The 57,333-nt window shown below is 67.3% G+C and carries 45 protein-coding genes and 1 riboswitch (2 of these 46 only partly in view); of the genes, 22 read left to right on the forward strand and 23 right to left on the reverse strand.

Annotation, left to right across the window (positions count from 1 at the left end; translation table 11 throughout):
* Together C1933_RS14760 and C1933_RS14765 are read right to left on the reverse strand one after the other, a co-directional pair.
* On the reverse strand, positions 1 to 2,688 hold the 5' portion of the coding sequence (locus tag C1933_RS14760; RefSeq protein WP_108753855.1) for a hybrid sensor histidine kinase/response regulator. 834 nt of this gene lie to the left of the window's left edge; the window shows 2,688 of its 3,522 coding nt (coding positions 1–2,688); its start codon is at positions 2,686 to 2,688; the stop codon falls past the left edge of the window.
* 96 nt (positions 2,689 to 2,784) lie between these two features.
* The gene (locus tag C1933_RS14765; protein ID WP_108753856.1) at positions 2,785 to 6,333 is read right to left on the reverse strand and encodes an ATP-binding protein; all 3,549 of its coding nucleotides are present in this window, start codon (positions 6,331 to 6,333) and stop codon (positions 2,785 to 2,787) included.
* A gap of 165 nt (positions 6,334 to 6,498) precedes the next feature.
* On the opposite strand from C1933_RS14765, the gene C1933_RS14770 reads away from it, so the two are divergent.
* From C1933_RS14770 to C1933_RS14780, 3 genes are read left to right on the forward strand one after another with little or no spacing between them, the layout of a single operon-like run.
* Entirely contained in the window at positions 6,499 to 7,143 is a 645-nt protein-coding gene (locus tag C1933_RS14770) for a YceI family protein (RefSeq protein WP_108753857.1), read from the forward strand.
* On the forward strand, positions 7,140 to 7,712 hold the full coding sequence (locus C1933_RS14775) for a cytochrome b (RefSeq protein WP_108753858.1): 573 nt from the start codon (positions 7,140 to 7,142) through the stop codon (positions 7,710 to 7,712). The genes C1933_RS14770 and C1933_RS14775 overlap by 4 nt, the downstream gene beginning before the upstream one ends.
* Before the next feature lie 3 nt (positions 7,713 to 7,715).
* Entirely contained in the window at positions 7,716 to 8,288 is a 573-nt protein-coding gene (locus C1933_RS14780) for a YceI family protein (RefSeq protein ID WP_108750774.1), read from the forward strand.
* Positions 8,289 to 8,321: 33 nt separating this feature from the next.
* On the opposite strand, the gene C1933_RS14785 is transcribed toward C1933_RS14780, so the two are convergent.
* Positions 8,322 to 8,549, reverse strand: coding sequence for a glutaredoxin family protein (locus C1933_RS14785; RefSeq protein ID WP_108753859.1), 228 nt, complete (start codon positions 8,547 to 8,549; stop codon positions 8,322 to 8,324).
* Between the two features lie 100 nt (positions 8,550 to 8,649).
* Here C1933_RS14785 and C1933_RS14790 point away from each other — a divergent pair, with 100 nt between their 5' ends.
* Both C1933_RS14790 and C1933_RS14795 read left to right on the forward strand, forming a co-directional pair.
* Positions 8,650 to 10,032 (forward strand): L-serine ammonia-lyase, encoded by a 1,383-nt coding sequence (locus tag C1933_RS14790; protein ID WP_108750776.1) that lies wholly within the window; start codon positions 8,650 to 8,652, stop codon positions 10,030 to 10,032.
* A 247-nt stretch (positions 10,033 to 10,279) separates the two neighbouring features.
* Positions 10,280 to 11,281, forward strand: a complete 1,002-nt coding sequence (locus C1933_RS14795; protein ID WP_108753860.1) for an alpha/beta hydrolase — start codon at positions 10,280 to 10,282, stop codon at positions 11,279 to 11,281.
* A 74-nt stretch (positions 11,282 to 11,355) separates the two neighbouring features.
* Here the strand turns inward: C1933_RS14795 and C1933_RS14800 are convergent, their stop codons facing one another.
* From C1933_RS14800 to C1933_RS14810, 3 genes are read right to left on the reverse strand one after another with little or no spacing between them, the layout of a single operon-like run.
* A complete protein-coding gene (locus C1933_RS14800) occupies positions 11,356 to 12,423 on the reverse strand; it encodes a homoserine dehydrogenase (RefSeq protein WP_108753861.1) in 1,068 nt (355 codons plus the stop codon).
* The gene (locus C1933_RS14805) at positions 12,420 to 13,655 is read right to left on the reverse strand and encodes an O-succinylhomoserine (thiol)-lyase (RefSeq protein ID WP_108753862.1); all 1,236 of its coding nucleotides are present in this window, start codon (positions 13,653 to 13,655) and stop codon (positions 12,420 to 12,422) included. Before C1933_RS14805 ends, C1933_RS14800 begins: the two co-directional genes overlap by 4 nt.
* Positions 13,652 to 14,683: a homoserine O-succinyltransferase gene (locus C1933_RS14810; RefSeq protein ID WP_108754858.1), complete on the reverse strand. Its 1,032-nt coding sequence runs from the start codon at positions 14,681 to 14,683 to the stop codon at positions 13,652 to 13,654. Before C1933_RS14810 ends, C1933_RS14805 begins: the two co-directional genes overlap by 4 nt.
* A 75-nt stretch (positions 14,684 to 14,758) precedes the next feature.
* A riboswitch (SAM riboswitch) is annotated at positions 14,759 to 14,877 on the reverse strand.
* Between the two features lie 147 nt (positions 14,878 to 15,024).
* Between C1933_RS14810 and C1933_RS14815 the strand changes: the two genes are divergently transcribed.
* From C1933_RS14815 to C1933_RS14830, 4 genes are all read left to right on the forward strand, one after another.
* A complete protein-coding gene (locus C1933_RS14815) occupies positions 15,025 to 15,924 on the forward strand; it encodes a M23 family metallopeptidase (RefSeq protein ID WP_108753863.1) in 900 nt (299 codons plus the stop codon).
* A gap of 66 nt (positions 15,925 to 15,990) precedes the next feature.
* A complete protein-coding gene (locus C1933_RS14820) occupies positions 15,991 to 17,595 on the forward strand; it encodes a peptide chain release factor 3 (protein WP_108750781.1) in 1,605 nt (534 codons plus the stop codon).
* A 154-nt stretch (positions 17,596 to 17,749) separates the two neighbouring features.
* Positions 17,750 to 18,388 (forward strand): hemolysin III family protein, encoded by a 639-nt coding sequence (locus C1933_RS14825; protein WP_108753864.1) that lies wholly within the window; start codon positions 17,750 to 17,752, stop codon positions 18,386 to 18,388.
* A gap of 82 nt (positions 18,389 to 18,470) precedes the next feature.
* Entirely contained in the window at positions 18,471 to 20,444 is a 1,974-nt protein-coding gene (locus C1933_RS14830; RefSeq protein ID WP_108753865.1) for an AsmA family protein, read from the forward strand.
* A 540-nt stretch (positions 20,445 to 20,984) separates the two neighbouring features.
* Here the strand turns inward: C1933_RS14830 and C1933_RS14835 are convergent.
* Genes C1933_RS14835 through mtgA form a run of 3 tightly spaced genes read right to left on the reverse strand, consistent with a single transcriptional unit; the run spans position 20,985 to position 23,183 of the window.
* Complete coding sequence (locus tag C1933_RS14835) at positions 20,985 to 21,416, reverse strand: CBS domain-containing protein (protein ID WP_108753866.1); 432 nt, start codon at positions 21,414 to 21,416, stop codon at positions 20,985 to 20,987.
* Positions 21,376 to 22,395 (reverse strand): glycosyltransferase family 2 protein, encoded by a 1,020-nt coding sequence (locus tag C1933_RS14840; RefSeq protein WP_108753867.1) that lies wholly within the window; start codon positions 22,393 to 22,395, stop codon positions 21,376 to 21,378. Before C1933_RS14840 ends, C1933_RS14835 begins: the two co-directional genes overlap by 41 nt.
* A 44-nt stretch (positions 22,396 to 22,439) precedes the next feature.
* Positions 22,440 to 23,183, reverse strand: coding sequence for a monofunctional biosynthetic peptidoglycan transglycosylase (mtgA, locus tag C1933_RS14845; protein ID WP_108753868.1), 744 nt, complete (start codon positions 23,181 to 23,183; stop codon positions 22,440 to 22,442).
* Between the two features lie 77 nt (positions 23,184 to 23,260).
* Here mtgA and C1933_RS14850 point away from each other — a divergent pair, with 77 nt between their 5' ends.
* From C1933_RS14850 to C1933_RS14860, 3 genes are all read left to right on the forward strand, one after another.
* A complete protein-coding gene (locus C1933_RS14850) occupies positions 23,261 to 24,154 on the forward strand; it encodes an Hsp33 family molecular chaperone HslO (RefSeq protein ID WP_108753869.1) in 894 nt (297 codons plus the stop codon).
* 120 nt (positions 24,155 to 24,274) lie between these two features.
* Entirely contained in the window at positions 24,275 to 25,132 is an 858-nt protein-coding gene (locus tag C1933_RS14855) for a hypothetical protein (RefSeq protein ID WP_108753870.1), read from the forward strand.
* 377 nt (positions 25,133 to 25,509) lie between these two features.
* Complete coding sequence (locus C1933_RS14860; protein WP_108753871.1) at positions 25,510 to 28,494, forward strand: TonB-dependent receptor; 2,985 nt, start codon at positions 25,510 to 25,512, stop codon at positions 28,492 to 28,494.
* Positions 28,495 to 28,656: 162 nt separating this feature from the next.
* Here the strand turns inward: C1933_RS14860 and C1933_RS14865 are convergent, their stop codons facing one another.
* Complete coding sequence (locus C1933_RS14865; RefSeq protein WP_108750790.1) at positions 28,657 to 29,259, reverse strand: TetR/AcrR family transcriptional regulator; 603 nt, start codon at positions 29,257 to 29,259, stop codon at positions 28,657 to 28,659.
* A 140-nt stretch (positions 29,260 to 29,399) separates the two neighbouring features.
* Between C1933_RS14865 and C1933_RS14870 the strand changes: the two genes are divergently transcribed.
* Positions 29,400 to 30,317, forward strand: coding sequence for an alpha/beta hydrolase (locus tag C1933_RS14870; RefSeq protein WP_108753872.1), 918 nt, complete (start codon positions 29,400 to 29,402; stop codon positions 30,315 to 30,317).
* Positions 30,314 to 32,791 (forward strand): acyl-CoA dehydrogenase, encoded by a 2,478-nt coding sequence (locus tag C1933_RS14875; protein WP_108753873.1) that lies wholly within the window; start codon positions 30,314 to 30,316, stop codon positions 32,789 to 32,791. Before C1933_RS14870 ends, C1933_RS14875 begins: the two co-directional genes overlap by 4 nt.
* A 133-nt stretch (positions 32,792 to 32,924) precedes the next feature.
* On the opposite strand, the gene C1933_RS14880 is transcribed toward C1933_RS14875, so the two are convergent.
* Positions 32,925 to 33,281, reverse strand: coding sequence for a DUF1304 domain-containing protein (locus C1933_RS14880; protein WP_108753874.1), 357 nt, complete (start codon positions 33,279 to 33,281; stop codon positions 32,925 to 32,927).
* Between the two features lie 78 nt (positions 33,282 to 33,359).
* A complete protein-coding gene (locus C1933_RS14885) occupies positions 33,360 to 34,688 on the reverse strand; it encodes an MFS transporter (RefSeq protein WP_108753875.1) in 1,329 nt (442 codons plus the stop codon).
* Positions 34,689 to 34,971: 283 nt separating this feature from the next.
* Between C1933_RS14885 and C1933_RS14890 the strand changes: the two genes are divergently transcribed.
* Positions 34,972 to 36,360 (forward strand): serine hydrolase domain-containing protein, encoded by a 1,389-nt coding sequence (locus C1933_RS14890; protein WP_108753876.1) that lies wholly within the window; start codon positions 34,972 to 34,974, stop codon positions 36,358 to 36,360.
* 311 nt (positions 36,361 to 36,671) lie between these two features.
* Here C1933_RS14890 and C1933_RS14895 read toward each other — a convergent pair whose 3' ends face one another.
* The 5 genes from C1933_RS14895 to C1933_RS14915 all read right to left on the reverse strand — a co-directional run bounded on the left by C1933_RS14895 (position 36,672) and on the right by C1933_RS14915 (position 43,930).
* Positions 36,672 to 37,184: a histone gene (locus tag C1933_RS14895; RefSeq protein ID WP_108750796.1), complete on the reverse strand. Its 513-nt coding sequence runs from the start codon at positions 37,182 to 37,184 to the stop codon at positions 36,672 to 36,674.
* Positions 37,185 to 37,959: 775 nt separating this feature from the next.
* Complete coding sequence (gcvH, locus tag C1933_RS14900; RefSeq protein ID WP_108753877.1) at positions 37,960 to 38,355, reverse strand: glycine cleavage system protein GcvH; 396 nt, start codon at positions 38,353 to 38,355, stop codon at positions 37,960 to 37,962.
* A gap of 93 nt (positions 38,356 to 38,448) precedes the next feature.
* Entirely contained in the window at positions 38,449 to 39,561 is a 1,113-nt protein-coding gene (gcvT, locus tag C1933_RS14905) for a glycine cleavage system aminomethyltransferase GcvT (RefSeq protein WP_108753878.1), read from the reverse strand.
* A 637-nt stretch (positions 39,562 to 40,198) separates the two neighbouring features.
* Entirely contained in the window at positions 40,199 to 40,942 is a 744-nt protein-coding gene (locus C1933_RS14910) for a FadR/GntR family transcriptional regulator (RefSeq protein ID WP_108753879.1), read from the reverse strand.
* A gap of 102 nt (positions 40,943 to 41,044) precedes the next feature.
* Entirely contained in the window at positions 41,045 to 43,930 is a 2,886-nt protein-coding gene (locus C1933_RS14915) for a TonB-dependent receptor (RefSeq protein WP_108753880.1), read from the reverse strand.
* Positions 43,931 to 44,243: 313 nt separating this feature from the next.
* Between C1933_RS14915 and C1933_RS14920 the strand changes: the two genes are divergently transcribed.
* The 5 genes from C1933_RS14920 to C1933_RS14940 are packed head-to-tail and all read left to right on the forward strand — an operon-like array spanning position 44,244 to position 51,138.
* Positions 44,244 to 45,611 (forward strand): polysaccharide lyase 6 family protein, encoded by a 1,368-nt coding sequence (locus tag C1933_RS14920; protein ID WP_199911375.1) that lies wholly within the window; start codon positions 44,244 to 44,246, stop codon positions 45,609 to 45,611.
* The gene (locus C1933_RS14925; protein ID WP_108753882.1) at positions 45,608 to 47,836 is read left to right on the forward strand and encodes an oligoalginate lyase; all 2,229 of its coding nucleotides are present in this window, start codon (positions 45,608 to 45,610) and stop codon (positions 47,834 to 47,836) included. The genes C1933_RS14920 and C1933_RS14925 overlap by 4 nt, the downstream gene beginning before the upstream one ends.
* Positions 47,833 to 49,137 (forward strand): MFS transporter, encoded by a 1,305-nt coding sequence (locus C1933_RS14930; protein WP_108753883.1) that lies wholly within the window; start codon positions 47,833 to 47,835, stop codon positions 49,135 to 49,137. The genes C1933_RS14925 and C1933_RS14930 overlap by 4 nt, the downstream gene beginning before the upstream one ends.
* A 42-nt stretch (positions 49,138 to 49,179) precedes the next feature.
* Positions 49,180 to 49,932: a glucose 1-dehydrogenase gene (locus C1933_RS14935; RefSeq protein WP_108753884.1), complete on the forward strand. Its 753-nt coding sequence runs from the start codon at positions 49,180 to 49,182 to the stop codon at positions 49,930 to 49,932.
* Between the two features lie 18 nt (positions 49,933 to 49,950).
* A complete protein-coding gene (locus C1933_RS14940) occupies positions 49,951 to 51,138 on the forward strand; it encodes a GDSL-type esterase/lipase family protein (RefSeq protein WP_108753885.1) in 1,188 nt (395 codons plus the stop codon).
* A 173-nt stretch (positions 51,139 to 51,311) separates the two neighbouring features.
* Here C1933_RS14940 and C1933_RS14945 read toward each other — a convergent pair whose 3' ends face one another.
* The 4 genes from C1933_RS14945 to nudE are packed head-to-tail and all read right to left on the reverse strand — an operon-like array spanning position 51,312 to position 53,848.
* Entirely contained in the window at positions 51,312 to 51,641 is a 330-nt protein-coding gene (locus C1933_RS14945) for a YnfA family protein (RefSeq protein WP_108753886.1), read from the reverse strand.
* Entirely contained in the window at positions 51,638 to 52,471 is an 834-nt protein-coding gene (gene mazG, locus C1933_RS14950; protein ID WP_108753887.1) for a nucleoside triphosphate pyrophosphohydrolase, read from the reverse strand. The genes C1933_RS14945 and mazG overlap by 4 nt, the downstream gene beginning before the upstream one ends.
* A 13-nt stretch (positions 52,472 to 52,484) precedes the next feature.
* Positions 52,485 to 53,288 carry a 3'(2'),5'-bisphosphate nucleotidase CysQ gene (cysQ, locus tag C1933_RS14955; RefSeq protein ID WP_108753888.1) on the reverse strand — a complete coding sequence of 268 codons (804 nt, stop codon included), beginning with the start codon at positions 53,286 to 53,288 and terminating at the stop codon, positions 52,485 to 52,487.
* Positions 53,285 to 53,848: an ADP compounds hydrolase NudE gene (gene nudE, locus C1933_RS14960; RefSeq protein ID WP_108750809.1), complete on the reverse strand. Its 564-nt coding sequence runs from the start codon at positions 53,846 to 53,848 to the stop codon at positions 53,285 to 53,287. The genes cysQ and nudE overlap by 4 nt, the downstream gene beginning before the upstream one ends.
* Positions 53,849 to 53,925: 77 nt before the next feature.
* Between nudE and bioA the strand changes: the two genes are divergently transcribed.
* Entirely contained in the window at positions 53,926 to 55,317 is a 1,392-nt protein-coding gene (gene bioA, locus C1933_RS14965; protein ID WP_234414541.1) for an adenosylmethionine--8-amino-7-oxononanoate transaminase, read from the forward strand.
* The gene (locus tag C1933_RS14970; protein ID WP_108753890.1) at positions 55,308 to 56,045 is read left to right on the forward strand and encodes a 16S rRNA (uracil(1498)-N(3))-methyltransferase; all 738 of its coding nucleotides are present in this window, start codon (positions 55,308 to 55,310) and stop codon (positions 56,043 to 56,045) included. The genes bioA and C1933_RS14970 overlap by 10 nt, the downstream gene beginning before the upstream one ends.
* Positions 56,046 to 56,111: 66 nt before the next feature.
* On the opposite strand, the gene C1933_RS14975 is transcribed toward C1933_RS14970, so the two are convergent.
* Together C1933_RS14975 and C1933_RS14980 are read right to left on the reverse strand one after the other, a co-directional pair.
* The gene (locus C1933_RS14975; RefSeq protein WP_108750812.1) at positions 56,112 to 56,576 is read right to left on the reverse strand and encodes a chemotaxis protein CheW; all 465 of its coding nucleotides are present in this window, start codon (positions 56,574 to 56,576) and stop codon (positions 56,112 to 56,114) included.
* Positions 56,573 to 57,333 carry the 3' portion of a chemotaxis protein CheB gene (locus tag C1933_RS14980; protein WP_108753891.1) on the reverse strand. The gene runs 583 nt beyond the window's last position, so 761 of the gene's 1,344 nt are visible here — the last part of the coding sequence; its start codon lies beyond the right edge, outside the window — the gene reads right to left on this strand; it ends in the stop codon at positions 56,573 to 56,575. The genes C1933_RS14975 and C1933_RS14980 overlap by 4 nt, the downstream gene beginning before the upstream one ends.

Genomic DNA, 57,333 nt, shown 5'->3' on the forward strand with positions numbered 1-57,333 from the left:
CCCCATCAGCGCCGCCAGGTCCTGCAACAGGGCGTTCAATGCGAACGGACGCGACTGCAGTTCCAATCGCCCCGATTCGATCCGCGCCAGGTCCAGCGCGTCGTTCACCAGGTGCAGCAGGTGCTCGCCAGCGTGCCGGATGGACTGGGTATAGCCGCGCTGCTGCGGATCCAGCGGCGATGACAGCAGCAGTTCGCTCATGCCCAGCACACCGGTCATTGGCGTGCGGATCTCATGGCCCAGGTTGGCCAGGAAGCGCGTCTTGGCCGCCGATGCCTGCTCGGCCAGTTCCTGTTTGTGCAGCGCCAGCTGGTAGGCGTGGCGGCGCTGCAGGCGGCGACGGTACAGCCAGGCGAACCAGCTGGTCAGCAGCAGCGCGATCGAGGCCAGCACCAGCAGCCCGGACAGGCTGCGCCACCACGGCGGCTGCACATGGAATTCCAGGCTCTGCACCCGCGACCAGACATGGTCGGCCGAGCGTGCCTGCACTTCCAGGCGATAGCTGCCCGGCGGCAGGCGCGAGAACAGGCGCTCGCCGGCCGGGCCCACTTCCACCCAGTCCGGATCGTAGCCAGCCAGGCGGTAGCGGTAGGTATTGGAAGCCGAATCGGCAAAGGACAGCAGTCGCGCGACGATACGCAGGTCACGGTCGCCGTCGGCAATCTGCAGTGGCGTGTCGTGGGTCAGGTCCAGCACCTGTTCGTTGCGGCGCACTTCCACCCGCTCGATCACCAGCGGCGCGCGGCGCGTGGACGGGCGTACCTGTTCGGGGTCGTACACCACCACGCCTGCCGGGGTGCCTGCCACCATGCGCCCGGACGCGGTGCTGATCAGCGTATGTTCGCGGAACTCCTGGCTGGGCAAGCCGTCATGCACGCCATACTGGCGCACGCTCTGTCCGTCGGCGCCCACGCGCACCAGGCCGCGGGCGCTACTGGCCCAGACCACGCCCTGCGCGTCGACCACAACGCCGGTGGCGGAAATGGCCGGATAGCCCTGCTCGGCGCCAATCACCGCCTGCCGCTCCAGCCGCCCGTGGCGCCACTGGTAGCGGACCAGTCGACCATCTTCGGACAGCCAGACCTGGCCATCGTGGCCCACATGCATGGCGTAGACCGCCGACGCAGGCGCGCCGGGCACGGGCTGGAAGCGGCCGGTCTCCGGCAGCCATTGAAGCAGACCGCGGCTGCTGGCCAGCCAGATGTGGTCCAGCGGGCCGCACTCCACGTCCAGGTTCAACTGCCCCAACTGCAGGCCGTCGCGACCACTTTCCAGTTCGCGCCGCACATGGCCATCCAGATCGCGCTGCTGCAGCCCCGATGGCAGCATCAGCCACAGGCTGTCGCCATCGCAGGTCATCATCGCCTCGACCGTGCCCTCCATGGGCGCATCGGTGGCCGCCTCACGTCCCCAGCGGCGCAGCTCGCGGGTACGCGGGTCATAGCGCATCACCGCATCGCTGGACCCGATCCAGACCTGGCCGCGTCGATCCTCGCGTACCGAGGTCAACCAGTGCATGCCGTTGACGAAGGTGCGGTGCTGCTCGATCTGTCCGGTCAACGGGTCGAAACGGTCCAGCGCGCCATGGCTGCCCACCGTCCACACCCCGCCGCTGCTGGACGGGCTGGTGCCCAGCACGAAGGCATTGCGCAGCGACGCGGGATCGTCTTCCAGCCGCGAAAACACCGAGAACTGCCACCAGCGCGGCAGCAGGTGCCACAGGCCGGCATTGGTACTGGCCAGCCAGATGCCGCCTTCGCGGTCCTCATAGGCACCGGTCCAGTTCGGGCGTACCCGGCCGCGGGCAATGGCGCTGTACAGCGGCACGTTCTGGAACTTGCCATCCACGCCCCGGCCCAGGCCACTGCGGGTGTCCAGCCAGTGCCCGCCCTGTTCGTCGCGCAGCATCATGCCCAATACCTGGTCGCCGGCCGGCAACGCCCACGGCGGTGCCTCGAAGCGGCCGTCGGGCCGCCGCACGATGGCGCCGGCCAGCGTACTGATCCACAGACTGCCATCGGGTTCGGTACTGAGCCCGTTGATCATCGGGCTGGGAATCACATCGCTGCCGATCCGTTCGAAATCGGTGCCGGTCCAGCGCGCCACGCCGTGCTTGGTGCCCACCCACAGGCTGCCGTCGGCCAGCGTGGCCAGGTAGGGCACGGACACGGCCGGCACGCTGCGTGGGTTGTTCGCTTCGGGCAGGAAGCGCTGCAGCCGTTCATTGCGATCCAGCCGGTACAGTCCGCCCTCATGGGTGCCAAACCAGATCGCGCCATCGGGCGTGGTCGCCAGGCTCCACACGGTGTTGCTGCCCATCAGCGGCTGGCTGCTGCGGTCGTAGAAGCGCAGTTGCCGGCGATCGGCCGACATGCGCACCAGCCCGGCGTTCTCGGTACCGATCCACAGTTCATTGTGGGCGTCGACCAGCACGCTCCAGATACGGTTGTCGCGCAGGCCATCCTCGGAGCGCCAGATCCGGTAGTTGCGGCCGTCGTAGCGTGCCAGCCCGTCGTTGGTGGCGATCCACAGATAACCGTAGCGATCTTCGGCCATGCGATTGACCGTGTTCGATGGCAGGCCATCGAACACCGTCACCTGACGGGGCGTGGGCGCCACCGGCTGGGCCAGCGCGGGCACCAGGGCGAACAGGATCAGCAGCAGCGTCGCCGCCCGCAGATACGCCACCGATTGCCTCCTCACGCGTCCATGGATGGTGCCCGCAGGGCGGGCGTCGGCATGGTAAACCGAAAGGCGCGCAATTCACGCCATTGAGCTGCGCAACTACGCCGTGATCTGACGTTTGTTGCGCGCATGGGCGATGGCCGACACCAGCAGATCGCCGGTCACCGGCTTGCGCAGGAAGCCATCGAAACCGGCGGCCAGCACCTGTGTTTCGGCGTAGGCATCCGACCGTGCGGTGACTGCCACCAGCGGCAACTCGTAGCCCATCGCCCGCAGCTGGCGCGCAATGGCGGTGCCATCCAGGGCCGGCAGATCCAGATCCAGCAGCCCCACATCGAAGCCGCCGGTGGCGATTTCGGCCAGCGCGCCCAGGCCATGCAGCACATGCACGACCTGGTGACCCCGTGCGCGCAGCAGGCCGGCAATCACCTCGGCCACGGTGGTGTCGTCTTCCACAAGCAGGATGCGCAACGCCGGCAACACCGGAACGACGGCAACCGATTCGCCGGCCGGTGGCGACGCCTGCGGCGCCCACGGCAACGGCAGGCGGACGCGGAAGCGCGCTCCGCGCCCCAACTGGCTGTCCACGTCGATGCGACCGCCCATGGCCACCGCCAGCTCCTGGCAGATGGCCAGGCCCAGCCCACTGCCGCCGTAGCGCGACGCCGTGCGCGGCCCATCGGCCTGTTCGAAGCGGTGGAACAGACGCTGCTGCTGCTCGGTGCTGATGCCGGGCCCGGTGTCGCTCACTTCGAACACCAGCACGCCGCCATCTTCCTGCAACTGCACGCCGAGTGCGACGTGGCCGCGCTCGGTGAACTTGATCGCATTGCCCAGGAGGTTCAGCAGGATCTGCCGCACCCGCATTTCATCGCCGCTCACGCTGACCGGTCCGGGCAGGCGGTCTTCGCGCAGGAAGCCGAGCTGGCGCTGGTGGGCCATCGGCTGCATCAGGGCCTGCACCTGGTCCAGCAGCCCGGTCAGATCGAACGGGCGGATATCCAGCTCAAGCCGGCCGGCTTCGATGCGGGCCAGGTCCAAGGCGTCGTTCACCAGCCGCAGCAGATGGCTGCCGGCCTGCTGGATGGAGCCCGCGTAACTGCGTTGCACCGGGTCCAGTTCGGTGGCCAGCAGCAGTTCGCTCATGCCCAGCACACCGGTCATCGGCGTGCGCACTTCGTGGCCCAGAGTGGCCAGGAAGCGGCTCTTGGCCTGCGACGCCTGCTCGGCCAGTTGCTGCTTGTGCACGGTCAACTGCCATTGCTGCCGCCGCCGCAGCCGGCGCCGGATCGACCACACCAGGGCCAACAGCAACAGCGAGCCCAGCATCACGTAGCCGAAGATGGCCATGCCGCTTCGCCACCACGGCGGCAGCACCTTCACCTGCAGCTGTTGCGAGGGGCTCCAGGCGCCGCTGCTGCTGGCCGCCTGCACTTCGATCAGGTACGGCCCGGGCGGCAGCCGCGACAGCGTGCGCTGGCCGTCACTGCCCTGCTCCACCCAGTTCTGGTCGTAACCACCCACGCGGAAGCGGTAGCGGTTGCCCTGCGGGTTTGCATAGGACAACAGCCGCGCATCGATCTGCAGGTCACGGTCATCCGGGCCCAGCAGCAACTCGCCGCCCGTCGGCAGCGGTTGCCACCCGCGCGCATCGTCGCGGCGCACGCGCACCTGCGCGATCACCAGCTGCGATGCGGGCAGCGCGACGTCAGCCGCGTTCGGGTCGAACCCCACCATGCCGGTCTGGGTGACGGCCAGCACACGACCGTCGGCCCCCACCGCCGGCGGCCGCCCGGTGAATTCGGCGTCGGGCAGGCCGTCGCGTTCGTTGATCTGCTGCAGGCGCCGCTGCCTGGGGTCCCAGCGCAACAGGCCGCGTGGCGAGGTCGCCCATACGCGCCCATCCTCGGCCAGGGCCAGGCCGCCCATGCTGACCGGCGGCATGCCGTGGCTGGCGTCGATGCGCTGGATCAGGCGCAGGGTCAGCCCGTCCCACTGGTAGCGCTCGAACGCGCCCTGCCGGGCCAGCCACAGCTGCTGCGGATCGACCCACACCAGATCGTAGATGGCGCCACTGGATACCCCCGGCACGGCTTCGAAACGGTCGGCCTGCTCGCGCCACAGCCCCATTTCGCCCATGGCCCAGACCCGGCCGCGCGCATCGAAGCGGATCTGTTCGATCGGCACATCCGAGGCGCCGTGCAGGGCCGACAGCGGAACGGTGCGCAGCAGGCGGCCGTCAGCGGCACGCTGCTGCAACCCCAGGTTCATCACCGAAATCCACACCGACCCGTCCGGTGCCTGCCGCATCAGGTCGATGCGCTGGCGCAGATCCGCGCCGCCGCCGATCGGCAGGTTGCGCAGTGCGCCGCTGGCCGGGTCGTACACGCTCAGTCGACCGGCACGCCCCAGCCACAGGCGTCCCTGCGGGCGCGGCAGCACCGACCAGACCGCACCGCTGCCCAGCTCTTTGTCGCTGGCCAACAGACTCAAGGTGCCCTGCGCATCGATGCGATAGACGCCATGGGCCGAACCCACGTAGTAGTTCTTGCCATCACTGGCGGCACTCAGCAGGTACTGGCTGTCCAACGGCTTGCCGTCCAGCTGGTACCAAGTGGAAAAGCGCCGCCAGTCGGGAGGCAGATAGGCCAGGCCCTGGGTCAGCAGGCCCACCCACAGCCCGCCTTCGTGGTCCTGCAGCATGTCCAGCACGCCGCTGTGACCGGTCAGGAAGCCACTGCCGCGGTCGCCCTGCAGGCGCCACAGTGCATCGGCATCGCCGCGCAGCAGGCCATCCGCAGTACCGGCCCAGTAACCGCCCTGGCGATCCGGAATGACCAGGGCCGCGCGCAGGGCCGGGCTGTCAGGCCACGCCGGCCGGCTGACCGCATCGTGGGCGTCGACACGATAGAGCCCGTCGTTCTGGGTGCCGATCCAGACCGCGCCATCGGTGTCGCGGCTCAGCCGCAGCACGCTCACATGGCTCAGCGCGCCCGCCGCGATGGCCTTGAAGCGGGTGCCATCCCAGCGCGCCACGCCGGCTTCGGTGCCGATCCACAGCCGCCCCTGCGCATCCACCAGGCTGCTGTAGATGGTGTCGCTGGGCAGGCCGGAAGGATCGGACGCATCGTGCCGGAACACCTGCAGCTGGCCATCTTCGGCCAGCCGGCACACACCGTGGGTGCTGGTGCCGATCCACAGTGCGTCGCCGGCATAGGCCAGGGTCCAGAACTGCCCCTGGCACTGCGCATCAATGCCATCGAAGGTACGGAAGCGATCACGGTCGGCATCCAGGCGGGCCAGGCCCTTGCCGTTGATGCCAAGCCAGACGCGGTCGCGCGGATCGATCAGCAGGGTTTCGATTTCGTTGCCCGGCAACGACCCGGCCTGTTCGGGGTCATGCTGCCAGACCCGCAGGGCGCTGCCGTCGTAACGGGCCAGGCCGCCATCGGTGGCCGCCCAGATGTGTCCCTGGCGGTCTTCGGCCAGTGCCACCACCATGCGCGAGGGCAAGCCTTCGGCCGCACCGAAGCGGCGCAGTCGCGGCGTTTCCCCTGCCATCTCCTGTGGTGTGGCCGCCGCCGCGAGCGACACCACCAGTGCCAGTGCGGCCAAGCCACGGCACCACCTGTGCCAACCGGTCTTCATCCTGAACCCCCTGTCCTGGCCCCGATTGTCACACAGCACCGGCGGCACTGCTGCAACAGCCTGTTTCCAGCCGCATTGCCACCACGAACTGTTGCAGCCGTGCACACGTCCAGAGCGCGGTGCTGTGCGTATGATCGGGGCTTCCTCCAACCGAGTACGTGCCCGATGCGTTTACGCCTGGCCCTGCTGCCCCTGCTGCTTGCGGTTGCACCGGCCTGGGCCGCACCCGACGTCTGGCGCATCGACCCGGTGCACACGCGCGTGCTGTTCGCCATCGACCACGCCGGCTATTCGCAGGCCCTGGGCACCATCTCCGGCAGCCAAGGCAGCGTGCAGTTCGATGGCGACAGCTGGCGCGAGGCCACGCTGGAGGTCGAGATTCCCGTGGCGCGGCTGGACCTGGGCGATGCCAAGTGGAACCAGGCAACCCTGGCCAGCAGTCTGCTGGATGGCGAACGCTTCCCCAGTGCGCGCTTCGTATCGACCCGGGTGGAACCGATCGATTCCACCCATGCGCGCGTGGTCGGCACCCTGACCCTGCGCGGTGTCAGCCAGGAGGTGGTGCTGGATGTGACCCTCAACGCGGTCAAGCGCTACCCGCTGCCGCCGTTCCGCCGCACCGCCGGCTTCTCGGCCACCACCACGCTCAGCCGCCGCGCCTTCGGCATCACCGCCTGGCCGGGTGTGATCGGCGACAGCGTACAGATCAGAATCGAAGCCGAAGCGGCGCTGGACCGCAGCGCGCGCCCGGGAACTCCCGCCCCCGACAGCCACTCCGACAGCCCGACGGCCCCGAAGGACACGCCATGACCGCCAAGAACACGCCCGCTGCCTGGGGCAGCGTCAGCCAGACCCTGCACTGGTTGATCGCCCTGCTGATCCTCGCCTTGGGCATCGTCGGCCTGACCATGGGCGAACTGCCGAAGACACCGAAGTATTTCTGGGTCTACACCGCGCACAAATCCATCGGTATCACCGTGCTGGCCCTGGTGCTGCTGCGCCTGGTGTGGCGCCTGTACGCCGGCGCGCCGAAGCCGGTGCCGGGCACGCCCAGCTGGCAGGAACGCATCGCCGGCGCCACCCACGTGCTGCTGTATGTACTGATGTTCGCCATTCCCCTTTCCGGCTGGCTGTACGACTCGGCCAGCGGCCTGCGCCCGTTCCGCTGGTTCGGCCTGGTGGATGTGCCCAAGCTGAGCGGGCCCGATCCCCAGGTGGTGGCCGTCTCCCACGCCCTGCACGAATATGGCTTCTGGCTGTTGATCGCGGTGGTGCTGGCCCATGCCGGCGCTGCCTTCTACCACCACCTGTTCCAGCGTGATGCCACCTTGTCGCGGATGCTGCCGCGTGGCTGGCTCGCCACCCCACAGAAGGACTGACCGATGACCCTGAAACTGACCACCCCGGCCGCCGTGGCCGCTGCCCTGGCCGGCCTGCTGGCCACTGCCCCGGTGCTGGCCGCCGATTACACCCAGGCCGCCGGCGCCGGCTCCATCCTGGTGTTTGCCAGCAAGTACGACGGTGAAGTGTTCACCGGCACCTTCCCGGGGTTCAGCACCAAGCTCAGCTTCGACCCGGCCAATCCGGCCGCAGGCTCGCTGGACGTGACCATTCCGCTGGCCGGCGCCAAGAGCGGCAACAGCGACCGTGATTCCACTCTGCAGGGCGCCGACTTCTTCGATGTCGGCAAGTTCGCCACCGCCCACTTCACCGCCAAGGGTTTCCGTGCCGTGGGCAACGACCAGTTCGCCGCCGACGGCACGCTGGAGCTGCGCGGGGTGAGCAAGCCGGTCACCTTCACTTTCAGCTGGAAGCCGGGCACCCAGCCGGTGCTGACCGGCAAGGCCACCGTGAAGCGCCTGGACTTCGGCGTGGGTGGCGGCGACTGGGCCGATACCAAGACCATCCCGGACGAAACCGCGATCAGCACCATCGTCAAGTTCGACGCGAAATAATGTGGGACCGCCGCCGGGCATGGCCCGGCGGCATCACTCCACGGCCAGCCAGGCCTGCACGGTCACGGCATCGAACGGCCAGTCCAGCTCGCGGCCGCTGGCCTCATGCCGCAGCACCGGCACCCGCGTGCCGTAGCGGCTTTCCAGCGCCGGCTGGTCATCCAGGAACACCGAATCGAACTCCGGCGCCCGCGCCTTGGCCAGTTCGGCCAGGGCCAGGTCGCACAGATGGCAATCGTCTCGCTGGAACAGGGTCAGCACGGTTCAGGCTCCGCCGGCGGAAATGCTGCGCCGCAGGCATGGCCCTGCAGCACGAACGGCTAGAATAGCGGCCTCTTCCGGTACCCGCAGTACGGCAACCATGGCTGTCAGCACGTTCGACGTTTTCAAGATCGGCATTGGCCCGAGCTCCTCCCACACCGTCGGGCCGATGAAGGCCGCCGAACGCTTCATCCACCGCTGGCTGCTGGACCCGGGCCGCCTGCACGAAGTGGCGCGCATCCGCGCCGACGTCTACGGCTCGCTGGCCCTGACCGGGCGCGGCCACGGCACCGACAAGGCCATCCTGCTGGGCCTGGAAGGCCAGCGCCCGAACCTGATCGACCCGGACATCATTCCCGCCACGCTGGAACGCATCCGCAGCAGCAAGCGCATCCTGCTGATGGGCCAGCACGAGATCGCCTTCGACGAGAAGCGCGACCTGGGCATGAACAAGCGGCAGAAGCTGCCCTACCACACCAACGGCATGCGCTTCACCGCCTACAACGCCGACGATGAAGTGATCGCCACCCGCGACTATTACTCGGTGGGCGGCGGCTTCGTGGTCAACCAGGACGATGCCGCCGACGACCGCATCGTGCCCGACGAAACGCCGCTGCCCTACCCGTTCAAGAGCGGCGACGAACTGCTGGCGCAGACCGCGCGCAGCGGCCTGAGCATTGCCCAGCTGATGTTCGAGAACGAGAAGTGCTGGCGCAGCGAAGAGGAGATCCGCGAGAAGCTGCGCGAGATCTGGAGCGCGATGCAGTCGTGCGTGGCGCGCGGCATCCGCGAGGAAGGCGTTCTGCCCGGTGGCCTGAAGGTAGGCCGTCGCGCACCGGCGCTGTACCGCGAGCTGTCCTCCAAGCCCGAGGCCGCCATGCGCGACCCGCTGACCACGCTGGACTGGGTGAACCTGTACGCGCTGGCGGTGAACGAAGAGAACGCTGCCGGTGGCCGCGTGGTGACCGCGCCGACCAACGGCGCCGCCGGCGTCCTGCCCGCCGTGCTGCATTACTTCGACCGCTTCTGCCCGGGCGCCAACGAACAGCGCGTGTTCGATTTCCTGCTTACTTCCGCAGCGATCGGCATTCTGTACAAGGAAAACGCCTCGATTTCCGGTGCCGAAGTGGGCTGCCAGGGCGAGGTGGGCGTTGCGTGTTCGATGGCCGCCGGCGGCCTGGTCGCCGCGCTGGGCGGCAACCCCAGCCAGATCGAGAACGCTGCGGAAATCGGCATGGAACACAACCTGGGCCTGACCTGCGACCCGATTGGCGGGCTGGTGCAGATTCCCTGCATCGAACGCAACGCCATGGGGGCGGTGAAGGCGATCAATGCCTCGCGCATGGCCATGCGTGGCGACGGCAAGCACAAGGTGTCGCTGGACAAGGTGATCAAGACCATGCGCGATACCGGCCGCGACATGCAGGACAAGTACAAGGAAACCAGCCGCGGTGGTTTGGCGGTGAACGTAATCGAATGTTGATCGCGTGTGGGGGGGTGGGGGCGCGCGCTGCGCGCGATAGTCGAGCAAGCTCGACTCTACCTGCAGGTTGCGTGAACCCGCGCTGCGCGCGGTGGCGGTAGAGTCGACTGTCAGTCGACTGCTCTGCCGGCAGGCTGCGGGAACCCGCGCTGCGCGCGGTAGTCGACTGACAGTCGACTCTACCGGCGGAGGCGGCGGCGGCAACGATTTGCGGTTACGCTCGGGGTTCCCTGCCACGGAGAACCCCATGCGCCTGGTCGCTGCCGCCCTGCTTTCCTGCCTGCCCCTGTCCGCGCTGGCCGCGCCGCCCCCGACCTACGGTGCGCGGCTGGAGGGCTTCGACTACGGCTACCCGGTGAAGACCTTCAGCCTGGAATCGCAGCAGCAGCCGCTGGAGATGGCCTACCTGGACATCGCGCCGAAGAAGTCTCCCATCGGCGTGGTCGTGCTGCTGCATGGCAAGAATTTCTGCGCCGCCACCTGGAAGGAAACCATCAAGCCGCTGGTGGCCGCCGGCTACCGGGTCATTGCCCCCGACCAGGTCGGCTTCTGCAAATCCAGCAAGCCCGAGCGCTACCAGTATTCGTTCGGGCAGCTGGCAGCCAACACCCACGCCCTGCTGCAGCACCTGCAACTGGGCGAACTGCCGGTCCACCTGGTCGGCCATTCGATGGGCGGCATGCTGGGCGTGCGCTACGCGCTTACCTATCCGCAGGATCTGCGCAGCCTGTCGCTGGTCAACCCGATCGGGCTGGAAGACTGGAAGGCGCTGGGTGTGCCGTGGCGCAGCGTGGATGCGTGGTACGCCGGTGAAATGAACATCAGCTATGACAGCATCCGCCGCTACCAGCTGGACGTCTACTACGACGGCAAATGGAAGCCGGCCTATGAAACCTGGGCACGCATGCAGTCGGGCATGTACGCCGGCCCTGGCAAGCAGGCGGTGGCCTGGAGCCAGGCGCTGACCTCGGACATGGTGTTCAACCAGCCAGTGGTCTACGAACTGAAGAACCTGCAGGTGCCCACCACGCTGTTCATCGGGCAGAAGGACCGCACCGCCATCGGCCGCGACCAGGCACCGGCGGAATTGAAAGCGACGCTGGGCAATTACCCCGCACTGGGCAAGGCGGCGGCGGCCGCCATTCCCGGGGCGACGCTGGTGGAATTCGCCGCGCTGGGGCATTCGCCGCAGGTGCAGGACCCGAAGCAGTTCAATGCCGCGTTGCTGAAGGCGTTGAAGACGCGTTGATGGCGCTCCGCCGGGCATGGCCCGGCGCTACCGTTGCAAGATCGGGGTAACGCCGGGCCATGCCCGGCGATGCCTCAGCCCACGATGCGCAGCACATCATCCAGCAGGGCGGCCGCCGTCACTTCGGCACCGGCCCCCGGCCCCTGGATCAGCAGGGGCTGATGGCGGTAACGATCACTGTGGATGGCCACGCGGTTGTCGGTGCCAGCGCCCTGCGCCAGCGGGTGGTCGGCGGCCAGCTCGCGCAGGCCCACCTGTGCGCCCTGCGCATCCACACGGCCAACAAAGCGCAGCAGGCGGCCCTGCGCGTGCGCCTGCTGCCAGCGCGCCTGCAGCGGCGCATCCAACTGTTCCAGTGCAACCAGCGCCTGTTCCAGCGGCAACGCGGCCAGTGCTTCAGGCACCAGCGATTCCACCTGCACCTGTGCGGCATCCAGCGCCAGACCACTGCTGCGCGCCAGGATCAGCAGCTTGCGTCGCACATCCTCACCGGACAGATCCACCCGCGGGTCCGGCTCGGTGTAGCCGGCCGCCAGCGCCTCGCGTACCGCGGCCGAGAACGGCGATTGGCCGTCGTAACGATGGAACAGCCAGGCAAGGGACCCGGACAGCACGCCCTCGATGGCATGGATGTGGTCACCGCCGGCCACCAGCGCGCGCAGGCTGCTGAGCAGCGGCAGGCCGGCACCGACCGTAGCGCTGTCGCCGTAGCGCGCACCACTGTCGGCGCAGCTGTGGGCGATGGCCTGCGCACGCGCCAGCTGTGCACCACGGCCCAGCTTGTTGGCGGTGACCACGTGCACGCCCCGCGCCAGCCACTGCACGTGGCGTGCGGCCACCTCTTCGCTGGCCGTTGCATCGACCACCACGTCGCCGCGTTCCAGGCCTTCGGTACCGGCCCAGCGCGGCGCGCCCTGGCCGTCGCGTGGCGCACGCCGCGCCAGTTCCAGCGGCACCGCCAGATCGCGATCGATGGCCAGCGCGGTGCGCGAATTGGCCAGCCACTGCACGCCCGGCAGTGTCAGCCCGCGCGCCTGCAGCGCCTGGTAGCGCTGCACGAAGGCAGTGCCCACCGTGCCGGTACCCAACAGTGCCAACCGCCCGGTGGCAACGGCGGGAAGTTCAGCGGCCACTGCGCTCATGCATCCACCACCTGTTTGCGGCGTGCGGCATGGTCGATCGCCGCTTCGGCGCGCTGCAGCGCCGCGTCCAGGTCGGCCAGCAGGTCCCGTTCGGCCTCGATGCCGACCGACAGACGCAGCAGGCCCTCGCTGATCCCGGCCGCGGCACGGGCTTCGGCGGTCATCGCCGCATGGGTCATGGTGGCCGGGTGTGCGACCAGGCTTTCGACGCCGCCCAGCGATTCGGCCAGGGTGAAACAGCGCAGGCCATCAACGAAGGCGCGCACCGCCGCGTGCGGATCGTCGCCTTCGCAGTCGGCCAGTTCGAAGGACAGCATCGCGCCGAAGCCACTCTGCTGGCGCGCGGCAATGGCATGGCCGGGATGATCGGCCAGGCCCGGGTAGTAGACCCGCGCCACCGCCGGGTGCGCGTCCAGCAGCGCGACGATGGACGCGGTGTTTTCCTGGTGCACGCGCAGGCGCGCATCCAGCGTGCGCAGGCCGCGCAGGGTCAGGAAGGCGTCGAACGGCGAGCCGGTCAGGCCCAGCGCATTGCCCCACCACACCAGCTGTTCATGCACGGCCGGATCGCGCGCAATCACCGCGCCGCCCACCACATCGCTGTGGCCATTGATGTACTTGGTGGTGGAATGCAGCACCAGATCGGCGCCGAAGGCCAGCGGCTGCTGCAGTGCCGGCGACAGGAAAGTGTTGTCCACCACCACCAGCGCGCCGGCCTTGTGCGCGGCTTCGATCACGAAGCGCAGGTCGGTGATGCGCAGCAGCGGGTTGGACGGCGTTTCCACCAGCACCAGCTTCGGCTGGGTGGCCAGGGCCTGGGCCAGCGCGCGCGGATCGGTCAGGTCAGCGGTGACCAGTTCGAAGTGACCCTTCTTGGCCAGCGCGTTGAACAGGCGCCAGCTGCCGCCGTAGGCATCGTGCGGCACCACCAGCGTATCGCCGGGCTGCAGCAGCGCGTTCAACACCAGGTTGATGGCGCCCATGCCGGTGGCGGTGACCACGCCGCCCGCGCCGCCTTCCAGTTCGGCCAGGGCTTCGCCCAGCAGATCGCGGGTGGGGTTGCCGCTGCGGGTGTAGTCGTACTGGCGCTTGTTGCCGAATCCTTCGAAGCTGAAGTTCGAGGACAGCACGATCGGCGGGGTGACCGCACCGTGGGCGGTGTCGCGGTCGATCCCGGCGCGGACCGCGGCGGTGGTGCGGCTACAGGACGGCTCGGTGGCGTGCAGGCTCATGCGGTCTCTCCAGAAGTGCGGAAGGCAGTAGCGAGGATCGCGTCGATGCGATCGGTTTCTTTCAGGAAGGCATCGTGGCCGTAGGGCGAGCGCAGCACGCGCAGGCTGCCGCGCGGGCCCAGGCCCTCGACCAGGCCGACCAGATCGGCCAGCGGCACCAGGCGGTCGCCTTCCACGGCCACCACCACGGTGGGCGGCAGGATGGCGGCGGGGTCCACCCGATGCAGGTCGATCGATTCGGACAGGCGCAGGTACGCGGTCACCGGCGTGCGCGCCACGTACTGCGCACCGGCCGCGTCCAGATAGTCTTCGGCCGCGACCCGCACGCGCCCGTTGACCACTTCCGGCGCAGCGTCGAAGCGCTCGCCAAACTCTTCCGGGGTGCGGTAGCTGAGCATCGCGAACTGACGGGCCAGGGCCAGGCCGTGGTCTTCGCCACACTGCAGCTGGCCCAGCGCAACGGCACGGCGCTGCAGCGCGCGCCAGGCGGCGGCATAGGGATGCGGGCGGTGCGCACCGCTGGCCAACACCAGCTGGCGCACCCGCGCACGGTGGCGCACGGCGAACTGCTGGCCCACCAGCGCGCCATAGGAATAGCCGACGAAGGCCTTCAGCGTGCGCACACCCAGGTGGTCGAGCAGCAGGGCCAGGGCGTCGGCCTGGTCGGCCGTGTCGATCGGCACATCCAGCGCGCCGTCGGCGCCGATGAAATCGAAGGCGAGCACGCGCAGCTGCTGCGGGTCCAGAGCGCGCCCGGCGCCGACCAGGCCTTCGGCCCAGCCCTTTTCGCTGAACTGCGGGTTGCTGGCCACATGGCGGTGGGCGGAAATGCCACCGGCCAGCACCACTACCGGCGCGGTGGCCGGGCCGACCCACTCGTAGCGCAGGCGCACCGGGCACGGGCCGGCGTGGCGCATCGACAGCACCGCGGCGAACTCGCCGCGCTCGGCGTGCACGCGGTCATCGACCGGCACGCTGACGGGGGCAAAGGATTCGGGGCGAAGCACGGTGCTGGGGGCGAAGCTCATGGCGGGATCCAGTTGGGAATCGGCCATCGAGCCTTCGCGGGGCTCGCGTTCAAGATGCACCGGCGGTGCACGCTCGAACCATCTTTCGGTGGACGCCACGGTCCCCGCAGGATTTGGCACCTACGCCGGCATTTGCATGCCTGCGGGCTGCCCCGGCTTCAAAGGGCCTGTCCCTCTGCCGGTCTCGATGGTGGAACCACGATGCCAGCGGATTCCGGGCCTGTCAATCCCTTCATGCGGATAAAGCGATGAATGAATGCAGGACAGTGAAACGGGAAGCAGTACCGCCAGCTCCGTTCAGGATCGGCTACAGTCCGGCGCCCGCCCCGCCGGAACCGCTGATGCCCCGCCTGCCCCTGTGCTGCCTGCACCTGTGCTGCCTGTTGTCTGCGCTGCTGGCCGCAGCCCCTGCCCACGCCAGCGACTGGCGGCAGGGCTGGGGGCTGGTGTCGACGGGCCAGGCCCCTGCGGAACGCGGCGCGGCGCCCCACGCCGCGCCGCTGGCCCAGCTGCGGCTGCAACCGGTTGGCGAGCAATGGCAGGCCCGGATCGACAACCCCTTGGCCGGCCCGCTGCAGATCGAACTGCGCGCCGCGCCCGGCCAAGCCATCGAAGGGCTGCCCGTGCAGTCGCTGGTGCAGGGCGGCGGCACCCTGGTGGTCGGTCATCTGGCGGCCCCGGCCGATGGGCGCCCCCTCGAAGTACGCATGAATGCCGTGCCCGGCACGCCAGCGGCGCTGGCCGAGGACGTGGCGTATCGCCTGCCCTTCGAAGCCACGCAGCTGCGCGTGGACCAGGCGCCCAATGGTCGCTTCAGCCACCAGGATGAGGAAAACCGCGATGCGGTGGATTTCGCCCTGGCCGAAGGCACCCTGGTCATGGCCGCGCGCGAGGGCACGGTGATGCAGGTGCAGGACGGCTTCCAGGCCAATGGCCAGGACCGCCAGCGCGATGGCGCCCGCGCCAACTTCATCCGCGTGCTGCACAGCGACGGCAGCATGGGGCTGTACGCGCACCTGCAGGCCGGCGGCATGCGGGTGCGGCCCGGCCAGGCGGTGCAGGCCGGGCAGCCGCTCGGCTTGTCGGGCAACAGCGGCTTCAGCACTGCCCCGCACCTGCACTTCGTGGTCCAGGTGAACCGCGGCATGGGCCTGCGCTCGGTGCCGGTGCGCATTTTCACCGCGCAGGGGCAGCTGCAGTTCGCCCGTGACAGCAGCACCGAAGCCAGTGCCGGGCGCTGACCGGCCCCGGCCGGTATAATCGGCCGCTTATCTCTTTGAAAAGCGCCCCGGGCGGGCGCCACTGCCATGTCCGAAGTCGCCACCGAAGCGTCGCGCCGCCGCACCTTCGCCATCATTTCCCACCCTGACGCCGGCAAGACCACGCTGACCGAAAAGCTGCTGCTGTTCGGGGGCGCGATCCAGATGGCCGGTTCAGTGAAGGGCCGCAAGGCCGCCCGCCATGCCACCTCCGACTGGATGGCACTGGAAAAGGAACGCGGCATCTCCGTTACGTCGTCGGTGATGCAGTTCCCCTACGAGGGCAAGATCGTCAACCTGCTCGACACCCCCGGCCACGCCGACTTCGGCGAGGACACCTACCGCGTGCTGACCGCGGTGGACTCGGCGCTGATGGTGATCGACGTGGCCAAGGGCGTGGAAGAGCGCACCATCAAGCTGATGGAAGTGTGCCGCCTGCGCGACACCCCCATCATGACCTTCATCAACAAGCTCGACCGCGAGGGCAAGGACCCGATCGAACTGCTGGATGAAGTGGAAACCGTGCTGGGCATCCAGTGCGCCCCGGTCACCTGGCCGATCGGCATGGGCCAGCGCCTGAAGGGCGTGGTGCACCTGCTGACCGGCGAAGTGCATCTGTACGAACCGGGCCGCAACTTCACCCGCCAGGATTCGACCATCTTCCCGTCCATCGATGCGCCGGGCCTGGCCGAAAAGATCGGCGCGCAGATGCTGGCAGAACTGCGCGACGAACTGGAACTGGTGCAGGGCGCCAGCCACCCGTTCGACCTGGACGCCTACCGCGCCGGCAAGCAGACCCCGGTGTTCTTCGGTTCGGGCGTGAACAACTTCGGCGTGCAGCCGCTGCTGGATTTCTTCGTCGAACACGCCCCCGCCCCGCAGGCACGCGCCACCACCGGCCGCGAGATCGCCCCGCAGGAAAACAAGCTGACCGGCTTCGTGTTCAAGATCCAGGCCAACATGGACCCGCAGCACCGCGACCGCGTGGCCTTCATGCGCATCTGCTCGGGCCGTTTCAACGCCGGCATGAAGACCTTCCACGTGCGCACCGGCAAGGAGATGAAGCTGGCCAACGCGCTGACCTTCATGGCCAGTGACCGTGAAATCGCCGCCGAAGCCTGGCCGGGCGATGTGATCGGCATCCACAACCACGGCACCATTTCCATCGGCGATACCTTCACCGAAGGCGAAGCGGTCACCTTCACCGGTATCCCGAACTTCGCCCCGGAACTGTTCCGCCGCGCGCGCCTGCGCGATCCGCTCAAGCTGAAGCAGCTGCAGAAGGGCCTGGCCCAGCTGTCCGAAGAAGGCGCGACCCAGTTCTTCCGCCCGCTCACCAGCAACGACCTGATCCTGGGCGCGGTGGGTGTGCTGCAGTTCGACGTGGCCGCCTACCGCCTGAAGGACGAGTACGGCGTGGAAGCGACCTTCGAGCCGGTCAGCGTGACCACCGCGCGTTGGGTCACCTGCAGCAACGAGAAGAAGCTGGAAGAGTTCCGCGAGAAGAACGCGCTGAACCTGGCCCTGGATGCGGCCGGCCAGCTGGTCTACCTGGCCCCGACCCGGGTGAACCTGCAGCTGGCCCAGGAACGCGCGCCGGACGTGCGCTTCTCGGCCACCCGCGAAGCCGCCCACACCGTCTCGGTGGCCTGACCGGCCGGGGGTCGGATCGGCGCCCGGTAGATCCACGCCATGCGTGGATGGGCGCCGGTTCACCCACCATACGGTGGCGGGGGTGCAAGCGACCGCCATCGCGGCGATGATAGGGGGGCTGCGGGTCCCCCTCCCCGCGAACCACGTCATCGCCATGTCCACCACGACTGTTGCTTCCATCCGCGAAGAAATCGCCAGCGCCCTGACCCACGGGCTCGGCGCGGTATTCGCGTTGGCCGCCGGCGCCGTACTGATCACCCTGGCCGCCATCTACGGCGACGGCTGGCAGCTGGCCAGCGCCATCGTGTTCGGCATCGCCCTGCTGCTGCTGTACACCGCCTCCACGCTGTACCACGCCATCCAGCACCCCACGGCCAAGGGCCGCCTGAAGGTGTTCGACCACTGCGCGATCTACGTGCTGATCGCCGGCACTTACACCCCGTTCACCCTGATCGGCCTGCGCGGCCCCTGGGGCTGGGGGTTGTTCACGGCCATCTGGGCGCTGGCGCTGGGCGGGGTGGTGTTCAAGCTGTTCTACACCGGCCGCTTCAAGGCGCTGTCCACCGGTATCTACATCGCCATGGGCTGGCTGGTGATCGTGGCGATCAAGCCGATGTGGGCCTCCATCGACGGCAGCACCCTGGCCTGGCTGTTCGGCGGCGGCCTGTCCTACACCCTGGGCACCTATTTCTACCACCGCGAATCGATTCCCTATTCGCATGCAATCTGGCACCTGTTCGTGATCGGCGGCAGCGTCTGCCACTTCGTGGCCGTCACCATGCAGGTGCTGTAACCCGGCTGCACCGCGCTCCTGTGCACACCATGCACATGAGCGCTTCGCGCCCCGTCCACTTCGGTGGGGCAACGATGGCAGCGTGAATGCTGCCCCTTCCCCTGCGACGCCGCGCGCTTCGCGCTGGCGCCTCCGCCGCCCCGGCCGCCGGGGCCAGCGCTGGCTGGCCGCCCTGGTGTTCGTGCTGGCCGCGATCCTGGTCCTCATCGCCCTGTGGGACTGGAACTGGTTCAAGGGCCCGGTGGAGCGTGCCGTGCAGGCCCGCACCGGGCGCGCCCTGCACATCGGCAATCTGGACGTGGACCTGGGACGCACCACCACTGTGCGCGCCGATGCGATCACCTTCGCCAACGCGGCCTGGGCCCGGCAGCCGAACATGGCCAGCGCCGACCGGGTGGAGATCGACGTGCGGGTCTGGCCGCTGCTGCGCGGCAGCGTGCAACTGCCTGAGGTACGCCTGACCCGCCCCGATGTGCTGCTGCAGACGGCGCCGCGTGAGGGCGAGCCCGGCAACTGGGATTTCCTCGGCGACAGCAGGGGTGGCACCGCGCCGCAACTGAAACGCCTGTTCATCGACGACGGACGCCTGCAGTTTTCCGATGTGCGTGGCCGCACCGATATCCGCCTGAACGTACGCAGTGGCCAGCCGCGCCAGGGCGACGCCGCGCCGCCCCTGCTGGTGGCCGGCAAGGGCCGCTGGCAGGGCAACGCGTTCTCCCTCAGCGGCGGCACCGAATCGCCCCTGCAGCTGACCGACAGCGCTCATCCCTTCCGCATCCACCTGGACGGCCGTGCCGGCGGCACCCATGCCGTAGCCAGCGGCACGCTGACCAATCCGTTCGCACTGCAGCTGTTCGACCTGCAGTTCGCCCTCAGTGGCCAGGACCTGGCCGACCTCTACCCGCTGCTGGGCATCGCCATTCCCCCATCGCCGCCGTATGCCCTGAATGGTCGCCTGAAGCGCGACCACAACGTGTGGCGCTACGAGCGCTTCACCGGCAAGGTCGGAGACAGCGACCTGGGCGGCAACCTGCAGTTCGACGTGGGCCGCGACCGACCGCGCCTAACGGCCACGCTGGAATCGCGCCGACTGGATTTCGATGATCTGGCCGGCTTCGTCGGCGCTCCGCCCAGGACCGGCAGTGGCGAGACCGCCAATGCCGAGCAGAAAGCCGAAGCAGCGCAGGTGGCGGCCAGCAGCCGCGTGCTGCCGGACACGCCCTACAACCTGGGCAAGCTGCGTGCGATGGACGCCGACGTGCGCTGGACAGCGCACCGCATCAATGCGCCCTCGCTGCCGCTGGACGACATGGACGCGCACCTGCTGCTGGACGACGGCGTACTGCGCCTGGATCCCCTGAATTTCGGTGTGGCCGGTGGTGATATCCGCAGCACGATCCGCATGGATGCACGGCAGCCGCAGATTGCCACCACGCTGAAGGCCAGCGTCCGCGGCGTGCAGCTGGGGCAGCTGTTCCCCGATGCAAAGCTGGCCGAGCAGGCCAAGGGCGGCATCAGCGGACAGATCGACCTGAGCGGTCGCGGCAATTCGATCGCGGCGATGCTGGGTGGCAGCAGCGGCGACGTGGGCGTGGCGATGGGCCGCGGCCACGTGGGCAACCTGGTAATGGAGCTGGCTGGGCTGGATATCACCGAATCGGTGAAGTTCCTGTTCACCGGTGACCGGCAGATTCCCCTGCGCTGTGCCTTCGCCGATTTCGGCGTGCGCGATGGTTTGATGACCAGTCGCGCACTGGCGGTGGACACCACCGATACCATCGTCATCGGCGAGGGAACGGTGAACCTGCGCGACGAATCGCTGGACCTGCTGCTGCGGCCACGGCCGAAGGACAAGAGCATCCTGGTACTGCGCTCGCCACTGCGCATCGGCGGCACCTTCAAGGACCCCTCGTTCCGCCCGGACTTCAAGGCGCTGGGCCTGCGCGGCGCGGTGGCCCTGGCGCTGGGCAGCATCGCCCCGCCGGCCGCGCTGCTGGCAACGATCGAGACCGGCCCGGGCAAGGACGCCAACTGCGGTGGGCAGTATGCGAAGTAAGAGCGGTTGTTCGCGGCGCGTGCTCTTTCATGGGGTGAGGCGGAGGGCTACCGCAGTCAGGACACGCGGTGAATACATCCATGTAGCTCGTAGGCGCCGTCCCTGGCGCCTACGGTCCTGCCTGCGGTAGCCCTCCGCCTCCAGACAGTTCCCCGCGCGCGGAACGAGAGCGGAAATTCAAGATCAAGATCAAGATCAAGATCAAGAGCTGTGCCAACCAAGGTTGGCACCTACCAGAAGCGGGTGGTCGGCAGCAGCGGATGGTCGGCAGAAGCGCGTGGTCGGCAGACGCAGATGGTCGGCACTGAAATGCACCGCGCTCGCAGGACCGTGTCCAGAGGCGGAGGGCATGGCCGTGCAGGACCGTAGGCGCCAAGGACGGCGCCTACGAGCTACATGGACGTATTTACCGCGTGTCCTGCACGGCCATGCCCTCCGCCTCCCCACGCATCAGGAAGGCGCTGTTCTGAAGCCGTTGCTCTTGCTCTGGCTCTGGCTTCTCAAAGCGGGCCGGCGGGCTGCCAGCCCGCCAGCGAAAAACTACCCGGCCACGATGTACTGCTGCAGATGATCCAGCTCGCGCCGCTGCGCATCGATCACCGACTTCACCAGATCGCCGATGGATATCACCCCCAGCACCTGCCCGCCTTCCACCACCGGCAGATGGCGGATACGGTAATCGGTCACCAGCTGCAGGCAATGCTCCACCTGCTCACCCGGCGCCACGGTCACCACCTGCGCGGTCATGATTTCCGCCACCGCGGTATCGCGCGAGGAGCGGTCACGCAGCACGATCTTGCGTGCGTAGTCACGTTCGGAAAGGATGCCGACCAGGCGCGGGCCGTCCATCACCAGCACCGCACCGATGCCCTTTTCGGCCATCAGCCGGATCGCATCGATCACCGCGGCGCCAGGGGCGACCGCGTGCACTTCAGGGGACTTGCCGTCCAACAGTTGCCGTACCGACGTCATCTGCCTGCCCTCCCAGGGTGGGTTGCAGGGCCGATTCTGCCACGCCCGGTGCCAACCACGCGTCAACCAGGTACAGCGGTCGCTGCTTGGACTCTTCGTACAGCCGGCCCAGGTACTCGCCGATCAGCCCCAGGGCGATCAACTGCACCCCGCCCAGGAACAGGATCACCGCCATCATGGTCGGCCAGCCAGCCACGCGGTCGCCGTACAGGGCCGCCTTCACGATCACCCACACGCCGAACATGAAGGCCACCGCCGCCGTTGCCAGCCCCAGATAGGTGGCCGCGCGCAGCGGCACCGTGGAAAAGCCGGTGATGCCTTCCAGGGCGAAGTTCCACAAGCGCCAGAGGCTGAACTTGCTGGTGCCGGCCAGGCGCGCATGCCGGTGGTAGGGCACCGCCACGCGGCGGAACCCGACCCAGCTGAAAAGCCCCTTCATGAAACGGTGGCGCTCGCGCAGCTCACGCAGCGCCGAAAGCGCGCGGGGCGACAGCAGACGGAAATCACCGGTGTCGGCCGGAATCGGCGTGGGCGACAGGCGCCCGATCACCCGGTAGAACAGCGCCGCCGTCGCCCGCTTGCTCCAGCTTTCACCGTCACGCACCAGACGGGTGCCATAGACGTTGTCGAAGCCTTCGCGCCAGCGCGCGACGAACTGCGGCACCAGTTCCGGCGGATCCTGGCCATCAGCATCCAGGATCATGGCCGCGCCTTCGCGCACCTGGTCCAGGCCGGCAGTCAGGGCCGCTTCCTTGCCAAAGTTGCGCGACAGGCGCAGGGCTAAAACGCGAGGATCCACCGCGGCCAAACCGCTGATCACCGCCCAGGTCTCATCGCTGCTGCCGTCGTCCACGTACAGCACGTGGCCGTCGATATCGGCCAGGCCATCGAGCACCGCGCACAGGCGCGGATGCAGCTGCGGCAGCGCCAGTGCTTCGTTGTGGGCGGCAATGACGAACGTCAGGCGGTCACGATTCATGCCCGGATTGTACGTTGCAGGCGCGCCTGCGGCCCGCCGCTGCCCTACTCCTGCAGATACCCCGCGCCGCCCAGCTGCCGTGCCTGGCGCTGGATCCACGCCGCTCGCCGCTGCACGTACGGCCCGGGCTTGGCCGCGTTGTAACGGCGCGGCGCCGGCAGCACCGCCGCCAGGCGCGCGCTCTCGGCCGGACTCAGGCGCGCGGCATCCTTGCGCCAGAAGGTCTGCGCCGCCGCCTGCGCGCCATAGACGCCGTCACCGAACTCGGCAATGTTGGCGTACATCTCCAGGATGCGCTGCTTGGGCCAGAACGCTTCGATCAGCACCGTGTACCAGACCTCCAGGCCCTTGCGCACCCAGCTGCGGCCCTGCCACAGGAACAGGTTCTTGGCCACCTGCTGGCTGATCGTGCTGGCGCCACGCAGGCGCCCACCGCGCGCGTTGTGGTCACGCGCCTTCTCGATGGCCTGCAGGTCGAAGCCATTGTGGTCGGGGAAGCGCTGGTCTTCGGCGGCCACCAGCGAAATGGGCAGGCTGGGGGCCATGTCGTCCAGATCACGCCACTGGTAATGCAGCCGGTAGGACCAGTCAGCCTGGCCCAGGGCTTCGCCATAGCGCCACAGCATCACCGTGGACAGCGGCGGATCGATGAAACGCAGCACCAGCACCTGCAGGCAGCTGAACGCCACGAACAGCACCGGCAGCCACAGCAGCTGCCGCCAGCGCCAGCGCCGGCGCTGCGCGACCGGGGCGGCCGCCACCTTGTCCTGCTCTCCCCCTGCCCCCATTACTGGTGCATCCTTCTTCTATCTGGTTGTCGGCGCATTATCCGGCAACCGCCCCTGTTTCCGCGCGATGTGAGCCGATGACCGCCCAATCCGATTCCCTGATCCGTTTCCTGCTGCCCGACGCCGGCGTCCGCGGTGTCCACGTGCGCCTGCATGCCACCTGGCAGAAGATCCTGTCGCACGCGGTCTACCCGGACAACGCCGCTGAACTGCTGGGCCAGGCCAGCGTCGCCTCGGCCCTGTTCACCGGCCACACCAAGGTCGATGGCCGTCTGTCGATCCAGCTGCGCAGCAACACCGACCTGCGCGCCCTGTTCGCCGAATGCACCGCCGCCGGCACCCTGCGCGGCATCGCCCAGCTGGCCGACGGCGGCGATGCCCCGCGTGACCTGTCCACCCTGGGCCAGGGCGCGCTGCTGGCCATCACCATCGAGAACCCGGGCCTGGACCCGCGCGAGCCGCAGCGTTACCAGAGCCTGGTCGGCCTGAGCGCGGCCGAGCTGGACGAAGCCTTCGAGGACTACTTCCAGCAGTCCGAACAGCTGCCGACCCGCCTGCTGTTGGCCGCCGACCGCAATGGCGCCAGTGGCCTGCTGCTGCAGAAGCTGCCCGGCGACGAGGGCGATGATGATGGCTGGGTGCGCACCAGTGCGCTGTTCGAGACCTTGGGCAAGGCCGAGCTGCTGGCCACCCCGGCCGAAGACCTGCTGCACCGCCTGTTCCACGAGGAAAAGCCGGTGCTGGTGGGCGACAAGCCGCTGTCCTTCGCCTGCTCCTGCTCGCGCGAGCGGGTCGCGGCCATGCTCGAATCGCTGGGTGAAGAAGAAGCCCGCGCGGCCGCCGAGGACACCGGCGCGGTGGAAGTGCGATGCGAATTCTGCGGACAGGAGTATCACTTTCCGTTGACGGAGTTCGGCATACTGTTCCACGGTGCCGAGGGGAATGCACCGGCACCTGAACGGCTTCAGTAAAACAGACAGGTCTTGTGTTCTGGGGAGGATCAAGGCTTGTTAAGAATTCATAAACACCCTAGGATCGAGTTCCCGCCCCAGCGGGAACTTTCGTCGTCCGCCCCTGTCTGAACTGGTCCGATGCGTACCTTCCTGCGTCTACCGCTGGCCCTGCTGATCGCCCTTGGCGCGATCACGGGCGCGCATGCGCAGAGCAAGGACACCCGCACCGTCATTCCGGTGTGGAACAAGGGCAGCGGCAAGGTCGAAGCCCTGCTGTACCTGGAGCCCACCGGCGAACAGGCCGCGGGCGCACGCTGGCACTTCGGCCGCAACTCGCTGGATGCCGCGTTCGGTCTGTCCTCGGGCGACTCGCTGGGCCTGCTGTGCAACAGCAGCAGTGGTACCAGCATCAGCGGTCTGGCCAGCCATTGCATGCTGGCCAGCCTGGGCGATGAAGACGACGCGATCGGTGCCAACAACCGCCGCTTCACCGGCACCGCCGCACTCAACCGTGGCAGCAACCGCCTGGGCATCACCGCCGGTACCGGCCGTGAAACCCTGCCGGCATGGCTGGCCTCGCCGAACAAGACCCCTGCCCTGCGCGCCGAGCAGAACGATCTGACCGTGTTCGCCCAGCGCAACATCGGCCGCGAGGGCTTCGTCTCCATTGCCGGCACCTACGCCAAGGCGCGCCTGGTGCCGCTGGCCGACGCCGCACCGGCCATCGTCGACCGCTGGGACAGCAAGAGCCTGAGCCTGGGCGCCGGCTACGGCAATTTCAGCGGCAGCATCATCGGCCGCGTGGTCGATGTACCCGGCAAGCCGGGCAAATGGGAAGGCCTGGGCATCGGCCTGACCTGGCGCACCCCGTGGTCGGGCCAGCTGACCGTCGGCGCGGAAAACGTCATCAGCCGCGGCAAGAATCCGTTCTCCCCGCGCAACGAGAGCAACGACGACGGCACCGTGCCGTACGTGCGCTACGAACAGGATCTCTGATCCCACCTCTGGCCGGTAACCCGGCCATGTCGCAACAAGGGCGCCTCGGGGCGCCCTTTTCTGTTTCCGCGCGCATCGTGTCGCGCCTCTGCCGGGCACAGCGGTTACACAACGACACGTCGCGACATGCATCAATTGAAACTTTTTACGCACCCACCGCCTGTCATAAACCGCCAGCGGTTGCGCAGTTAAACTCCAACCCATTGAAATACAAAGACTTTCCTTGAATTCCGAGGAAAGTGAGACATGAATTAACACACCTTTAATTTTCCAACGAGGCTCGTTACTATCGGTTCAGCCTTGCGTTTTTGGGGCCCCTATTGGGTCCCGTCGCCAGGCACTACCCCAGCCAAGATTTCCTTGGAGAGAGAGAGCCAATGAATTTCAAGTCCAACAAGCTGCGCGATGCCGTTGTCATCGCGCTGGTCGCCGGTGCCTCCACCGCGACCGCCCATGCGCAGGAAGCCACCAGCGGCGCCACCAACCTGGATCGCATCCAGGTCACCGGTTCGCGCATCCGTTCGGTCGACGTTGAAACCGCCCAGCCGATCTTCACCGTGTCCTCCGAGGACATCAAGAAGTCGGGCCTGGTCAGCGTCGGCGACATCCTGCAGAACCTGTCGGTTGCCGGTACGCAGAACTTCAGCAAGGCCGCCGTGCTGACCTCCAACCCGGAACAGGGTGGCCAGTACGTCAACCTGTACAACCTCAACGAAAACCGCACCCTGGTGCTGGTCAACGGCAAGCGCTGGACCACCAGCCTGGCCGGTTACACCGACCTGTCGACCATCCCGAGCGCGCTGATCGAGCGCATCGAAGTGCTGAAGGACGGCGCTTCGGCCATCTACGGCTCCGACGCCGTGGCCGGTGTGGTCAACATCATCATGCGTTCGAACTTCGAAGGCGCTGAGTTCTCCGGCCTGATCGGCCAGAACGGCCGCGGCGATGGCCAGAAGCAGTCGTACTCGTTCACCGCCGGCACCACCGGTGAGAACAGCTCGATCATCTTCGGCGCCAGCTACACCAAGGAAGATCCGGTGTGGGCCAAGGACCGCGAGCTGACCCGCTACACCTACGGTCCGCGCCACATCGGTGCCGGCCTGAGCGCCACCGGTCCGTGGGGTCGCTTCACCGATCCGCGCGCCGCCGGTACCCCGGGTGCGGGCAACTACCTGGACGAAGACGGCAACATCGTCTCCGCTGCCGACGGCGACTGGTCGCCGAACATGTACGTGCTGAACCACACCGGCACCTACGACGGCGTGGGCGTTGGCGCGGCTTCCAACAGCCTGGGCAACTACCACGTTGGCGTCACCGCCAATGACCGCTTCAATTCCAGCCAGCAGATGATGCTGCAGCAGGAATCGGAAACGAAGTCGATCTTCACCTCGGTGTCCTACGACTTCAATCCGAACATCAGCTTCAAGTCGACTGTGATGTACTCCGAGCGTGACTCGGTCCGCCAGGTTGCCGGCTACCCGCTGAGCGCCGCTGCACAGCCGACCTACCCGGTGTCGATCAGCGCCGACAGCTACTACAACCCGTTCGGCAACCAGGCCAATCCGGGTGCCGGCCTGGCCCTGGACAACTGGTTCCGCCGCACGATTGAAATCCCGCGTATTTCGCAGAACAACGTGAAGTCGTACCACTTCGACGGCGCGCTGGAAGGTGCCTTCGACTTCGGCGACCACGGCTGGAACTGGGACGTGGGCATGAACTACAACAAGTTCGATGTCACCCAGATCGGCACCGGCAACGTCAACCTGCTGGCACTGGAAAAGGCCCTGGGCCCGTCGTTCCTGAACTCGCAGGGCGTCGTGCAGTGCGGTACCGCTGCCAACCCGATCGCGCTGGGCACCAGCCTGGCCGCTGGCCAGTGCACCCCGTTCAACATCCTGGGCGGCCCGTCGGCCTCCACTGCTGATGCCCTGCAGTACATCAACACCATCAGCCAGGCCACCCAGCAGAGCGTCAGCAAGCAGTACTTCGCCAACATCACCGGCGGCCTGTTCAACATGCCGGGCGACGCGGGCGAGTTTGCCTTCGCGGCCGGTATCGAACACCGCACCGTTGATGGCTACGACTATCCGGACCAGCTGTCCGCTGCCGGCTACACCACCGATCTGGCTGCCGGCGCAACCCGCGGCAAGTACAAGACCGACGAAGTGTACCTGGAGCTGATGATTCCGGTGCTGAAGGACGTGCCGGGTGCGAAGGAGCTGTCGTTCGACATCGCCAGCCGCTACTCCGATTACGACCGCTTCGGCGACACCACCAACAGCAAGTTCAGCCTGACCTGGAAGCCGGTTGAAGACCTGCTGGTCCGCGCGACCTACGGCAAGGGCTTCCGCGCCCCGACCCTGGACGACACCTTCGGTGGCGGCTCGCAGACCTTCGACTACTTCACCGATCCGTGCGATGCCCTGCTGGGTATCCGTACCGGCAACGCCACGGCCGCGGCACGCTGCAACGCCGAAGGCCTGGGCGCCAACTTCCGCCAGCAGGACAGCGCCGGCGCACCGGTCGGTGCCCGCGAAAGCCAGAGCATCGCGCCGTTCCAGGCCGGTGTGGGTAACGCCGAGCTGGAACCGGAATACAGCAAGACCCGTACCGTGGGCTTCGTGTTCAGCCCGCGCTGGGTGCAGGGCCTGGACTTCTCGCTGGACTGGTACAAGATCACCATCAACAACGTGATCACCGCCGTGTCGGCCACCTACGTCCTGCAGCAGTGCTACAACGGTGTGGACTCGTTCTGTAACTACACCCGCGACGCTGCATCGGGCCAGGTCGTGGCACTGAGCCGCGGTAACGCCAACCTGGGTGTGCTGGAAACCGAAGGCTACAACTTCGGTGCCAACTACCGCCTGCCGGAAATGAGCATCGGCCAGTTCTCGGTGCACCTGGACGCCAACTACCTGTCGGCCTACCGTTCCAAGAGCGATTCCACTGCCGATTGGGACAACTACGCCGGCTACTGGAACTTCCCGCGCGTGCGCGGCACCCTGGGCGTGAACTGGGCCAAGGGTGACCTGTCGGCGCAGTGGAACCTGCGCTACTACGGCGGCTACCGTGACTTCTGCTTCGACGGTTCGGCCGAAGAGTGCAACGACCCGACCTACCTGACCCCGAACGGCGGCTGGGGCGGCGGTGAAGGCGCCAACAAGAAGGGCTCGATCTCGTACCAGGACGTGTCGGTCAGCTGGGCGGCGCCGTGGAACGGCACCGTCACCGTCGGCGCGCGCAACATCTGGAACAAGACCCCGCCGCAGAGCTACTCGCAGACCAACAACAGCTCCGGTTCGATCGACCCGATGCTGGACTTCGACCGCTACGTGTTCATGCAGTACACCCAGCGCTTCTGATCGAGGCCTGTTCGTAGCGTAAAACACCAGGACGGGGCCCTTCGGGGCCCCGTTTCTGTTTCAGCGCTTCTCCGCTTCCGCGTTGTGCACGAACGACCGCGCAATGAAAAAGGCCGCAGCAGTGCTGCGGCCCTTCGTCGTTGCGTTCGTCGCCGGTGCTGATCAACCGTTGGGAATCAACGTCTCGATCAAGTGTTCGACATAGGCTTCGAAATCTTCGCGCGCCTGCTTGGGTTGCTGCAGCTGCAGCGACAGCTGCAGGAAACCGACATAGGCCGCATACGCCAGCCGCGCACGGTGGCGGGCATCGGTGGAACTCAGTCCCGCCTGGCGGAACGAAGCGACCAGATAATCCAGGCGACGCTGCGAAACGCGGTCGATCACCGGTCGCACCATCGGGTGGTCCAGTGCCTTCAGCAGCTCGCTGTAGATGATGTGCGGCTGCACTTCATGGGCCACCATCTGGAACAGCTGGCGCAGGCGTGCACGCGGATCGGGCACGTCTTCCAGGCTGCCGAACACCTGTTCCTGCTCGAACAGTTCCCAGCGTTCCAGCGCGGCCTGCAGCAGCGCATCGCGCGAGGGGAAGTGCCAGTAGAAACTGCCCTTGGTGACACCCAGGCGGCGGGCCAGCGGCTCCACCGCGACGGCGCCCACCCCTTGTTCAGCAATCAGGTCGAGGGCGGCCTGGGCCCAGTCTTCGGCACTCAGGCGGCTGTTGCGGCCGGCGCGCGGTTCGCCGGCGGAAGTGTCAGGTTGATTCATGGGCTGATTTAACCATACGCCGGGGTTCGTTGCAGTATGCCGTTGCGCTGGAAACCGTCATGACCCTTGCGGCGCGGCTTCCGCAGCGCACCATACCGGGCAGTATTGACTTCCTCCACGGCCCATCCATACTATCAAGTATGGTTACCCCTGCTGCTGCCGCTGTATTCACCGATCTGCGCCTGGAAGCGGCCCATGGCGCGCACCTGGCTGCCACGGCCAACCAGGCCGGGCGACGCGGACACGTGCTGTTCGCGCACGGCTTCGGCCAGACCCGGCACGCCTGGAATGCCACCGCCCGCGCCCTGTCGGCCGCCGGCCTGCAGACCCTGGCCTACGATGCGCGCGGCCATGGCGATTCGGACTGGAATGCGGCCGATCTGCCCTACCACGGCGAGCAGTTTGCCGATGACCTGATCGTGCTGGCCGGTGAACAACCGCGACCGCCGGTGCTGGTGGCCGCCTCCATGGGCGGCCTGTTCGGTCTGCTGGCCGAAGCGCGCTGGCCGGGCCTGTTTTCGGCCATGGTGCTGGTGGACATCACCCCGCGTTGGGACACCGCCGGCGTGGAACGCATCCTGGCCTTCATGACCGCCCACCCCGAGGGCTTCACTTCGCTGGCGCACGCTGCCGATGTGATTTCCGCCTACCTGCCGCACCGCCCGCGCAAATCCGAAGCGTCCCTGCAGGCACTGCTGCGCGAGGATGGCCACGGCCGCTGGCGCTGGCACTGGGACCCGCGCCTGGTGGCCGAGCTGGCCCGCGACAGCGAACAGCACCAGGGCGCACTGGCCGAGGCCGCGCGCCAGGTGAAGTGCCCGCTGCTGCTGGTCAGTGGCGGCCGCAGCGACCTGGTCACGCCGCAGACCGTGGCCGAATTCCTGGCATTGGCGCCGCACGCGCGCCACGTACAGTTGCCGCAGGCCACGCACATGGTCGCCGGTGATGACAACGACGCCTTTACCGCTACTGTGTTGGACTATCTGGACGTGTTGCCCGCAGCGGATGCTGCGGCTTCGTCCGCCACAAACGAGCACGTCACCGGAGCACGCTCATGAGCATCGTTCTTCCCTTCCTCGCCCTGCTGCTGGCAGGCGCGTTCGTCGCCTACCACCGCATGCGGCTGGTTACCTGGACGCTGATCAGCGTGGCCCTGCTGGCCATCTGCTGGTTCGTGCCCTACGTGAACCAGACCGCCACGATCGTGGCCGCCGCCGTGCTGGCCGTGATTGCCGTGCCGCTGCTGCTGCCGTTCATCCGCAAGCCGCTGCTGACCGGCCCGATGATGAAGGTGTTCCGCAAGGTGCTGCCGCCGCTGTCGCAGACCGAGCGCATCGCGCTGGAAACCGGTTCGGTCGGTTTCGAGGGCGAGCTGTTCACCGGTGATCCGGACTGGAACATCCTGCTGAACTACCCCAAGCCGCAGCTGACCGCCGAAGAACAGGCCTTCCTGGATGGCCCGGTGGAAGAGCTGTGCACCATGGTCAACGACTGGGAAATCACCCATGTCCACGCCGACCTGCCGCCGGAACTGTGGGCCTTCATCAAGAAGAACAAGTTCTTCGGCATGATCATTCCGAAGGAATACGGCGGCCTGGGCTTCTCCGCGCTGGCCCACCACAAGGTGATCCAGAAGCTGGCCTCGGTGTCTTCGGTGGTCAGCTCCACCGTGGGCGTGCCGAACTCGCTGGGCCCGGGTGAACTGCTGGTGCACTACGGCACCCAGGAACAGAAGGACCAGTACCTGCCGCGTCTGGCCGATGGCCGCGAAGTGCCCTGCTTCGGCCTGACCGGTCCGTTCGCCGGCTCCGACGCCACCTCGATTCCCGATTACGGCATCGTCTGCAAGGGCGAGTGGAACGGCGAGCAGGTGCTCGGCGTCAAGCTGACCTTCGACAAGCGCTACATCACCCTGGCCCCGGTCGCCTCGCTGATCGGCCTGGCCTTCCGCATGTACGATCCCGATGGCCTGATCGGTGAAACCCGCGACATCGGCATCACGCTGGGCCTGCTGCCGCGCGATACCGCCGGCGTGGAGATCGGCCGTCGCCACTTCCCGCTGAACTCGACCTTCCAGAACGGTCCGATCAAGGGCAAGGATGTGTTCATCCCGCTGACCCAGCTGATCGGTGGCGCCGCGATGGCCGGCAAGGGCTGGAACATGCTCAACGAGTGCCTGGCCGTGGGCCGCTCGATCACCCTGCCCTCCACCGCCAGTGGCGGTGCCAAGGCCGGCGCCGCGGTCACCGGTGCCTACGCACGCATCCGCAAGCAGTTCGGCCTGTCGGTCGGCCGCTTCGAGGGCGTGGAAGAAGCGCTGGCCCGCATCGGCGGCAAGGCCTACAAGATCAGCGCGCTGTCGCAGGCCACTGCCGCTGCGGTCGACCGTGGCGACGTGCCGTCGGTGCCGTCGGCCATCGCCAAGTACCACTGCACCAACATGAGCCGTGAAGTGATCTCGGACATGATGGACGTCATCGGCGGCAAGGGCATCATCCTCGGGCCGCGCAACTTCGCCGGCCGCAGCTGGCAGGCCGCGCCGATCGCGATCACCGTGGAAGGCGCCAACATCATGACCCGCAGCCTGCTGATCTTCGGCCAGGGTGCGATCCTCTGCCACCCGTGGGTGCTGAAGGAAATGAAGGCCGCGCAGGATCCGGACACCCGCGCCGGTCTGCAGGACTTCGACCGCAGCCTGTTCGGCCACATCCGCTACGGCATTTCCAATGCGGTGCGTTCGTTCTGGTTCGGCCTGACCGGCGCGCGCTTCGGTGCCGCCCCGGGCGACGCCTACACCCGCCGCTACTTCCGCAAGCTGGACCGTTACTCGGCCAACCTGGCGCTGATGGCCGACATCTCGATGATGACCCTCGGCGGCAAGCTGAAGTTCAAGGAATCGCTGTCCGGCCGCCTGGGCGACGTGCTGAGCCATGTCTACATGACCAGCGCCATGCTCAAGCGTTACCACGACGAAGGCGCACCGCAGGCCGACCAGCCGCTGCTGGCCTGGGCGTTCCATGACAGCGTGCACAAGATTGAAGAGTCGCTGTCGGCGGCCCTGCGCAACTTCCCGATCCGTCCGATCGGCTGGCTGATGTGGGCGCTGATCTTCCCGTTGGGCCGTCGTGCCGAAGCCCCGGGCGATCGCCTGAGCCGCCGCGTGGCCGCCCTGCTGATGGCCCCCAACGAAGCCCGCGACCGCCTGGCCAGTGGCGTGTTCCTGACCCCGTGCGAGAACAACCCGGGCGGCCGCATCAACAGCTACCTGAGCAAGGCGATCATGGCCGAGCCGGTGGAGCGCAAGTTCCTGAAGGCACTGAAGAGCAAGGGCATCGAGGCGCTGGACTTCAAGGCGCAGCTGGACGAGGCCGTGGCCGAAGGCGTGATCACCCAGGACGAGCGCAGCCTGCTGGAAGAACTGCGTACGCTGACCCTGGACACCATCACCGTGGACGACTTCGACACCCACGAACTGCGTGCAGCCAGCTACTACGACCGCCAGCACAAGGACCCGCATTCGCAGGCAGCATGATCGCCTGGAAGACGCGGACATGAAAACGGCGGGCCTCGGCCCGCCGTTTTTTTGTGCACCGCCCCCGTAGAGTCGAGCTTGCTCGACTGGGGTGCCCGAAAAGCAGTCGAGCAAGCTCGACTCTACCAAGCGATCACGCCGGCACAAACCACCATGCCACGGCAGCCAGCACCGCCGGCACTGCCTGGATGAAGAAGATCCGCTTGTTCACGCTCCAGGCGCCGTAGCAGCCGGCCACGATCACGCAGCCCAGCGAGAAGTTCACCAGCATCGGCAGGTGGTCGAACAGGCCCCAGAACAGCCCGGCAGCCAGGAAGCCGTTGTACAGCCCCTGGTTGGCCGCCAGCACGCGGGTGATCTCGGCCTTTTCCGGCGTGTTGCGGAACGTCTTCAGGCCCAGCGGACGGGTCCACAGGAACATTTCCAGGACCAGGAAGTAAACGTGCAGCAGGGCGACCAGCAGGGTCAGGGCGAGTGCGATCCAGTACATGGGCGGTTCCTTGGATGGATGGATGGGGTGATGGGGTCAGAGCCCTCTCCGTAGGAGAGGGATCCGACCCCGCGCGGCTCAGCGGTCGCGCGGCAGCTTCTTCTCTTCGCGCAGCACGCCGAACGCGGCGGCGGTCATGCACGCCGCTGCCAGGATGCCGCCCACGAATACCACGTGCGAACCGAACAGCGACAGCGCCTTGTGCACCCAGGTGAAGCTGAGGTCGGCGCCGCGGTAGACCACGGTGTCGATGGCCGCGCCGGCCTTGTAGCGCCACTGGCGGTCCACGCGGGTGTAGATCGTCTCGCGCGCGGGCTTGAACAGCGAGAATTCGCTGGCGCGGGTCATCACCTGCACCACCGCCACCATCATCGGCAGTGGCGAGGCGGCCAGCACCGAGAACCCGATCAGGATGGCGAATGCGGGAATCAGCAGCGCCGGCGCAATACCGTGGCGTGACAGCAGCCAGCGGGTCAGGCTGAGCTGCAGCAGCAGGGTCAGCGCGTTGACCGCCAGGTCGATGCGCGAGAAGAACGCCGTGCTGGCCGCCGGATCGGTGAAGGCGGCGCGCACGATGCTGGCCTGCTGGTTGTACAGCAGGGTGCCCACGCCCACGCCGAACACCACCAGCACCGCCAGCCAGCGGAGCAGCGGTTCGCGCGCGATCAACTTCAGGCCATCCAGCACGCTGCCGCCCATCGGCTGCTCACCCGACACCAGCTGCTGTTCGCGCTCACGCAGCACCGCCCAGTGGCGCAGCCGCCAGATGCAGAACAGGCAGACCACCAGGAACCCGGCCGACACCAGCATCAGGTTGGCGATGCCCACCCGCTGGGCCAGCGCACTGGTGATGATCGGGCCCAGGAACGCGCCCACGGTGCCGGCCGCGCCGATGTAGCCGTACCAGGCGCGCGCCTGGGCGTTGGTGAACACATCGGCCATGAAGCTCCAGAACACCGCCACCGCGAACAGGTTGAACACCATCACCCACAGGAAGAAGGCCATGCCCCGCCCCGGCACGCCGCTGTCGAACAGCGCGTAGAAGCCCAGCAGGGTGACGATGAAGAAGCCATACACCACCGGCAGGAACACCCGGCGCGGGAAACGGCTGACCAGCCAGCCGTAGACCGGCTGCAGCACCAGCATGATCAGGAACACGCAGGTGAACAGGAACTGCAGGACGAAGTCCTTCAGGGCGATGCCATGGCTGGCGAACCAGCTGATCAGCAGCGGCGGGAACACCGTTTCCAGATCGGCCGAGGCGGCCATCGCCTCGCGCACCGGGCGCAGCACGTAATAGCCGCTGAGCAGGCAGAAGAAGTACAGGAACGACCACCACAGCGCCGGCGATTCGCGCAGGGCCGCGACCAGGCCGCGCAGTGCACCGTTGTTGCGTGCCGCGCTCACGCGGTTCCCCTCGCCTGCGAACGGCGGTTGGACAGCAGCATGGCAGGCTCCGGGGCGATGAAGCGCGTACGTTAGCCAATGCACTGCAACATCGCCAGCCGGGTGCTGCAGGGCCGGCAGAACCGAGCGTTGCAGCCGCCCTGCCGGGACCCGTCGCAGCGGGCGAAACAAGCGTCAAAAATCCAACTTTTTCAACGAGATGCGCATTCATCTTCGCTTTGTTTGTGCATAGGCGAAAAGCGGCGCTAGAATCGACTCCAGCAGTCGCGCACGGGTCTCCTCGATGAAAAAGAACAGCCTGCGTCGTCCGATCCGATCGGCGACCACTGGTTTGCTGGGCATGCTCATGCCCGTTGCCTTGTCCACCACCGCGCAGACGCCGCCGCCGCTGCCGCCGCTGCCGGCCAACATCGAATCCCACAGCGTGGCCCACACCCAGCCGGCCGCCTACCGCACCGGGCTGGTGCCGCAGGTGCAGTTGCCGGCAGCCGGGTTCAACGTGGCCAACATCGAATCGATGGCGCAGCAGCTGACCTATGGCGAGCGCGTGCCGGGCATGGCCGTGGCCATCGTGCAGGGCGGCCGGGTCATCAGCGCGCGCGGTTATGGCGTGACCGATGTGAACAACCCGCTGCCGGTCGATGCCCACACCGTGTTCCGCCTGGCATCGCTGTCCAAGGCCTTCGCCGGCACCATGGCCGGCCTGCTGGTGAACGATGGCACGCTGCGCTGGGACAGCAAGGTGACCGACTACGTGCCCGGCTTCCGGCTCAATTCGCCGGAAGCGACCGACCGCCTGACCGTGGCCGACGTACTGAGCCACCGCGTGGGCCTGCCCTACAACGCTTACGACCGCGACATCGAAGGCAACGCCGAGTACTACACGCTGACCCAGAAGCTGGCCAACACCGGCCTGAAGTGCCTGCCGGGTGACTGCTACGCGTACCAGAACGTGGCCTTCAGCCTGATTGGCGATGTGGTCTATGCCGCGTCGGGCAGCTTCTATGAACAGTCCGTGGAACGGCGCATCTTCAAGCCGCTGGGCATGAACGATGCCAGCATGGGCCTGGCCGGCATCCAGGCCAGCTCGCGCTGGGCGCGTCCGCACGTGCGCAGCCGCAACGGCTGGGTCTCGCTGACCCCGAAGCCGACCTACTACCGCGTCGCGCCGGCGGCAGGCGTGAACGCCAGCGCCAGCGACATGGCGCAGTGGCTGCTGGCCCACACCGGCCACCGCCCCGACGTGCTGCCGGCACCGCTGCTGGCCACCCTGCATTCGAGCCTGATCAACACCCCGGGCGAGATGCGTTCGGGCTGGCGCCGCGAGCGCCTGCATTCGGCCGGCTACGCGCTGGGCTGGCGCACGTTCGATTACGCCGGCCACGACGTGGTGTTCCATGCCGGCGCCGTGCAGGGTTACCGCGGCCTGGTGGCGCTGGTGCCCGAACGCGACCTGGGCATTGCGATCATGTGGAACGGCGAAAGCAGCCTGCCCAGCGGCCTGCTGCCGACCGTGCTCGATTCGGCCCTGGGCCTGCCCGCGCAGCGCTGGCTGGACGTGGATACCGACTTCGGCAGCGACAGCCTGATGGCCGACGGTGCTGCGCCGGCGCAGGACAAGCGCAAGGGCAAGGGTGCTTCGAGCAACCGCGCGGTGGCCTCGCCGCGCTGAGCCGGCACACGCCGGTGAACCTGGAAAGGGCGGCCTGCGGGTCGCCCTTTTTGCTTTCGTAGAGTCGAGCTTGCTCGACTGCTCTGGCTTCGTAGAGTCGAGCTTGCTCGACTGACCAGCCAAGCAGTCGAGCAAGCTCGACTCTACAAAGGCGGTGGGGCAGTCGAGCATGGCTCGACTCTACAAGGGCGGTGAAGCAGTCGAGCAAGCTCGACTCTACAAGGGCGAGGCAGTGGGCGCGGGCATAAAAAAACCCCTTCCCTGCTGGGCAACAGGGAAGGGGTTTCAGGGTACGGCGATCGGGATGGAACTTAGATCAGCGGTGCCGGGGTGGCCGGCAGAGCAACCGGAGCGGCCTTCTTCTTGCGAGCGGCCGGCTTGCGCTTGGCAACCTTCTTCGCTGCCTTCTTCGGGGCAGCCTTCTTGGTGGCCTTCTTCGCGGTCTTCTTTACGGCCTTCTTGGCAGTCTTCTTGACGGCCTTCTTCACTGCCTTCTTGGCGACCTTCTTGGCCGGCTTGCGGGCGGTGGTCTTCTTGGCGGCCTTCTTGGCAGTCTTCTTCACTGCCTTCTTGGCGACCTTCTTGACGGCCTTCTTCGCGGTCTTCTTTGCCGGCTTCTTGGCTACCTTCTTCGCCGCCTTCTTCACTGCCTTCTTCGCAGTGGTCTTCTTGGCGACCTTCTTGGCGACCTTCTTCACCGCCTTCTTTGCCGTTGCCTTCTTCGCGACCTTCTTCACTGCCTTCTTGGCAGCGGCCTTCTTCGCGACCTTCTTCACCGCTTTCTTGGCGGCGGGCTTCTTTTTCGCAGCTTTCTTGGTTGCCATGGGATGGCTCCTCGTCAGTGATAGGGAGTTGAAACGCCCAGGTGGATCAAACCCGCCGATGCTGCGTGCGGGGACCGCCGGCGCGTCAGGCGCGCCGTTACGGATGCGGCAATGTCGGCCCCGGTCGGCGGGACGGACATCGGAAAGGAAAGTGCCGTGCGTTTCTCCGGGGGAAGCAGGGCCCTGTCCACCGTCTTGAGGATCGCGGTGGTCTTGGAGGGATTGCTTCGCATCGGACGATTGATTCGGCGCACTCGGTTGGGCAGGCAAGGTCTGCTGAGGCGAAACCTAATCACGGTTTTTTTTACTGTCAACAACCCCCGCGAAAAATTTTCACATCGCGGCGCCTTGGCGGCGCGCCCGCTGCGGGCCCGGCAGCACCCGCCGCGTGCCTGCTGGAGCGGTGCAACGCAGCGCGACGGCGTACGCGGCAAGCCGCACCTTGAATAAAAAACACTTGAAATAAGCACTCTGCGTTGATAGGCAGTGGCTGGCGCAGCATGCACGTGCGATCGGCGTGGCTACCGCACGATAGCGGAAGCCGCTCTCCAAACGGACCCGCAACGGGGGCAAAAACTTTTCACATCCGGGCGCGGTTCCGCGGGTGCCGAAACACGGATTTGCGCAAAACTGCGCAAGCCCGAACGCATCGTTCGCGCGCAGCGATGGCCGCCACGCGCACCCGGCACACGCACCTTCGGTCCTGGCAGACGCGGGTGCAGAAACGAAAACGGCCACCCGAAGGTGGCCGCTGGTGTTCGCCGGAAACCAGGACTCAGTGGTCCTCGTCTTCCAGTGCTTCGGCGTAGGCGTCCGGATCCAGCAGCTCGTTGAGCTCTTCGGCGTTGGACAGCTCGACCACGAACATCCAGCCTTCGCCGTAGGCATCTTCGTTGATGGTTTCCGGCTTGTCGGCCAGCGCCGCGTTGACCTCGACCACCTTGCCGCTGATCGGGCTGTAGACGTCCGAAGCCGCCTTCACCGATTCGACCACGGCGATCTGCTCGCCGGCCTTGGCGTCGGCGCCGACGTCGGGCAGTTCGACATAGACCAGGTCACCCAGCAGGCCCTGGGCGTGGTCGGAAATACCAACGGTAACGCGGCCATTGCCTTCGACGCGGGCCCACTCGTGGGACTTGAGGAACTTGAGGTCGCCGGGGATCTCGCTCATGGAACTGCTCCAGGAATACAGGGGTGTGGAAAGAACGGGGCTAGTGTAACCAACCGGCCGCCACTGCTGTCAGTGACGACCGGCACGTTCGCATCACGCGTCGGCAAGCACGCCCGGTTGGGCCTGGCCTTCGCGCACGAACGGGAACTTGACCACGCGCACCGGTACCTGGCGGCCGCGGATGTCCACGGTCACCTGGCCCAGTTCGCCTGCCGGCACGCGGGCAAACGCGATGCCCTTGGCCAGGCTGGGCGAGAAGGTGCCGGACAGGATCTCGCCCTGGCCGCTGGCGGTGGTGACCGCCTGGCCGTGCCGCAGCACGCCCTTCTCGTCCATCACCAGGCCGATCATCTGGCGCGCGGTGCCGGCGGCCTTCTGCGCCTCCAGCACATCGCGGCCGATGAAGTCGCGGCCTTCGTCCAGCGACACGGTCCAGGCCAGCGCGGCTTCATACGGGCTGATCTCCTCGTCCATGTCCTGGCCGTAGAGGTTCATGCCGGCTTCCAGACGCAGCGTGTCACGCGCGCCCAGGCCAGCCGGCTTCACGCCGGCGTCGATCAGGCGGTTCCAGAACGCGACCACCGCGTCCTGCGGCAGCAGGATCTCGAAGCCGTCCTCGCCGGTGTAACCGGTACGGGCAACGAACAGGTCAACGCCGTCGTCGGCCTTGACCTGCAGGGCGGCGAAACGGGTGAGCTTGGCCAGCGCCTCGCGGTCGGCGCCGCCGACCAGGCCAGCGACGCTGTCGCGGGCCTGCGGGCCCTGCACGGCCAGGATGGCCAGGTCCGGGCGCTGCTCCACGCTCACGCCGAACGGTGCGGCCTGTTCGCGCAGCCAGGCCAGATCCTTTTCGCGGGTGGAGGCGTTGACCACCATGCGGAAGAAGTCGTCGGCCAGGTAGTAGACGATCAGGTCGTCGATGACGCCGCCACGGGCATTGAGCATGCACGAGTACAGGGCCTTGCCCGGCACCTTCAGCTTGTCGATGGAGTTGGCCAGCAGGCGGCGCAGGAACGGCTTGACCTGCTCGCCGCGCAGGTCGACCACGGTCATGTGGCTGACGTCGAACACGCCGGCTTGGCGGCGCACCAGGTGGTGTTCGTCCAGCTGCGAGCCGTAGTGGATGGGCATGTCCCAACCCCCGAAATCGACCATCTTGGCGCCGAGGGCGCGGTGGGTATCGTTGAGCAGCGTCTTCTGGGTCATGACCGGGTCCGGCAGCAGAGGAAACAAGAACGCGCATTATCCCAGATCGGTCGGCGGCAGGCGTGCCGCAGCGCAGCGGGGGTGGTGTGTGTGTTGGGCCGGCCTGCGGCCGGCGGCGCTTTCTACATGCCAGAGCGCAGAGCCAAAGCCAGAGCCAGAACACTTCGGCTCTGGGATGTCTTGGCTTGGGCGGGGCGGTGCGGGGTGGCGGGACACGCCGTAAACCCATCCATGGGGGCTCGTAGGCGCCATCCATGGCGCCTGCGGTCCCGCCACCCCACACCGCCCCACCCTTCCGGGTTCACCGGTGACGGACGGCAAAGGCAAGGGCAAGAGCGGAATGGGATGTCGATATATATATGGAGAGGGGTCGGAGCCCTTTCCTGCGGAAAGGGCTCCGACCCCGGGGAGCTGGCTTTTGCTTTTCGCTCTTTATCTTTCTTCCGTGGGCTGGACGCGCACGGAAACTGTCGGGGGTCGGGCGGGTTGGGTTCGCGGGGGTGTCCGCGGCATGGATGCCGCGGCCAAGCCTCCACGGATGGATTTACGGCGTCCCCCGCGAACCCAACCCGCCCGACCCAATTCGCAGAAAACAAGCGGCCACCCCACGAGGGGCTGCGCCGTTGGCTGAAACCCCTCAGATGCGGGTGGTGGCCAGGAACCGTTCGCGGTCCTGCTGGGTGCGGCGGCGGATTTCTTCCAGGGCCTGGCTTTCGGTCGCTGCCAGCATCGCCTCGAACAGACGCTGGAAGTGATGACGCATGGCATTGCGCGCGGCCACCGGATCGCGGCTGCGCAGTGCTTCGAAAATGGCCATGTGTTCGTCGGCACGGCTGGCGCCGTCGTCATGGCAGACCCGCGCGTAGACCTCGGTCACCCGCGGCAGCTCGCTGCGCATGCGCCAGATCTGCTGCACGAAATATTCGACCACCGGATTGCCGGACAGCCGCGCGATGGTCAGGTGGAAACGGCGATCGAAGTCGCCCGCCTCGGCATCGGTCAGGTCGCGCCGGCACAGGGCTTCGGCCAGGACCTGCAGTTCGGCGATGCCCGCTTCATCAATGTTGCCGGCCGCCAGCGCCGCCGCTTCGGCCTCGAACACGGCACGGGCAGCGGTAAGGTCGAAGGCACTGACATCGGGCAGGCCGCCGCTGGCCTGCGCCGGTCGCGGCTTCACGTAAACGCCCGAACCGATGCGGATGGCGATCCAGCCCTGCGCTTCCAGGGCGATCTCGGCTTCGCGGATGGTCACCCGGCTGACGCCGAAACGCTCGGCCAGCTCACGCTCGCCCGGCAGGCGCGAACCCGGCGGGAATTCACCGCCCTCGATCAACGAGCGGAGTTTGGCGGCGATGGTCTGGTAGAGACGGTTGGCGGACATGCGGCTGACCCTTGGCGGTTCCCTCCGGGCCCGTCCCGGGCCACCGTGCACGGTGCGGGTCCGGTTGGAGCGACGGCGCGACCTGTGGCCGCGCCGCCCTGTTCAGAACTTGTATCGTACACCGAAATACGCGCGTCGCCCGTAGCTCACCACTTCACGGAAGTTGCCGTAAAGCGGCTGGTAGGCCACGCGCGGTTCGTTGGTCAGGTTCATCAGCTCCAACGACAGCGACAGCTGTTTGCTGACCCGGTAACGCATGCGCAGGTCCACGCTGGTGTTGTCATCGTAATAGCGGTTCTGCTGCGCGGTGTTGCCGGTGAAATCCTGGTAATAGTGCGAGCGGAACTTGCCGATGGCCTGGATGTTGAAGCGGCCAACGTCCCAGTAGATCGAGCCGGACAGCACGTGGCGCGAGAAACCGCTCAGCCCGGCCGGCGGCACGATGGCGGGAATGATGCTGCCATCGGCGGCTACCTGCTCGCCCAACCGCGAATCCTGGGTCTGGTAATCGGCATCGGCGTAGTTGTAGCTGACCTTGAACCCCAGCCCGTCGAACGGCTTGGGCAGATAGGACAGGCGGTGGGTGGCGGTCAGCTCGAAGCCGGTCAGCGTGCTGTCCTCATCGGTGGTGACCTGCTGGCGCACCGGTACGGTCACCGTCTGCCCGTTGAGGGTGTAGGTTTCCGGCACCAGCGCGGTGGCGGTGCCGCCGTTGAACTGCTTCCAGTACACCGCACCGGCCAGCATCGTGTCCGGGTTCGGGTACCACTCCAGCGACAGATCGCCGTTCCAGGACATCAACGGCTGCGCGGCCGGGTTGCCGCTGGCACTGATGTCATCCAGCGCGTCGGCCAGGTCGCTGTAGGTGGCATCGCTGCTGACATTGATGGTGCGCCCTGCCCCCAGCGCGGCGATATCCGGACGCGACATCGCCCGGTAGGCGCCCACCCGCAGCAGCAGGTCCGGCTGCAGTTCGAAGGCGGCATTCAGGCTGGGCAGCAGCTTGTCATTGCCGGCCTTGAACACCTGGGTGGTGTAGTTGCCGGTGGGCTGCAGGCGAAGGGTGCCATCACCGTTGTCCAGCACCAGAAGATCGGTGCGCACGCCTTCGGAACGCACATCGGTCTTCACCCAGCGCAGGCCGACGTTGCCGCTGACCGGCAGGCCCAGCAGGGTGCTGCTGAATTCGCCCATCAGGTACAGCGCGCGGGTCTTTTCAGTGACATCGACGTTGTTGGGATCCTGGAAATCCGGATCCAGGCCGCTGGCCAGGCTGCCACGGGACGACTGGTACAGGCAGTCCGGGTCGAAGTACGCCCAGGACGAGATCGTGTTGCCGCTGGAGGCGTCCATGAAGTCGTCCTGCGGGAACGGCGCACGGCACGCCTGGTTCGCCGCGATGATCTTCGCCTTGTCGGCGGCCACGCGCGGGTCGTAGTCGGTGACCAGGGTGTTGTCACGCAGGCGGTAGTCGGCCTGGCTGGCGCGCAGCCCGCCCTTGATGCGGGTGAAGAAGCCCGACTCGGGCGTGAAGCTGGTATCGAAGCGGCCGGCCTTGATCTTGTGATCGTTCTCGGTGGCGCTGGAGGTCACCCGCGCCGCACCCGAATACGCATCCCAGTTGTTGACGTCAAAGTTGGGCGCCAGCGCAATGCTGGGCACCTCGCCGTGCCAATCCCAGTCGTAGTCCACGTAGCCGGTGGCGCCGCTGCTGATGCCGGGCACCACGGCGTTGTTGACGTCGCGCTGGTTGGCGCGCAGGCGGGTCATGCGCTCGCTGTCCAGGCGGTTGGTATGCGAGTAGGAAAGGTCGGTGGTCAGTTCCCAGGCCGGGCTGGGCCGCAGGATCAGGTTCAGGCCGCCACCGGTGTACTCCTCGCCGCGCCAGTAGCGGTTGGACGTGGAATCGATGGAGGTGCTGCCGTGCAGATGGCGCACGATGCCGTTCTCGTCCACCTCGCGCTGGGTGATGCCGCGGCGGGCGTTGGACAGGCTCAGGTCGCTGCGGTTTTCATACCAGTTGCGGTCGGTATGCTCGAAGTCCACGTTCAGCTCGACCACATCGTTGGGCCGCCACTGGATCGCGGCGAACTCGCTCTGGCGGTCGTTGCGTTCCTGTTTCAAGCGGTAGATGCGGCTGCTGGGCACCAGGTAGTACGGCGCCCCGTTGGCGATGGCCTGCGCGCTTACTTCGTTGCAGTTGGCGTTGGCCACGTTCTGCGCGCCGTTGCAGGCGTACCAGGTGGAGCCACTGGTGATGCTTTCTTCCGGATCGGTGCCGTCCAGCCGCTGGAAACCCAGCGAGATGCCCAGCTTCTGGCCATCGCCGAACTCGAACTGATCGATGTAGCTGGCGGTGCCGCGGTAGCCGATGCCATCGTCGTCGCGGTACTTCTTGTCATACTCGGCCCAGCTGCCGCGCAGGTCGATCTGCGCCGCACGCTTGCCGTATTCCAGCGGACGCACGGTTTCCAGGCCGATGGTGCCGGCCACGCCGCCCTCGATGATGTCCGCACGCTGGGTCTTGTAGATGGCCACCGTGTTGACCAGCTCGGCCGGGAACATGTTGAAGTTCACCGAACGATCGCCGCTGCCGTTGGTGATCTCGCGACCGTTGAAATTGGTGCTGCTGAGGAACGCGCCGAGGCCGCGGATGGAAATTTCAGAAGCGCCGGTCTTGTCACGGGTGGACGCGGCGCCGGTCAGGGTTTCGATGGCATCGGCCAACGACGGTGCCGGCAGATCGCCGATGTCATCGGCCGACAGCACATCGGCAATGACCGTGTCGTCGCGCTTCTTGTTGATCGAACTCTGCATGGATTCGCGGATGCCGGTGACCTGCACCTGGTCCAGCGTGGTCGCGTCCTGGTCCTGCGCGGCCGACTGCGCCTGTACGGTAGGCACGGCCGCCAGCGCTGCCAGCAGTGCCACGATCAGTGGCGTAGGGCACAACGAGGTGTTGCGTACTGCTCCGGCGGTTCGCCGCATGGTCTCCTCCTCCCAAAGGATCGCCTGGATGGCAGGCGTGGGACGCAGCTTCGGCACGCCGATGGCAAGTTGTCAACCAATTGGACTGGGTTTTTCTTAATACCTTTGTTTCAGACCAATTCACGGCCAACTTATGTGCTGATGCAGCATGACTTTGCGCGAAAGCTGGCTTACAAAAGACCCCGAATTGGTATACATACCCGCCCCGAAACGACACTCACACTGTCCCTGGAAGGTTCGCATGCGCCCTTTATCGCTACCGCACCGCCGTTCCAAACCATTTTCGGTTTCCTGCCTGACCACTGGACTGGCAATGTGCCTGTCCACTTTTTCGGCGCAGGCCGCCAGCTGGCTGGTGCACGACGCCGCCGAGTTCACCACCGCGGCTGCCGCCCTGCAGCCCGGTGATGAAATCGTGCTGGCCGATGGCACCTGGACCGACACCCGATTGCTGCTGAAGGGACAGGGCACGGCGGCGGCGCCGATCGTGCTGCGCGCGCAGACCCCGGGCAAGGTGATCCTGAGCGGTCGCTCCGATCTTCGCCTGGCGGGCAGCTACCTGCAGGTGTCCAACCTGGTGTTCCGCGATGGCTACACCCCCGGCGATTCGGTAGTGGCCTTCCGCGAATCGAGCAAGGCCGTGGCCACCCACAGCCGGGTAACCGGGCTGGTGATCGACGATTACAGCAACCCCGATGCCAGCGACCAGGACTACTGGGTTTCGTTGTACGGCAGCCACAACCGCCTGGACCACAGCCAGCTGCGCGGCAAGACCAACGCCGGCCCGACCGTGGTGGTGGTGCGCGATGCCACCCAGGGCCTGGACAACCAGCACCGCATCGACCACACCTGGTTCGGGCCGCGCCCGGCGCTGGGCGTGAACGGCGGCGAGACGATACGCGTGGGCACCAGCGATACCTCGCTGAGCGATTCCAACAGCACCATCGAGAACAACTGGTTCGAAGGCTGCGACGGCGAAACCGAGATCATCAGCAACAAGTCCGGTGGCAATACCTATCGCGGCAACGTGTTCTACCGTTCGGCCGGTGCGCTCACCCTGCGCCATGGCAACGGCAACCGCGTGCTGGACAACGTGTTCCTGGGCGATGACAAGGCCGGCACCGGCGGCGTGCGCGTGATCAACGCCGACCAGACCGTCAGCAACAACTACTTCGAGCGCCTGGCCGGTTCCAGCAACCGCGCCGCGCTGGCGGTGATGGACGCCCAGGCCAGCCCGCCGCTGTCTGGCTACGCGCCGGTAGTGAACGCCACGATCAGCCGCAACACCTTCGTGGATGTGGCCAAAATCAGCTTCGGCGTCGGCCACGATCCGGCCAAGGGCCTGGACGTGGCCGCCAGCAACAGCCGCTTCAGCGCCAACCTGATCGTCAACCGCAACAGCAAAAATCCCCCCACCGCCGCCAGTTCGCTGGCGGGCATCACCTTCGCCGGCAACCTGCAGTCACCGCAGGCCAGCACGGTGTTTCCCGGCGGGGTGGCCAGTGCCACCGTCACCCTGCAACAGGCCGCCAGCGGCCTGTGGGTGCCCAGCCCTGCCCTGCCGGCCGTGGGTGCCGAGGCGGCATTGACGATGACGGCGCGCGAAGCAACCGGGGTGGACTGGTACCCCAAGGTGGGCGAGGTTGCCCTGTCACGCACCAACACCGGAGTTGATCGATGAGGTTGCAGCCGCTGTTCGTTTCCCTGGCCCTGGCCCTGCCCGCTGCCGTGTTGCCAGCCCTGCCGCTGCACGCGGCACCTGCGCCCGCCGCACGCCAAGCCGACACCACACCGGTGCTGGTGACCGCTGCGCAGTGGCAGCAGATGGCCAGCGAAGGCAGCCGCTACCCCTGGTTCGCCAAGGAGCAGGCGCGTGCGGAAAAGTCGCTGAAGAAGATGATGAAGGCCGGCATCGACGTGCCGGTACCGAAGGACAAGGGCGGCGGCCGCACCCACGAACAGCACAAGCGCAATTACCAGGCACTGCTGGCGGCCGGCACGCTGTACCGGCTGACCGGTGACAAGGCCTATGTCGACTACGCGCGCGACATGCTGCTGCAGTACGCCAAGCTCTACCCCACCCTGGGCCCGCACCCCGAAGGCCGCGGGCAGATTCCCGGCCGCGTGTTCTGGCAGGTGCTGAACGATTCGGTGTGGCTGGTGAACGCGATCCAGGGCTACGACGCGATCCGCGATGCGCTGCCCGCCGCCGACCGCCAGACCATCGAATCACAGGTGTTCCGGCCGATGGCCGAATTCCTGGTGAGCGAGCCGAAGAACTACGACCAGATCCACAACCATGCGACCTGGGCGGTCGCGGCCACCGGCATGACCGGCTATGTGCTGCGTGACCAGGAACTGGTGGAAAAATCGCTGCGTGGCAGCCAGAAGAATGACCAGTTCGGCTTCCTGCGCCAGGTCGACCTGCTGTTCTCGCCCGATGGCTATTACGAAGAAGGCCCGTACTACCAGCGCTATGCGCTGGCGCCGTTCCTGCTGTTCGCCAATGCCATCGAGCGCAACGAACCGCAGCGGAAGATCTTCCAGCGCCGCGATGGCGTGCTGCTGAAGGCGGTGGATGTGCTGGTGCAGACCAGCTATGACGGCCTGTTCTTCCCGATCAACGATGCGATCCTGGACAAGGGCATCGACACCGAGGAACTGGTGGCCGGCATCGGCATTGCCTATGCGCGCAGCGGCGATGATCGCCTGTTGTCGGTAGCGCAGAAACAGAAACGGCTGCTGCTTTCACCCGAGGGCCTGCAGGTGGCGCAGGCATTGGCGGCCAACAAGGCCAAACCCTTCGACTTCCGGCCCATGCTGCTGCGCGATGGCCCGGCCGGCGACCGCGGTGGCCTGGCGATCCTGCGCATGAACGGTGAACGCGGCCAGGCGCTGGTGCAGAAAGACACCATGCAGGGTATGGGCCATGGGCATTTCGACAAGCTCAACTGGCTGTTCTATGACAACGGCAACCCGGTGGTGACCGACTACGGCGCGGCCCGCTTCCTGAACGTGGAAGCCAAGCGCGGCGGCATCTACCTGGCCGAGAACCGCAGCTGGGCCAAGCAGACCGTGGCCCACAACACCCTGGTGGTGAACGAGACCAGCCACTTCAAGGGCGACTGGAAGCGCGGCGAAGAACATGCGCCGCAGGTGCGCTTCTTCCAGGCCGACGCCGATACCCAGATTGCCTCGGCCAGCATGCGCGATGCCTACCCCGGCGTGGTGTTCACCCGCACCCAGGCACTGCTGCGCCACCCCGAACTGGGCCTGCCGGTAGTGCTGGACCTGCTGCAGGTACACGGCGACAAGGCCGCGCGCTACGACCTGCCGCTGCACTTCAACGGCCACATCGTCACCACCGGCTTCGAGGCCGAGCATTTCCCGGCGCAGCGGCCGGTACTGGGCAGCGACAACGGCTACCAGCACCTGTGGCTGGATGCGCGCAGCAAAGCTGGCAGCGAACCGCGCACGCTGGCCTGGCTGCTGGATGGGCGCTTCTACACCTATCGCTTCGGCAGCAGTGCGCCTGCACAGGCGCTGCTGGTGCAAAGCGGCGCCAACGATCCGGAATTCAACCTGCGCCGCGAACCGGCCCTGCTGCAACGCGTGGACGGGCAGAAGGATGTGACCTTCTACAGCGTGCTGGAGCCGCATGGCGAGTACAACGGCACCGCCGAGTACGTGCACGGTGCCGACAGTCGCATCAAGGAGATCGTGCGCGGCCGTGGCAGCGATGCCGAGGTGATTGAACTGCGCCTGGCCAGCGGTGCGCGCATCGCCCTGGGCGTGGCCGACGACAGCACCGCCAAGGGCGAGCACAGCGTGACCGTCGACGGCCACGCCTACCGCTGGAGCGGCAGCCACGCGCGCATGGACCGCAGCAAGGGTGACGCGCGATGAATGGCCCGGCGGTGGTGTCCAGCCTGCGCAAGGTGCCGGTGCGGTCAGCCGTGCGCTGGCTGATCGTCGGCCTGATTGCGGTGGCCACGGTGATCAACTACATCGACCGCAACGCACTGGCGGTGATGTGGCCGGAGATCGCCAAGGAAGTGGGCGCAACCAAGGATGATTACGCGCTGCTGGTAACGGTGTTCATGCTGTTCTACGCGGCCGGCCAGTTCCTGTTCGGCCGCCTGTTCGACATGATCGGTACGCGGCTGGGCTTTGCCCTGTCGATCAGCGTGTGGTCGATCTCCATCGCCCTGCATGCGGTCACCCATTCGATCCTGTCCTTCAGCCTGGTGCGCGCGATGCTGGGCATCAGCGAGGCCGGTGCATGGCCGGGCGCGGTGAAGGCCAATGCGGAATGGTTCCCGGCGCGCGAACGGGCGCTGGCGCAGGGCGTGTTCAATGCCGGTGCGTCGGTGGGCGCGATTGTCTCTGCGCCAGCCATTGCCGGCCTGTACCTGTGGCTGGGCTGGCGCGGCACCTTCGTGCTGGTTGGTGCCATCGGCTTCCTGTGGCTGCTGCCGTGGCTGTTCGTCTACCGCGCCGGCCCGGACAAGCACCCCTGGGTGAGCGACGCCGAGCGCCGATTGATCCAGGAAGACCAGGCCGGGCAGCAGGCGGTGGCCGCGCCGAAGGTGAGCGTGCGTGCGCTGCTTGCCCATCGGCAGAGCTGGGGCATGCTGGCCTGCCGCTTCCTGCTGGACCCGATCTGGTGGCTGTTCGTTTCGTGGCTGCCGATCTACCTGGCCGAAACGTTCGGCTTTGACATCAAGCAGATCGGCCTGTTCGCCTGGGTGCCCTTCGTCGGCGCCATGCTGGGCAGCCTGAGCGGTGGCTGGTTGTCGGGCCGGCTGATCCGCGCCGGGCACAGCGTGGACCGCGCGCGCAAGCTGTCCATCTCGCTGGGCTGCGTGATCATGGCCCCGGCCCTGCTGGGCGCAGTGCTGGCCAACCAACCGCTGCTGGCGGTGCTGGCCATTGCCGCGGTGCTGTTCGGCTTCCAGGTGGCAATCGGCAACATCCAGACCCTGCCGGGCGATCTGTTCGACGGTCGTTCGGTGGGCACCCTGGCCGGCCTGGGTGGACTGGCCGCCGTGGCCGGCACCCTGATCACCACCTGGCTGGTGCCGGTGCTGACCCGCCATTCCTACGCGCCCATTTTCATTCTTGTCGCCGCCCTGGTGCCGCTGTCGCTGGCCGCGCTGTGGTGGTGGACCGGCCCGATCCACAAGCTCGACCGCCCCGGCCGTTGAGCCCACGTTTTTCATTCCCCCACAAACCAAGGAGTTTCCCGCATGTCGTTCAAGGACAAGGTGGCCATCGTCACCGGTGGTGGCCGTGATATCGGTCGCGCCGTCTCGATCAAGCTGGCCGCCGCCGGTGCCCGCGTGTGCATCAACTACGCCAACGACGAAGCCAGCGCGCAGGACACGCTGGCCGCCATCCAGGCCGCCGGTGGCCAGGCCATCGTGCACCGCGCCGACGTGACCGACGCTGCTGCCGTGGCCGGCCTGGTGGCCGCCACCCAGGCCGCGTTCGGTGAGCGCATCGACCTGCTGGTGAACGTGGCCGGCGGCATGGTGCAGCGCCGCCCGCTGGCCGACATCGACCCGGCGTTCTTCCACACCGTGATGGACCTGAACCTCACCTCCACCTACCTGACCACGCACGCGGTGGTGCCGCACATGGGCGAAGGCGCGGCCATCGTGAATTTCGCCTCGCAGGCAGGCCGCGATGGCGGCGGCCCGGGCGCTTCGATCTATGCCACGGCCAAGGCAGCGGTAATGACCTTCACCCGTGCCATGGCCAAGGAACTGGGGCCGAAGGGCATCCGCGTGAATGCACTGTGCTGCGGCATGATCGCCACCCGCTTCCACGATGAATTCACCAAGCCGGAAGTGCGCACGGCGGTAGCCGGTGCGACCCCGCTGCGCCGCCAGGGCGTGCCGGAAGAAGCGGCGGATGCGGCGGTGTTCCTGGCCTCGGACGCAGCGGCCTTCATCACCGGTGCGAACCTGGATGTGAACGGCGGCACCTACTTCTCCTGACCTGAGCGGACCCTTCCCATGCAGCGCTGGATCACCCTGCTTTCGCTGGCTCTCGGCGCTGCCGTGGCCGCCCCCGACACCCAGGCCGCACCGGTCTGGGTGACCGCCTGGACCGCGTCACCGGCGCCGGACCGCAAGGACGGCACGGCCGAGGCGCCGGTGCAGTTCGCCGCGCAGACGGTACGCCAGGACATGCGCGTGGGCAGCCGTGGCGATGCGCTGCGGCTGCGCATCAGCAACGAACTGGGCACCACGCCGCTGCGCGTGGAAGATGTGCGCGTGCAGTTGAAGGGTGGAAAGGCTGCGCCGCTGGCGGTGACGGTGGATGGACGCAGCGAGATCGAGGTGCCGGTGGGCGCAGCGCTGTTGAGCGATCCGCTGCCGCTGCGGCTGGGCGCGCTGCAGGAAATCAGCGTGACCGCGTGGTTCCCGCAGCCGACACGGCCGGCCGTGCGCCGCACGGTGGTGCGGGTGGTGGATGGCCCGCAGGCCAGCGTGGCCGATGCGGTGAAGGTGAGTTACCAGCAGAACGTGTTTTCCGCGGTGCTGGTGCAACGCACCGACCGACCGCAGGTGATCGTCGCCCTGGGCGATTCGATCACCGAAGGCGCCACGGCCCGGCGCGGCTCGTTCAACCAATGGCCCGAGCGGCTGGGCGAGCGCCTGCAACAGGCCTGCCCCGACCGTTTCGTGGTGCTCAACCAGGGCATCAGCGGCAACAAACTGCTGGACCACGGCCGCAGCCATAGCGCGCTGTCACGACTGGATCGCGACGTGATCGCGGTGGCCGATGCCGATCAGGTGATCCTGTTCGAAGGCATCAATGACATCCGCAACGGCGGGGGCGCCAAGCCGCTGCCAGGTCGCAACGCAGCGGACATGCTGCTGGGTTACCGGCAGGTGGCGGCGCGGCTGCAGGCACACGGCATCCGCGCGTGGTTGGGCACGCTGACCCCGTTTGGCGGTTCAGAGCGCTACGAGCCGGTGTCGGCAGCGACACGCACGGCCATCAACCAGTGGGCGCGCGGCAAGGACACCGGCTTCGATGGCGTGGTCGATTTCGACGCGGCGCTGCGTGACCCGGCGGCGCCGGAAGCCTTGCCGGCGGACATCACCCGCGACCACCTGCATCCCAATGACGAGGGTTACCGGCGCATGGCCGAAGCGATCGACCTGCGCATGCTGGGCTGCCAGGCCCCGCGTTGAACCGCTGTTGTAGAGTCGAGCCATGCTCGACTGTTTCCAGCAAAAGCAGTCGAGCAAGCTCGACTCTACAATTCCCAGCAGTCGAGCAAGCTCGACTCTACGGAAGAGCAGAAGCGGCCGAGCAGGGTTCGACGCCGCAGCAAGAAGCAGTCGAGCAAGCTCGACTCTACCGTTCACGGGGTGGCGGCGCGCGGGCCGAACATGATCACGGCCATGCCGGCCAGGCACAGGGCGGCGCCCAGCAGATCCCAGCGGCTGGGGCGGATGCCGTCGACCAGCCACAGCCAGAACAGCGCGGTGCCGATGTACACGCCACCATAAGCGGCGTAAACGCGCCCGCTGGCGGTGGGGTGCAGGGTCAGCAGCCAGGCGAACAGGGCCAGGCTGGCCGCCGCCGGTAGCAGCAGCCAGGCGCTGCCGCCCTTGCGCAGCCACAGCCACGGCAGATAGCAGCCGACAATCTCGGCCAGCGCGGTCAGCAGGAACAGGCCCAGCGTTTTCACGCTTTTTCCGCGGCCTTGGCGTGCTGCCAGAGGGCTTCCTGCGCATCCAGGTCCAACCCCGCCAGCGCTTCACCCTGCGCCTCGGCCTGCGCTTCCATGGCGCGGAAGCGGCGCTCGAACTTGTGGTTGGCCCCGCGCAGCGCCGCGCCCAGATCAATATCGGCATGGCGGGCCAGGTTGGCGCAGACGAACAGCAGGTCGCCCAGTTCCTCCTGCAGCCGTGCCTTGTTGCCGGCAACATCACCGCGCTCGAACTCCTCGCGCAGTTCCTGCAGTTCCTCGGCGGCCTTGTCCAGCACCGGCAACGGGCCGGGCCAATCGAAGCCGACCCGCGCGGCGCGTGCCTGCAGTTTCACCGCACGCTGCCATTCGGGCAGGCCGCGCGAGATACCGGCCAGCGCCGAGCCATCCTGGTCACCCTTGGCCGCACGTTCGGCACGCTTGATCGCATCCCAGTTGCGCATCACGCCATCGGCGTCGTCCACGTTCACATCGGCGAACACGTGCGGGTGGCGGCGCTGCATCTTGTCACTGATCGCGCGGGCGACATCGGCGAAGGCGAAGCTGCCCTGCTCTTCGGCCATGCGCGCATGGAACACCACCTGCAGCAGCAGGTCGCCCAGTTCATCGCACAGATCATCGAAGTCGCCACGATCGATGGCATCGGCTACTTCATAGGCCTCTTCGATGGTGTACGGCGCAATGGTGCTGAAATCCTGCTGCAGATCCCACGGGCAGCCGCCCTGCGGATCGCGCAGGCGCGCCATGATGCCCAGCAGGCGCTCCAGTTCGGTGCTGGCGGCACTGCCGGCGGTGGGGGTATCGCTCATGCAGCCTCCAGGTTCAGTCGGTCAACCAGTCGCGCCACGGCAGGCTGGTGTCGCCCAGGGCGATGAAATCGCCATTGAGCAGCGTGCTGCGGCGGTTGTAGCGGAAGGGCTTGCCGGTATGCGCCGACAGCACGGCACCGCCGGCGGCATGCAGCACGCACTGGCCGGCGGCGGTGTCCCATTCCGAAGTGGGACCCAGCCGCGGATAGACATCCAGACCGCCTTCGGCGATCCGGCAGAATTTCAGCGACGAGCCCTGCACCACCGTTTCGATGTCGCCCATGCGCTGCAGCAGCGCGATGGTTTCCGGCGAGCGGTGCGAACGGCTGGCCGCCACCCGCAACGGCGTGGTGGCAGGCGTGCGTGTGCGCAGCACGGTGTCATGCAGGCCCTGGCGGCGGTAGGCCAGTTCGCCGCGCATGGCGTGCCAGACGATGCCGGTGACCGGCGCCTGCACCACGCCGAACGCCGGTGCGCCCTGATAGATCAGCGCGATGTTGACGCTGAACTCGCCGTTGCGCTTGACGAAATCGCGGGTGCCATCCAGCGGATCGACCAGCCAGTAGGCGCCCCAGTGCTGGCGTTGTTCCCAGGGCACCAGCGCCGATTCTTCGGAAAGGATCGGCAGATCCGGGGTGAGCTGGCGCAGGCCCTGCTGGATGACACGGTCGGCGGCCAAGTCAGCCGCGGTGACCGGGCTGTCGTCGGCCTTCAGGGTCACGTCGAAACCGCTGCTGTAGACCTGCATGATCGCCTGCCCGGCTTCCTGGGCGATGGCGATGGCGGTCTCGCGCAGTTCGGTGGTCAGCTTGATCATCGGGCCGCCTGCAGCCACTGCCGCGCGATGAACAGCGCAGCCAGCGAACGGCCTTCGGAGAAGTCTTCGCGCAGCATCAGCTGGTCCAGCTCGGCCAGCTTCCACGGCACCACTTCCAGCTCTTCGGGCTCATCACCCGCCAGCTTTTCCGGGTACAGGTCGCGGGCTACCACCAGCCACGACTGGTGGCTCATGTAGGTCGGCGCCAGGGTCATCGCGCGCAGCACGTCCACGCGCCGCGCACCGTAACCGGCCTCTTCCTTCAGCTCGCGGTCGGCGGCCTGTTCCGGGGTTTCACCCGCATCGATGCGGCCCTTCACCAGGCCCAGTTCGTAGCGGTGCACGCCGGCGGCGTATTCACGAACGAGCAGTACGGTCTGGTCATCCAGCATCGGCACCACCACCACCGCGCCATGGCCGCGGCTGACCAGGCGCTCGAAGCGCCGGTGTTCGCCGTTGGAAAACTCCAGGTCCAGGTGCTGGCGCTGGAACGGGCCGTTTTCCTCGTCGGTGATCCGATGGATGATCGGCAGGCGACGGCTGGCGCGGTCATCGGTCATTCGGACTCTCCACGGCGGGCGGCGCGCGCGCCGGGGCCGATAGAATGGGCAGGCAGCAACATGTTCATGAGCCCGAAATGCTAGCAGACCCAACCCCTTCCCCGCTGGCCCGGCAGTGGCGGCAACGCGACCTGCAGGTGCTCTGGCACCCCTGCACGCAGATGCGCGAGCACCCGGACACCCTGCCGCTGGTGCCGATCGCGCGCGGCCAGGGCGCCTGGCTGATCGATCACGATGGCAACCGCTACCTGGATGCGGTCAGCAGCTGGTGGACAAACCTGTTCGGTCACGCCGAACCGCGCATCGGCGGCGCCATTGCCGCCCAAGCGGGGCAGCTGGAGCAGGTGATGCTGGCCGGGTTCAGCCATGAACCGGCGATCACCCTGGCCGAGCGCCTGCTGGCGCTGGCACCGCGCCAGATCGGGCGCGACCCGCTGGCCAAGGTGTTCTTCGCCGACAACGGCTCTGCCGGGGTGGAAGTGGCGCTGAAGATGGCCTTCCAGTATTTCCAGAACCGCGGGGAGCGCCGGCGCACGCGTTTCATCGCGCTGGAGAACGGCTACCACGGCGAAACCCTGGGGGCGCTGGCGCTGGGCGATATCCCGCTGTACCGCCGCGTGTATGCGCCGCTGCTGGCCGAGGGCCTGTTCGCGCCCTCGCCCGATGCCTACCTGGCCGAGCCCGGACAGAGCGCCGTTGAGCGCGCCCTGCAGGCCGCCGACGGTCTGGCCACGCTGTTCGACCAGCACCCGGGCGAAATCTGCGCGGTGATCCTGGAACCGCGCCTGCAGTGCGCCGGCGGCATGCGCATGCACGACCCGGTGTATCTGAAACGGGTGCGCGAGCTGTGCGACGCACACGGTGCGTTCATGATCGCCGATGAAATCGCCACCGGCTTTGGCCGCACCGGCACCCTGTTCGCCTGTGAACAGGCCGGGGTGATGCCCGACCTGATGTGCCTGTCCAAGGGCCTGACCGGCGGCTTCCTGCCGCTGGCCGCGGTGCTGGCCACGCAGGCGCTGTACGACGCCTTCCTGGACGATTCACGCGAGCGCGCGTTCCTGCACTCGCACAGCTATACCGGCAACCCGCTGGCGTGCGCGGCCGCCCTGGCCACGCTGGACATCTTCCGCGACGAGGACGTGATTGCGCGCAACCGCGGCATCGCCTCGGTGATGGGCGCCCTGGCCGCGCCGCTGGCCGACCATGCGCACGTGGCCGATGTGCGCCAGGCCGGCATGGTGGTGGCGTTTGAACTGTCGCGCAACGGCGATCGCCGCACGCCGTTCGACCCGGCATTGCGGCTGGGTCTGCACGCCTACAAGGCGGCGCTGAAACGTGGCGTGGTGCTGCGCCCGCTGGGCGATGTGCTGTACTGGATGCCACCGTATTGTGTGGACGACGAACAACTGGAACTGCTGGCCCACACCACGCTGGCAGCCATCGACGAGGCAATTGCATGCGCGTGACCCGCTGTCCCATCGACCTGCCGCTGCACAGCGGCCAGACCCTGACGCTGCCCGAAGACACCGCCAACCACCTGGTACGGGTGATGCGCCTGCGCGAAGGCGATGCCTGCGTGCTGTTCAATGGCGATGGCCACGACTACAGCGCCGTGCTGACCATGGCCGGCAAGCGCGAGGTACAGGTGCGCATCGACAGCGTTCAGGCGGTTGGCAACGAATCGCCGCTGGCCATCACCCTGCTGCAGGGCGTGGCGCGCGGCGAGAAGATGGACCTGATCCTGCAGAAGGCCACCGAGCTGGGCGTGGCGGCGATCGTGCCGGTGAATGCCGAGCGTACCGAAGTGAAGCTGGACGCCGCCCGCGCGGAAAAGCGCGTGGCGCACTGGAACAACGTGGTGACCTCGGCCTGTGGCCAGTCCGGGCGTGCGCGCATTCCGGCGGTGGGCACGCCGCTGTCGCTGGCACAGGCAACGGCAGCGTTGCCGGCCGACACCCTGCGCTTGACCCTGGACCCGCTGGGCAGCCATCGCCTGTCCACGCTGCAGGCCGCACCGGCGGGGGGCGTGGTGATCGCCATCGGGCCGGAAGGTGGCTGGTCGCCGCGTGACCGCGACCAGCTGGCCCAGGCCGGTTTCCAGGGCCTGCAGCTGGGGCCGCGCATCCTGCGCACGGAAACCGCCGGCCTGGCCGCGATTGCGGCATTGCAGGCGCGGCTGGGGGATCTGGGGTAAGGGGCGCGTTCCGCGAGCGAAGTGCCGACCAAGGTCGGCACCTACCGAGCGCGCGCAGCCGCCGGATCAGGCGGCCAGCGAATCCAGCGCGCTTTCCAGCGCATCCAGGTTCGGCAGCAGGGCGCTCTTTTCGCCCAGCAGCACCCGCATGTGCACGATATCGGGCAACGTTTCTTCCGAGGCGTCGGCCAGCAGACCGTCGCGCGGCACCGAGATCAGCTGCGGGAAGTTCTGCGTCAGCAGCGCGTAGTACGGGCGCTGGGCGTTGCCGCTCAGTGCCTTCAGCACCACCACCTTGTTGTGCCCGCCCACCACTTCGTCGCCCAGGCCGGTCAGGCGCGCGAACGACAGCAGCGGCACCTGCCAGCCGTGCCAGGCAATCTGCCCCAGCAGCCAGCGCGGCGCGTCGGCAATCGGTTCGATCGCCACGCGCGACATCATTTCGGCCACGGTGGCGTTGGGCAGCAGCACCCGCTCGCCACCGGCCTGGATCAGGACGCCGCGGATCTCATCATTGCTGGCGTAACTCATGCTGCGTCTCCGTCATCGTCGTGCCGGCCCCAGCGCGCGGCAATCGCCTGCGCCAGTTCCTGCGGTTCACCGGCGACCATGCCGGCGGCCACCACGGCCGTGGCCGCAGCCGGGTCGTAACAGCCCTCGCCTACCTGTCCGGCCACCCAGGCGCCAGCGGCGGCCAGGTCCAGTGCCGGACCCACATGGGCCAGGTCGGCGCCGCTGAGCAGCACCACGGCGGTATGCGCCGGCGGCAGGGCGTCGATCGCGATGCCCTGCGCACGGGTCTGGAAGTACAGCCCGTCCGTGGCCGCCTGCACGCCCAGATCATCGGCCAGCACGTGCACTTCACCGGGTACGGCGCGCTGGCCCGGTTCGGCCAGCTGCACCGGCAGCGGCGAAACGCGCGCCATCTGCTTGACCAGGTTGCCGTAGCGGCCACCGTCCAGGCGCATGTGCACCAGCACCGGCACGCTCAGGTCGGCCGGCAGCGCGCCCAGCAGGCGACGCAGCGCATCGGGACCGCCGATACCGGCCAGCACCAGCAGCGCACCGGCGCGGGCGCCGGCGGGCAGCGCTGCATCCAGGTCCACCAGGCTCAGGTGGTCGGTATCGAAGGTGGACGGCGATGCAGCGGCGGATGCCGCGGTGGTCGGGGCCGGCGCGCTGGCGGGTTCATCCACCAGCGACCAGGCGGTGTGGTCGCCCAGCGCGACCGACGGCACCGGCGGCGGTTCGACCACCGGCGGCGCGATGTCTTCGGCAACCTCGGCCG

Origin of the sequence: Stenotrophomonas sp. ZAC14D2_NAIMI4_6, from assembly GCF_003086875.1 — a bacterium.
Classification (GTDB): domain Bacteria; phylum Pseudomonadota; class Gammaproteobacteria; order Xanthomonadales; family Xanthomonadaceae; genus Stenotrophomonas.

What these genes read in the sequence shown, in the direction of transcription:
- C1933_RS14765 (WP_108753856.1), bottom strand. Translation starts at nt 6,333, where the DNA reads ATGAAGACCGGTTGGCACAGGTGGTGCCGTGGCTTGGCCGCACTGGCA.
- C1933_RS14770 (WP_108753857.1), top strand. Translation starts at nt 6,499, where the DNA reads ATGCGTTTACGCCTGGCCCTGCTGCCCCTGCTGCTTGCGGTTGCACCG.
- C1933_RS14775 (WP_108753858.1), top strand. Translation starts at nt 7,140, where the DNA reads ATGACCGCCAAGAACACGCCCGCTGCCTGGGGCAGCGTCAGCCAGACC.
- C1933_RS14780 (WP_108750774.1), top strand. Translation starts at nt 7,716, where the DNA reads ATGACCCTGAAACTGACCACCCCGGCCGCCGTGGCCGCTGCCCTGGCC.
- C1933_RS14790 (WP_108750776.1), top strand. Translation starts at nt 8,650, where the DNA reads ATGGCTGTCAGCACGTTCGACGTTTTCAAGATCGGCATTGGCCCGAGC.
- C1933_RS14795 (WP_108753860.1), top strand. Translation starts at nt 10,280, where the DNA reads ATGCGCCTGGTCGCTGCCGCCCTGCTTTCCTGCCTGCCCCTGTCCGCG.
- C1933_RS14800 (WP_108753861.1), bottom strand. Translation starts at nt 12,423, where the DNA reads ATGAGCGCAGTGGCCGCTGAACTTCCCGCCGTTGCCACCGGGCGGTTG.
- C1933_RS14805 (WP_108753862.1), bottom strand. Translation starts at nt 13,655, where the DNA reads ATGAGCCTGCACGCCACCGAGCCGTCCTGTAGCCGCACCACCGCCGCG.
- C1933_RS14810 (WP_108754858.1), bottom strand. Translation starts at nt 14,683, where the DNA reads ATGAGCTTCGCCCCCAGCACCGTGCTTCGCCCCGAATCCTTTGCCCCC.
- C1933_RS14815 (WP_108753863.1), top strand. Translation starts at nt 15,025, where the DNA reads ATGCCCCGCCTGCCCCTGTGCTGCCTGCACCTGTGCTGCCTGTTGTCT.
- C1933_RS14820 (WP_108750781.1), top strand. Translation starts at nt 15,991, where the DNA reads ATGTCCGAAGTCGCCACCGAAGCGTCGCGCCGCCGCACCTTCGCCATC.
- C1933_RS14825 (WP_108753864.1), top strand. Translation starts at nt 17,750, where the DNA reads ATGTCCACCACGACTGTTGCTTCCATCCGCGAAGAAATCGCCAGCGCC.
- C1933_RS14835 (WP_108753866.1), bottom strand. Translation starts at nt 21,416, where the DNA reads ATGACGTCGGTACGGCAACTGTTGGACGGCAAGTCCCCTGAAGTGCAC.
- C1933_RS14840 (WP_108753867.1), bottom strand. Translation starts at nt 22,395, where the DNA reads ATGAATCGTGACCGCCTGACGTTCGTCATTGCCGCCCACAACGAAGCA.
- mtgA (WP_108753868.1), bottom strand. Translation starts at nt 23,183, where the DNA reads ATGGGGGCAGGGGGAGAGCAGGACAAGGTGGCGGCCGCCCCGGTCGCG.
- C1933_RS14850 (WP_108753869.1), top strand. Translation starts at nt 23,261, where the DNA reads ATGACCGCCCAATCCGATTCCCTGATCCGTTTCCTGCTGCCCGACGCC.
- C1933_RS14855 (WP_108753870.1), top strand. Translation starts at nt 24,275, where the DNA reads ATGCGTACCTTCCTGCGTCTACCGCTGGCCCTGCTGATCGCCCTTGGC.
- C1933_RS14860 (WP_108753871.1), top strand. Translation starts at nt 25,510, where the DNA reads ATGAATTTCAAGTCCAACAAGCTGCGCGATGCCGTTGTCATCGCGCTG.
- C1933_RS14865 (WP_108750790.1), bottom strand. Translation starts at nt 29,259, where the DNA reads ATGAATCAACCTGACACTTCCGCCGGCGAACCGCGCGCCGGCCGCAAC.
- C1933_RS14870 (WP_108753872.1), top strand. Translation starts at nt 29,400, where the DNA reads ATGGTTACCCCTGCTGCTGCCGCTGTATTCACCGATCTGCGCCTGGAA.
- C1933_RS14875 (WP_108753873.1), top strand. Translation starts at nt 30,314, where the DNA reads ATGAGCATCGTTCTTCCCTTCCTCGCCCTGCTGCTGGCAGGCGCGTTC.
- C1933_RS14880 (WP_108753874.1), bottom strand. Translation starts at nt 33,281, where the DNA reads ATGTACTGGATCGCACTCGCCCTGACCCTGCTGGTCGCCCTGCTGCAC.
- C1933_RS14890 (WP_108753876.1), top strand. Translation starts at nt 34,972, where the DNA reads ATGAAAAAGAACAGCCTGCGTCGTCCGATCCGATCGGCGACCACTGGT.
- C1933_RS14895 (WP_108750796.1), bottom strand. Translation starts at nt 37,184, where the DNA reads ATGGCAACCAAGAAAGCTGCGAAAAAGAAGCCCGCCGCCAAGAAAGCG.
- gcvH (WP_108753877.1), bottom strand. Translation starts at nt 38,355, where the DNA reads ATGAGCGAGATCCCCGGCGACCTCAAGTTCCTCAAGTCCCACGAGTGG.
- gcvT (WP_108753878.1), bottom strand. Translation starts at nt 39,561, where the DNA reads ATGACCCAGAAGACGCTGCTCAACGATACCCACCGCGCCCTCGGCGCC.
- C1933_RS14910 (WP_108753879.1), bottom strand. Translation starts at nt 40,942, where the DNA reads ATGTCCGCCAACCGTCTCTACCAGACCATCGCCGCCAAACTCCGCTCG.
- C1933_RS14915 (WP_108753880.1), bottom strand. Translation starts at nt 43,930, where the DNA reads ATGCGGCGAACCGCCGGAGCAGTACGCAACACCTCGTTGTGCCCTACG.
- C1933_RS14920 (WP_199911375.1), top strand. Translation starts at nt 44,244, where the DNA reads ATGTGCCTGTCCACTTTTTCGGCGCAGGCCGCCAGCTGGCTGGTGCAC.
- C1933_RS14925 (WP_108753882.1), top strand. Translation starts at nt 45,608, where the DNA reads ATGAGGTTGCAGCCGCTGTTCGTTTCCCTGGCCCTGGCCCTGCCCGCT.
- C1933_RS14930 (WP_108753883.1), top strand. Translation starts at nt 47,833, where the DNA reads ATGAATGGCCCGGCGGTGGTGTCCAGCCTGCGCAAGGTGCCGGTGCGG.
- C1933_RS14935 (WP_108753884.1), top strand. Translation starts at nt 49,180, where the DNA reads ATGTCGTTCAAGGACAAGGTGGCCATCGTCACCGGTGGTGGCCGTGAT.
- C1933_RS14940 (WP_108753885.1), top strand. Translation starts at nt 49,951, where the DNA reads ATGCAGCGCTGGATCACCCTGCTTTCGCTGGCTCTCGGCGCTGCCGTG.
- mazG (WP_108753887.1), bottom strand. Translation starts at nt 52,471, where the DNA reads ATGAGCGATACCCCCACCGCCGGCAGTGCCGCCAGCACCGAACTGGAG.
- cysQ (WP_108753888.1), bottom strand. Translation starts at nt 53,288, where the DNA reads ATGATCAAGCTGACCACCGAACTGCGCGAGACCGCCATCGCCATCGCC.
- nudE (WP_108750809.1), bottom strand. Translation starts at nt 53,848, where the DNA reads ATGACCGATGACCGCGCCAGCCGTCGCCTGCCGATCATCCATCGGATC.
- bioA (WP_234414541.1), top strand. Translation starts at nt 53,926, where the DNA reads ATGCTAGCAGACCCAACCCCTTCCCCGCTGGCCCGGCAGTGGCGGCAA.
- C1933_RS14970 (WP_108753890.1), top strand. Translation starts at nt 55,308, where the DNA reads ATGCGCGTGACCCGCTGTCCCATCGACCTGCCGCTGCACAGCGGCCAG.
- C1933_RS14975 (WP_108750812.1), bottom strand. Translation starts at nt 56,576, where the DNA reads ATGAGTTACGCCAGCAATGATGAGATCCGCGGCGTCCTGATCCAGGCC.